This is a genomic window from Streptomyces sp. NPDC058619 (assembly GCF_042717785.1).
In the GTDB taxonomy this organism is placed as follows: domain Bacteria; phylum Actinomycetota; class Actinomycetes; order Streptomycetales; family Streptomycetaceae; genus Streptomyces.
Genome location: NZ_JBHXQN010000001.1, coordinates 110,336 through 166,389, shown reverse-complemented (window position 1 = coordinate 166,389; position 56,054 = coordinate 110,336). Strand labels below are relative to the sequence as shown.

The 56,054-nt window shown below is 73.2% G+C and carries 49 protein-coding genes, 1 pseudogene and 1 riboswitch (2 of these 51 running past the window's edge); of the genes and pseudogenes, 29 read left to right on the top strand and 21 right to left on the bottom strand.

What is annotated here, in order from left to right:
• On the bottom strand, positions 1 to 327 hold the 5' end (the start) of the coding sequence (locus tag ACFWTC_RS00790) for a PspC domain-containing protein (protein WP_384025933.1). It extends 978 nt beyond the left edge of the window; 327 of the gene's 1,305 nt are visible here — the first part of the coding sequence; its start codon is at positions 325 to 327; its stop codon lies off the left edge, out of view.
• A gap of 131 nt (positions 328 to 458) precedes the next feature.
• Between ACFWTC_RS00790 and ACFWTC_RS00785 the strand changes: the two genes are divergently transcribed.
• The 3 genes from ACFWTC_RS00785 to ACFWTC_RS00775 all read left to right on the top strand — a co-directional run bounded on the left by ACFWTC_RS00785 (position 459) and on the right by ACFWTC_RS00775 (position 3,717).
• Positions 459 to 1,760, top strand: a complete 1,302-nt coding sequence (locus tag ACFWTC_RS00785; protein WP_383917567.1) for a PspC domain-containing protein — start codon at positions 459 to 461, stop codon at positions 1,758 to 1,760.
• A gap of 11 nt (positions 1,761 to 1,771) precedes the next feature.
• Positions 1,772 to 2,464, top strand: coding sequence for a LuxR C-terminal-related transcriptional regulator (locus tag ACFWTC_RS00780; protein WP_383917564.1), 693 nt, complete (start codon positions 1,772 to 1,774; stop codon positions 2,462 to 2,464).
• Between the two features lie 149 nt (positions 2,465 to 2,613).
• Positions 2,614 to 3,717, top strand: a complete 1,104-nt coding sequence (locus ACFWTC_RS00775; RefSeq protein WP_383917561.1) for an alpha/beta hydrolase — start codon at positions 2,614 to 2,616, stop codon at positions 3,715 to 3,717.
• Positions 3,718 to 3,783: 66 nt separating this feature from the next.
• On the opposite strand, the gene ACFWTC_RS00770 is transcribed toward ACFWTC_RS00775, so the two are convergent.
• Both ACFWTC_RS00770 and ACFWTC_RS00765 read right to left on the bottom strand, forming a co-directional pair.
• A complete protein-coding gene (locus ACFWTC_RS00770) occupies positions 3,784 to 4,854 on the bottom strand; it encodes an NlpC/P60 family protein (protein ID WP_384025936.1) in 1,071 nt (356 codons plus the stop codon).
• Between the two features lie 187 nt (positions 4,855 to 5,041).
• Positions 5,042 to 5,947: an alpha/beta fold hydrolase gene (locus tag ACFWTC_RS00765; RefSeq protein WP_383917555.1), complete on the bottom strand. Its 906-nt coding sequence runs from the start codon at positions 5,945 to 5,947 to the stop codon at positions 5,042 to 5,044.
• A 130-nt stretch (positions 5,948 to 6,077) separates the two neighbouring features.
• On the opposite strand from ACFWTC_RS00765, the gene ACFWTC_RS00760 reads away from it, so the two are divergent.
• Positions 6,078 to 6,395 carry an ArsR/SmtB family transcription factor gene (locus ACFWTC_RS00760; protein WP_383917553.1) on the top strand — a complete coding sequence of 106 codons (318 nt, stop codon included), beginning with the start codon at positions 6,078 to 6,080 and terminating at the stop codon, positions 6,393 to 6,395.
• 82 nt (positions 6,396 to 6,477) lie between these two features.
• Complete coding sequence (locus ACFWTC_RS00755) at positions 6,478 to 9,117, top strand: ATP-dependent DNA helicase (protein ID WP_383917550.1); 2,640 nt, start codon at positions 6,478 to 6,480, stop codon at positions 9,115 to 9,117.
• A gap of 29 nt (positions 9,118 to 9,146) precedes the next feature.
• Here the strand turns inward: ACFWTC_RS00755 and ACFWTC_RS00750 are convergent, their stop codons facing one another.
• Entirely contained in the window at positions 9,147 to 10,928 is a 1,782-nt protein-coding gene (locus tag ACFWTC_RS00750) for a peptidoglycan DD-metalloendopeptidase family protein (protein ID WP_384025938.1), read from the bottom strand.
• Between the two features lie 78 nt (positions 10,929 to 11,006).
• Entirely contained in the window at positions 11,007 to 11,837 is an 831-nt protein-coding gene (locus tag ACFWTC_RS00745; RefSeq protein WP_383917544.1) for an esterase/lipase family protein, read from the bottom strand.
• 186 nt (positions 11,838 to 12,023) lie between these two features.
• Here ACFWTC_RS00745 and ACFWTC_RS00740 point away from each other — a divergent pair, with 186 nt between their 5' ends.
• Positions 12,024 to 12,425 carry a cobalamin B12-binding domain-containing protein gene (locus ACFWTC_RS00740; RefSeq protein WP_384025941.1) on the top strand — a complete coding sequence of 134 codons (402 nt, stop codon included), beginning with the start codon at positions 12,024 to 12,026 and terminating at the stop codon, positions 12,423 to 12,425.
• A 785-nt stretch (positions 12,426 to 13,210) separates the two neighbouring features.
• Here the strand turns inward: ACFWTC_RS00740 and ACFWTC_RS00735 are convergent.
• Together ACFWTC_RS00735 and ACFWTC_RS00730 are read right to left on the bottom strand one after the other, a co-directional pair.
• On the bottom strand, positions 13,211 to 14,791 hold the full coding sequence (locus ACFWTC_RS00735; RefSeq protein ID WP_384025944.1) for a DUF5691 domain-containing protein: 1,581 nt from the start codon (positions 14,789 to 14,791) through the stop codon (positions 13,211 to 13,213).
• Between the two features lie 282 nt (positions 14,792 to 15,073).
• Entirely contained in the window at positions 15,074 to 16,417 is a 1,344-nt protein-coding gene (locus ACFWTC_RS00730) for an SWIM zinc finger family protein (protein WP_384025947.1), read from the bottom strand.
• A gap of 134 nt (positions 16,418 to 16,551) precedes the next feature.
• On the opposite strand from ACFWTC_RS00730, the gene ACFWTC_RS00725 reads away from it, so the two are divergent.
• The 5 genes from ACFWTC_RS00725 to sucD all read left to right on the top strand — a co-directional run bounded on the left by ACFWTC_RS00725 (position 16,552) and on the right by sucD (position 24,017).
• Complete coding sequence (locus tag ACFWTC_RS00725; protein ID WP_384025950.1) at positions 16,552 to 17,658, top strand: AAA family ATPase; 1,107 nt, start codon at positions 16,552 to 16,554, stop codon at positions 17,656 to 17,658.
• Entirely contained in the window at positions 17,637 to 19,973 is a 2,337-nt protein-coding gene (locus ACFWTC_RS00720) for a DUF5682 family protein (RefSeq protein ID WP_384026065.1), read from the top strand. Before ACFWTC_RS00725 ends, ACFWTC_RS00720 begins: the two co-directional genes overlap by 22 nt.
• 524 nt (positions 19,974 to 20,497) lie before the next feature.
• Positions 20,498 to 21,613 carry a VWA domain-containing protein gene (locus ACFWTC_RS00715; RefSeq protein WP_384026068.1) on the top strand — a complete coding sequence of 372 codons (1,116 nt, stop codon included), beginning with the start codon at positions 20,498 to 20,500 and terminating at the stop codon, positions 21,611 to 21,613.
• A 313-nt stretch (positions 21,614 to 21,926) separates the two neighbouring features.
• Positions 21,927 to 23,105: an ADP-forming succinate--CoA ligase subunit beta gene (gene sucC, locus ACFWTC_RS00710; protein ID WP_383932953.1), complete on the top strand. Its 1,179-nt coding sequence runs from the start codon at positions 21,927 to 21,929 to the stop codon at positions 23,103 to 23,105.
• Between the two features lie 21 nt (positions 23,106 to 23,126).
• Positions 23,127 to 24,017, top strand: coding sequence for a succinate--CoA ligase subunit alpha (gene sucD / locus ACFWTC_RS00705; protein WP_383932951.1), 891 nt, complete (start codon positions 23,127 to 23,129; stop codon positions 24,015 to 24,017).
• 135 nt (positions 24,018 to 24,152) lie between these two features.
• Here sucD and ACFWTC_RS00700 read toward each other — a convergent pair whose 3' ends face one another.
• On the bottom strand, positions 24,153 to 26,129 hold the full coding sequence (locus ACFWTC_RS00700; RefSeq protein WP_384025953.1) for a helix-turn-helix domain-containing protein: 1,977 nt from the start codon (positions 26,127 to 26,129) through the stop codon (positions 24,153 to 24,155).
• 119 nt (positions 26,130 to 26,248) lie between these two features.
• Here ACFWTC_RS00700 and ACFWTC_RS00695 point away from each other — a divergent pair, with 119 nt between their 5' ends.
• Entirely contained in the window at positions 26,249 to 28,144 is a 1,896-nt protein-coding gene (locus ACFWTC_RS00695) for a DUF6350 family protein (RefSeq protein WP_384025956.1), read from the top strand.
• A 77-nt stretch (positions 28,145 to 28,221) separates the two neighbouring features.
• Here the strand turns inward: ACFWTC_RS00695 and ACFWTC_RS00690 are convergent, their stop codons facing one another.
• Positions 28,222 to 28,899 (bottom strand): hypothetical protein, encoded by a 678-nt coding sequence (locus ACFWTC_RS00690; protein ID WP_384025959.1) that lies wholly within the window; start codon positions 28,897 to 28,899, stop codon positions 28,222 to 28,224.
• 245 nt (positions 28,900 to 29,144) lie between these two features.
• On the opposite strand from ACFWTC_RS00690, the gene purN reads away from it, so the two are divergent.
• The gene (gene purN, locus ACFWTC_RS00685; RefSeq protein WP_383933446.1) at positions 29,145 to 29,768 is read left to right on the top strand and encodes a phosphoribosylglycinamide formyltransferase; all 624 of its coding nucleotides are present in this window, start codon (positions 29,145 to 29,147) and stop codon (positions 29,766 to 29,768) included.
• Positions 29,765 to 31,366 carry a bifunctional phosphoribosylaminoimidazolecarboxamide formyltransferase/IMP cyclohydrolase gene (purH, locus tag ACFWTC_RS00680; protein WP_383933444.1) on the top strand — a complete coding sequence of 534 codons (1,602 nt, stop codon included), beginning with the start codon at positions 29,765 to 29,767 and terminating at the stop codon, positions 31,364 to 31,366. Before purN ends, purH begins: the two co-directional genes overlap by 4 nt.
• A gap of 101 nt (positions 31,367 to 31,467) precedes the next feature.
• Here the strand turns inward: purH and ACFWTC_RS00675 are convergent, their stop codons facing one another.
• Positions 31,468 to 32,091 carry a hypothetical protein gene (locus ACFWTC_RS00675; RefSeq protein WP_383929830.1) on the bottom strand — a complete coding sequence of 208 codons (624 nt, stop codon included), beginning with the start codon at positions 32,089 to 32,091 and terminating at the stop codon, positions 31,468 to 31,470.
• A 244-nt stretch (positions 32,092 to 32,335) separates the two neighbouring features.
• Between ACFWTC_RS00675 and ACFWTC_RS00670 the strand changes: the two genes are divergently transcribed.
• The 3 genes from ACFWTC_RS00670 (at position 32,336) to ACFWTC_RS00660 (ending at position 35,028) form a co-directional block, all read left to right on the top strand.
• On the top strand, positions 32,336 to 33,196 hold the full coding sequence (locus ACFWTC_RS00670) for a bifunctional methylenetetrahydrofolate dehydrogenase/methenyltetrahydrofolate cyclohydrolase (RefSeq protein WP_384025962.1): 861 nt from the start codon (positions 32,336 to 32,338) through the stop codon (positions 33,194 to 33,196).
• Positions 33,186 to 33,791 (top strand): DUF3017 domain-containing protein, encoded by a 606-nt coding sequence (locus ACFWTC_RS00665; protein ID WP_383929825.1) that lies wholly within the window; start codon positions 33,186 to 33,188, stop codon positions 33,789 to 33,791. The genes ACFWTC_RS00670 and ACFWTC_RS00665 overlap by 11 nt, the downstream gene beginning before the upstream one ends.
• Positions 33,792 to 34,038: 247 nt before the next feature.
• Positions 34,039 to 35,028: a malate dehydrogenase gene (locus ACFWTC_RS00660; RefSeq protein ID WP_267723196.1), complete on the top strand. Its 990-nt coding sequence runs from the start codon at positions 34,039 to 34,041 to the stop codon at positions 35,026 to 35,028.
• Between the two features lie 315 nt (positions 35,029 to 35,343).
• Here ACFWTC_RS00660 and ACFWTC_RS00655 read toward each other — a convergent pair whose 3' ends face one another.
• A complete protein-coding gene (locus tag ACFWTC_RS00655) occupies positions 35,344 to 35,793 on the bottom strand; it encodes an ATP-binding protein (protein WP_384025965.1) in 450 nt (149 codons plus the stop codon).
• Between the two features lie 108 nt (positions 35,794 to 35,901).
• Between ACFWTC_RS00655 and ACFWTC_RS00650 the strand changes: the two genes are divergently transcribed.
• From ACFWTC_RS00650 to ACFWTC_RS00640, 3 genes are read left to right on the top strand one after another with little or no spacing between them, the layout of a single operon-like run.
• The gene (locus ACFWTC_RS00650) at positions 35,902 to 36,729 is read left to right on the top strand and encodes a helix-turn-helix domain-containing protein (protein WP_383929818.1); all 828 of its coding nucleotides are present in this window, start codon (positions 35,902 to 35,904) and stop codon (positions 36,727 to 36,729) included.
• On the top strand, positions 36,726 to 36,932 hold the full coding sequence (locus tag ACFWTC_RS00645) for a DUF397 domain-containing protein (protein WP_383929815.1): 207 nt from the start codon (positions 36,726 to 36,728) through the stop codon (positions 36,930 to 36,932). Before ACFWTC_RS00650 ends, ACFWTC_RS00645 begins: the two co-directional genes overlap by 4 nt.
• Entirely contained in the window at positions 36,929 to 37,123 is a 195-nt protein-coding gene (locus ACFWTC_RS00640) for a DUF397 domain-containing protein (protein WP_383929813.1), read from the top strand. Before ACFWTC_RS00645 ends, ACFWTC_RS00640 begins: the two co-directional genes overlap by 4 nt.
• Here ACFWTC_RS00640 and ACFWTC_RS00635 read toward each other — a convergent pair.
• On the bottom strand, positions 37,110 to 37,952 hold the full coding sequence (locus tag ACFWTC_RS00635) for a hypothetical protein (RefSeq protein ID WP_383929810.1): 843 nt from the start codon (positions 37,950 to 37,952) through the stop codon (positions 37,110 to 37,112). The two genes, ACFWTC_RS00640 and ACFWTC_RS00635, sit on opposite strands and share 14 nt — an antisense overlap.
• 112 nt (positions 37,953 to 38,064) lie before the next feature.
• Here ACFWTC_RS00635 and ACFWTC_RS00630 point away from each other — a divergent pair, with 112 nt between their 5' ends.
• Both ACFWTC_RS00630 and ACFWTC_RS00625 read left to right on the top strand, forming a co-directional pair.
• On the top strand, positions 38,065 to 38,364 hold the full coding sequence (locus tag ACFWTC_RS00630) for a hypothetical protein (RefSeq protein WP_383929807.1): 300 nt from the start codon (positions 38,065 to 38,067) through the stop codon (positions 38,362 to 38,364).
• A gap of 13 nt (positions 38,365 to 38,377) precedes the next feature.
• Positions 38,378 to 39,580, top strand: a complete 1,203-nt coding sequence (locus ACFWTC_RS00625) for a glutathionylspermidine synthase family protein (protein ID WP_383929805.1) — start codon at positions 38,378 to 38,380, stop codon at positions 39,578 to 39,580.
• Positions 39,581 to 39,662: 82 nt separating this feature from the next.
• Here ACFWTC_RS00625 and rocD read toward each other — a convergent pair whose 3' ends face one another.
• The gene (gene rocD, locus ACFWTC_RS00620) at positions 39,663 to 40,868 is read right to left on the bottom strand and encodes an ornithine--oxo-acid transaminase (RefSeq protein ID WP_383929803.1); all 1,206 of its coding nucleotides are present in this window, start codon (positions 40,866 to 40,868) and stop codon (positions 39,663 to 39,665) included.
• A gap of 119 nt (positions 40,869 to 40,987) precedes the next feature.
• Positions 40,988 to 41,078, top strand: a riboswitch (ZMP/ZTP riboswitch).
• A gap of 34 nt (positions 41,079 to 41,112) precedes the next feature.
• Between rocD and glyA the strand changes: the two genes are divergently transcribed.
• The 4 genes from glyA (at position 41,113) to ACFWTC_RS00600 (ending at position 45,393) form a co-directional block, all read left to right on the top strand.
• Positions 41,113 to 42,381: a serine hydroxymethyltransferase gene (gene glyA / locus ACFWTC_RS00615; RefSeq protein WP_384025968.1), complete on the top strand. Its 1,269-nt coding sequence runs from the start codon at positions 41,113 to 41,115 to the stop codon at positions 42,379 to 42,381.
• Positions 42,382 to 42,610: 229 nt separating this feature from the next.
• A complete protein-coding gene (trpS, locus tag ACFWTC_RS00610; protein WP_383929799.1) occupies positions 42,611 to 43,624 on the top strand; it encodes a tryptophan--tRNA ligase in 1,014 nt (337 codons plus the stop codon).
• An 85-nt stretch (positions 43,625 to 43,709) separates the two neighbouring features.
• Positions 43,710 to 44,306: a 2'-5' RNA ligase family protein gene (locus ACFWTC_RS00605; protein ID WP_383929796.1), complete on the top strand. Its 597-nt coding sequence runs from the start codon at positions 43,710 to 43,712 to the stop codon at positions 44,304 to 44,306.
• 157 nt (positions 44,307 to 44,463) lie between these two features.
• Positions 44,464 to 45,393: a YihY/virulence factor BrkB family protein gene (locus ACFWTC_RS00600; protein WP_384025971.1), complete on the top strand. Its 930-nt coding sequence runs from the start codon at positions 44,464 to 44,466 to the stop codon at positions 45,391 to 45,393.
• Positions 45,394 to 45,434: 41 nt separating this feature from the next.
• Here ACFWTC_RS00600 and ACFWTC_RS00595 read toward each other — a convergent pair whose 3' ends face one another.
• Positions 45,435 to 46,676, bottom strand: coding sequence for a D-alanyl-D-alanine carboxypeptidase family protein (locus tag ACFWTC_RS00595; RefSeq protein WP_383929790.1), 1,242 nt, complete (start codon positions 46,674 to 46,676; stop codon positions 45,435 to 45,437).
• A 118-nt stretch (positions 46,677 to 46,794) separates the two neighbouring features.
• On the opposite strand from ACFWTC_RS00595, the pseudogene ACFWTC_RS00590 reads away from it, so the two are divergent.
• The 3 genes and pseudogenes from ACFWTC_RS00590 to ACFWTC_RS00580 form a co-directional block, all read left to right on the top strand.
• Positions 46,795 to 47,028 (top strand): annotated as a pseudogene (locus ACFWTC_RS00590) (SCO4848 family membrane protein); the annotation flags it as partial.
• A gap of 107 nt (positions 47,029 to 47,135) precedes the next feature.
• Positions 47,136 to 48,467, top strand: coding sequence for a metallophosphoesterase (locus tag ACFWTC_RS00585; protein ID WP_383929787.1), 1,332 nt, complete (start codon positions 47,136 to 47,138; stop codon positions 48,465 to 48,467).
• Between the two features lie 135 nt (positions 48,468 to 48,602).
• Entirely contained in the window at positions 48,603 to 50,513 is a 1,911-nt protein-coding gene (locus tag ACFWTC_RS00580) for a DUF4157 domain-containing protein (RefSeq protein ID WP_383929785.1), read from the top strand.
• On the opposite strand, the gene ACFWTC_RS00575 is transcribed toward ACFWTC_RS00580, so the two are convergent.
• From ACFWTC_RS00575 to ACFWTC_RS00545, 7 genes are all read right to left on the bottom strand, one after another.
• The gene (locus tag ACFWTC_RS00575; protein ID WP_383929783.1) at positions 50,510 to 51,250 is read right to left on the bottom strand and encodes a TetR family transcriptional regulator; all 741 of its coding nucleotides are present in this window, start codon (positions 51,248 to 51,250) and stop codon (positions 50,510 to 50,512) included. The genes ACFWTC_RS00580 and ACFWTC_RS00575 overlap by 4 nt on opposite strands.
• A gap of 11 nt (positions 51,251 to 51,261) precedes the next feature.
• Complete coding sequence (locus ACFWTC_RS00570; RefSeq protein ID WP_383929781.1) at positions 51,262 to 51,690, bottom strand: thiol-disulfide oxidoreductase DCC family protein; 429 nt, start codon at positions 51,688 to 51,690, stop codon at positions 51,262 to 51,264.
• 22 nt (positions 51,691 to 51,712) lie between these two features.
• Positions 51,713 to 52,117: a hypothetical protein gene (locus tag ACFWTC_RS00565; protein WP_383929778.1), complete on the bottom strand. Its 405-nt coding sequence runs from the start codon at positions 52,115 to 52,117 to the stop codon at positions 51,713 to 51,715.
• A 299-nt stretch (positions 52,118 to 52,416) separates the two neighbouring features.
• A complete protein-coding gene (locus ACFWTC_RS00560) occupies positions 52,417 to 52,968 on the bottom strand; it encodes a hypothetical protein (RefSeq protein WP_383929775.1) in 552 nt (183 codons plus the stop codon).
• 151 nt (positions 52,969 to 53,119) lie between these two features.
• On the bottom strand, positions 53,120 to 53,887 hold the full coding sequence (locus tag ACFWTC_RS00555; RefSeq protein ID WP_267723222.1) for a succinate dehydrogenase iron-sulfur subunit: 768 nt from the start codon (positions 53,885 to 53,887) through the stop codon (positions 53,120 to 53,122).
• Entirely contained in the window at positions 53,887 to 55,641 is a 1,755-nt protein-coding gene (gene sdhA, locus ACFWTC_RS00550; protein WP_383929772.1) for a succinate dehydrogenase flavoprotein subunit, read from the bottom strand. Before sdhA ends, ACFWTC_RS00555 begins: the two co-directional genes overlap by 1 nt.
• A 23-nt stretch (positions 55,642 to 55,664) precedes the next feature.
• Positions 55,665 to 56,054, bottom strand: the 3' portion of a protein-coding gene (locus ACFWTC_RS00545) for a succinate dehydrogenase hydrophobic membrane anchor subunit (protein ID WP_267723224.1). Its footprint extends 93 nt past the window's final position; only the last 390 of its 483 coding nucleotides appear in the window; its start codon lies beyond the right edge, outside the window; its stop codon occupies positions 55,665 to 55,667.

Here is a 56,054-nt window from a genome sequence, read left to right as displayed (position 1 = left end):
GCAGCCCACCAGGGCGGCGAACACCGCCGCGAGGGTGGCGCCCTCGACCCGGCCGGTCAGCAGCTTCTTCGCCTCGCTCTCCTCCTCGCCCTCCGGCGGGAGCAGCAGCCACGCGAAGCCGTAGAAGATCAGGCCGACGCCGCCGGTGACCGCGAGGACGCCGAGGAAGATCCGGAAGACCACCGGGTCCAGGTCGAAGTGCCGGCCCAGCCCCCCGCACACGCCCGCGAGGACCTTGTCGCGCCTGGCGCGGCGCAGGGGCGGCCGGGCCGCCGGGGGCGGTGCGGCCGCGGGGTCCGCCGGCGGGGCGTCGTGTACTTCGGTCATGCGTCCATGGTGACGGGCCGCGGCGCCCCGCGGCACCCGGCCCGACCCTGGCGCAACCCTGATATCCCCCCGACGGAACTGGGGGGATGCCCTGATGCCGGGCCCCCTCCGCGCGTGTGACCATCAGTGACATGCCCGCAGCCGCCGCACCCCGCACCCCGCACGCATCGGAACCCCTGCCCGAGCCCGCACCGCAGCGCAGGCTCTACCGCAGCGCCGACGGCCGGATGCTCGGCGGGGTCGCGCGCGGGCTCGCCGGCCACCTCGGACTGCCCGTGATCTGGGTCCGGCTGGCGTTCCTCGGCCTCTTCATGTTCGGGGACGGCCTCGGCGTCCTGCTGTACGCCGCGTTCTGGGTGTTCGTACCGCTCGGCGTCGGCGGCCGGACCGCGAACGGCTCCCTCTGGGAGACCTGCGCCGACGGCACCCGCCGGCTGCGCAAACCCGACCGCGGGCAGATCACCGCGTTGATCGCCCTGTTCATCGGCGCCGGCATCTTCATCTCCAAGGTCCAGCTCGGCGGCGAGTCCGGCCGGTACGTGTGGCCGACACTGCTCGTCGGCGCCGGCGTGGTCCTCGTGTGGCGCCAGGCCGACAACGCCCGCCGCGCCCACTGGAACGCCGCCGCCGGACGGCACGCCCGCCTGCTCCAGACCGCCCGGGCGCTCGCCGGCGTCGTCCTCGTCGGCGTGGGCCTGACCGTCTTCATCGTCGTACGGGGATCGGCCGCCCAGCTGGGCAACGTCCTCACCGCCACCCTCGCCGTCCTCGTCGGCGTCGCCCTGCTCGCCGGACCCTGGCTGATCCGGATGACGCAGGACCTCTCCGAGGAACGCCTGATGCGCATCCGCGCCCAGGAGCGCGCCGAGGTCGCCGCCCACGTCCACGACTCGGTGCTGCACACCCTCACCCTGATCCAGCGGGGCGCGGAGGACGCCGGCGAGGTGCGCCGCCTGGCCCGGGCCCAGGAGCGCGAGCTGCGGAACTGGCTGTACAAGCCCGAGGGCACCGGCAAGGACGAGGCCGAGGAGCCCACGACGCTGGCGGAGGCCGTGAAGAAGACCGCCGCCGAGGTGGAGGACCACCACGGGGTGCCCATCGAGGTCGTCGTCGTCGGCGACTGCCCGCTGGACGAGAGGCTGGCGGCGCAGGTCCAGGCCGCGCGCGAGGCGATGGTCAACGCCGCCAAGTACGGTGGCGAGGGCGGGCCGGTGCAGGTCTACGCCGAGGTGGAGGGGCAGACGGTGTTCGTGTCCGTACGGGACCGCGGGCCCGGCTTCGACATCGACGCGGTACCGGACGACCGCATGGGCGTACGAGAATCGATCATCGGCCGGATGCAGCGCAACGGCGGGACCGCTCGGCTGCGGTCCGCTCCCGACGGCGGCACCGAAGTCGAACTGGAGATGGAGAGGGCGGCGAAAGCAGCATGACCGGAGGCAGCATGTCCGACGAGAACACAGGCGCGGCACCGACCAGGCGGGTCCGGGTGGTCCTCGTCGACGACCACCGCATGTTCCGCACCGGAGTGCAGGCCGAGATCGGCGAGACCGACCGCACCGGCGTCGAGGTCGTCGGCGAGGCGGCCGACGTCGACCAGGCCGTCACCGTCATCACCGCCACCCGGCCCGAGGTGGTCCTGCTCGACGTGCACCTGCCCGGCGGCGGGGGCGTCGAGGTGCTGCGCCGCTGCGCCCCGCTGATGGGGGCCGCCGAGAACCCGGTGCGCTTCCTCGCGCTGTCGGTGTCGGACGCCGCCGAGGACGTCATCGGGGTCATCCGGGGCGGCGCGCGCGGCTACGTCACCAAGACCATCACCGGCACCGACCTGGTGGACTCGGTCTTCCGGGTGCAGGAGGGCGACGCGGTGTTCTCGCCGCGGCTGGCGGGCTTCGTGCTCGACGCGTTCGCCTCGACGGACGCCCCGCCGGTGGACGAGGACCTGGACCGGCTCACGCAGCGGGAGCGCGAGGTGCTGCGGCTGATCGCGCGCGGGTACGCGTACAAGGAGATCGCCAAGCAGCTCTTCATCTCGGTGAAGACGGTCGAGTCGCACGTCTCGGCGGTGCTCAGGAAGCTCCAGCTGTCCAACCGGCACGAGCTGACCCGCTGGGCCACGGCCCGCCGGCTGGTCTGATCCGCGGGGCGGTCTGACCCGCGGGGCGGTCCGAGCTGCCGGGACGGTCCGAGCTGCCCGGTCCGGGCCGGTCCGGTCCGGGCGTGTGATCCACGCCGCAGGGGGAGAGGGCAACCGGAAGGCGCGGCGCCGCCCTCTTCAATGGCGTGATGAGCCTGACGGGGACCCCCCTCTTCGCGGCGGCGGTCGCCCTGACCGTGATCGCCGTCGTCCTGCCGCTGACCGTGTGGAGCAGGGTGCGCGGCCCCGCCGCCGTGCGCGTCGCCACCCGCGGCACGATGCTCGTCTTCGCGCAGGCCACCGCCGTCGCGCTGGTGTTCATAGGCATCAACCGGGACATGAACTTCTACACCTCCTGGGGCGACCTGCTCGGCACCGGGAAGTACGTCACCGCCGCCCCCGACCTCGGCCCGGACGGGCTCGGCGGGAAGAAGACGCAGGAGGCGCCGAAGGTCCGCCAGCAGTTCCAGCCGGTGGACGGCCTCGGCGGCCGGGTCCAGAAGACCGAGCTCGACGGAAAGGTCTCCGGGGTCAAGGGCGACGTCCTGGTGTGGCTGCCGCCGCAGTACGACGACCCGGCCTACAAGGACAAGAAGTTCCCGGTGGTCGAGCTGATCCCCGGCATCCCGGGGACGGGCAAGTCCTGGTTCCAGGGACTCAAGGCGCACGAGGTGCTGGAGCCGCTGATGAAGAGCGGCACGGTGCAGCCGTTCATCCTCGTCTCGCCGCGCGCCATGCTGCTCGGCAACGGCGACACCGGCTGCGCCAACCTGCCCGGCAAGGTCAACGCGGACAGCTGGTTCAGCGTCGATGTCCGCAAGATGGTCGTCGACAACTTCCGGGCGTCGGACGAGGCGCGCACCTGGGGTGTGGCCGGGTACTCGGCCGGCGCGTACTGCGCCGCCAAGCTGGCCATCGCCCACCCCGACCGCTACGCCGCGGCCGTCTCGCTGTCCGGGTACAACGACCCGGGCCAGGAGCCGTCCTCGCTGGTCGCCCAGGACCCGGAGCTGCGCCGCACCCACAACCTGCTGAACCTGCTCAAGGCGGCGCCGGCGCCGCCCGCCGTCTCCCTGTGGATGTCCGGGGCCCAGAACGACGGCTACCTGTCGGGCATGGACCTCAAGGGCGCGGCGAAGAGCCCGACCGTGGTGCACGCGGAGAAGGTGACCGGCGGCCACAACCTCGAATCGTGGTCCAAGCAGCTGCCGCAGACCTTCGGCTGGCTGACCACGCAGGTCAAGGCGCCGTAACCAGGACGGGCAGAGCCGGGCACAGCTCGGCGCCGCCGGGCAGGTCAGGGACGGGCTAGGCGTGGGCTAGGCGGGGCGCGAGGCGCCGGCCCAGGGCATCGAGTCGAGCGGGGCGACCCGGACCGTCGAGCCCGGACGCGGCGCGTGGATCATCTGACCGTTGCCGATGTACAGGCCCACGTGCGTGATGCCGGAGTAGAAGAACACCAGGTCGCCGGGGGCCAGCTGGTCGCGGGAGACGCGGCGGCCGGCGTTGATCTGGGTGTACGTGGTGCGGGGGAGCGCGACCCCGGCCGACCGCCAGGCCGCCTGGGTCAGCCCCGAGCAGTCGAAGGACCCGGGGCCCGTCGCGCCCCAGACGTACGGCTTGCCGACCGCCCCGTACGCGAAGGCCACGGCGCGGGCGGCGCGCGAACCGTCGGACGGCGCCGGGGCCGCGCGCCGCGCGGGTACGGCTCCCGCGGCCGCGGGAGGGGCGGCAGCGGGAGCGGAGGCGGCGGCGGTGCGCGCCTCGTAGGCCGCCCGCTCCTCGGCGGTGAGCTTGGCCAGCTGCTGCCGGGCGGCGGCGAGCTTGGCCTCGACCTCGGCCTTGTGCCCGGCGAGTTCGTCCCGCCTGGCCCGCAGGTCGGAGGCCCGCCCGGCGGCCTGGGTCCGCAGTTTCCCGACCTCGTCCAGCCCGCGGCGCACGGCGGTGATCCCGGCGGCGTTGCGGTCGCCGGCGCGGGCGATGAAGGCGGCCTGGGCCAGGTACTCCTGCGGGTCGGCGGACAGCGCCAGCCGTACGGCGCTGCCCAGGGAGCCGCCGCGGTACTGGGTGGCGGCCAGGGTGCCGAGCGCGCCGCGGGCGGTGTTGAGCCGGTCGGTCCTGCGGGCGGTCTCGTCGCGCAGACCGGTCAGCGCCCGCTCGGCCTCGTCCGCCTGTTCCTTCGCCCCGTTGTACCGCTCGGTCGCGGCCTCGGCCTCCTCGTAGAGCCGGTTCACCTCCGCCTCGACCTGGGCGGGGGTGGGCCGGGGGTCGGCCTGGGAGGTGCCTTCGAACGCGGTGGCGGTGGCAGCGCCCGCGAGGGCGAGGGTGGCGGCGGTCCGTACGGTGCCGCCGGAGAACGGGCGCTGCCTGGGCTTTCGGTGACTGGCCACGCGGGCCTCACGTCCTTCCTCTGTCGGTGCTTGCTGGAGGAGGACGCTAGACCCGGAGGTAACGGGCAGATGACGGGTGATCACAAGTGGCCCGATACGGCCGGATGCGGCCGCTCCGGACCGGAGCGGATCGGCGCCGGAGGGCGGCGGTGAGGATATTGACCACCGCCGGTCCGACGCGGTGTGATCAGCCGAAGAATCGCGTGAGCTCGGCGACGACGGCCTCCGGCTGCTCCTCCGGGAGGTAGTGGCCGCTGCCGTCGACGCGGACGACGCGGGTGTCGGTGCCCAGCGCCGGGACGGCGCGGGCGAGCAATTCGTAGTTGCTGTGCTCGCCGCCGAGGGCGAGCAGCGGGCTGGTCACCGGGGCGTACGTGGCGAGGTCGGCGATGTCCCGGCCGAAGGTCCGGTACCAGTCGTTGCCGGCCCGGATCGCGTCCGGGGAGTCGTACGCGAGGGCGTACACCGCGCGGGAATGCGCGTCGACGGCGGCCGGATCGGCGGCGCCGTGGGTGAACAGCCAGTCCAGGAGGTGGTGGTAGCGGCCGGCGAGGAGCTGCTCGGGCAGGCCGTGCACCTGGTTGAGGGCGAACCACCACAGGTGGATGACCCCGGGCTGCGGGAGCAGGGTCATCCGGGCCCAGTCCTCGTCCGGGTGGGCCACGTCGAGGAGGGCGACGCGGCGGGTCGCCGCGGGGTGGTTGGCGGCGTGGGCGTAGGCGACCATCGCACCGATGTCGTGCCCGGCGAGGTGCGCCGATTCGATGGACAGGTGGTCGAGGAGGGCGTGGACGTCCGAGGCCATCGTCTTCTTGTCGTACCCGCCGACGGGCTTGTCGGAGCCGCCCATGCCGCGCAGGTCCACCGCGATCACCCGGTGGCGGCGGGCCAGGGCCGGCATCACCTTGTGCCACTGCCACCAGGTCTGGGGCCAGCCGCCGAGGAGCACGAGGGGTTCTCCGGCGCTCCCGGGGCCGCTGTCCACGAAGTGCAGGCGGGTGCCGTTGACCTCGGCGCGGCGGCTGGTGAACCCGCCGTCGAGGGAGGCGGCGAGGGAGGCGTCGTCGAGCGGGAGGGGGGAGTGCGCGGGCATGGGGGTGTCCTGGTGTCCTGGAGGGAATGACCGTACGAAGTTTTCGAACGATGTGGCGACTGTATGAGATTTTCGAATGGTCCGACAGGGGTGGTGGCCGGTCCGTACGAAATTTCCGTACAGTGGGTCCATGGCTGTCACTGCCGCCGAACCGGCCCACCCCGCCGCCGACCGCATCGCCCTGGTCGACGTGCTCGCGGCGCTCGGCCACCCCGTCCGGCTGGAGATCGTCCGCAGGCTGGCCTCCGGCGAGGAGGCCTTCTGCGGCGAGGTCGTGCCGGACCTGCCCAGGTCGAGCGTCACCCACCACCTCAAGGCCCTGCGCGAGAGCGGGGTGATCTGCCAGCGGCCCCGAGGCCGCAAGCTCTTCCTCGTGCTGCGCCGCGACGACCTGGAGTCCCGGTTCCCCGGGTTGCTGGAGCTCGTCCTCAACGACGCGGGGGCGTAGCGGGCAGGGTTCCCGGGCCGGATTCCGCGATTTTCCGGGCCCGGGACCGGCTGTCGGTCCCGCCCCCTAGACTCGGATGGCGATGAGCAGCCTCTTTGACGACAGTTTCCTGGCGGACTTCACCCCCTCCGACGAGGTCCCCCCGCCGCCCGAGGATCACGCCGCCCCGGAATCGGGCGCGCACGATCTCTTCGGTGGCCGGTTCGACATGCCCATGTCCGGGGACGCGTACTACCGGGACGGTGCCCCCAGGCCCGTCATCGACCCGGCGACGCTCCTCGAAGGCCTCAACACCGAGCAGAAGGCCGCCGTGGTGCACGCGGGCTCCCCGCTGCTCATCGTGGCCGGCGCGGGCTCCGGCAAGACCCGGGTGCTGACCCACCGCATCGGGCACCTGCTGTCGGCGCGGCAGGTCCACCCCGGCCAGATCCTGGCGATCACCTTCACCAACAAGGCCGCCGGCGAGATGAAGGAGCGCGTCGAGAGCCTGGTCGGCCCGCGCGCCAACGCCATGTGGGTGTCCACCTTCCACAGCGCGTGCGTGCGCATCCTGCGCCGCGAGTCCAAGCGCCTCGGCTTCACCTCCTCGTTCTCGATCTACGACGCGGCCGACTCCAAGCGGCTGATGGCGCTCGTCTGCCGGGACCTGGACCTGGACCCGAAGAAGTTCCCGCCGAAGGCCTTCAACGCCAAGGTCTCCAACCTGAAGAACGAGCTGATCGACGAGGAAGCCTTCGCCGACCAGGCCGCCGACGGTTTCGAGAAGACCCTGGCCCAGGCGTACGCGATGTACCAGGGCCGCCTGCGCGAGGCCAACGCGCTGGACTTCGACGACATCATCATGACCACCGTCCACCTGCTCCAGGCCTTCCCGGACGTCGCCGAGCACTACCGGCGCCGCTTCCGGCACGTCCTCGTCGACGAGTACCAGGACACGAACCACGCCCAGTACACGCTGGTGCGCGAGCTGGTCGGCACCGGCTACCCGGACCTGCCGCCCGCCGAGCTGTGCGTGGTGGGTGACGCGGACCAGTCGATCTACGCCTTCCGCGGCGCGACCATCCGCAACATCCTCCAGTTCGAGGAGGACTACCAGGACGCGACGACGATCCTGCTGGAGCAGAACTACCGCTCCACGCAGACGATCCTCTCCGCGGCCAACGCGGTCATCGAGCGCAACGAGAACCGCCGCGCCAAGAACCTGTGGACCGAGGCCGGCACGGGCGCGGTGATCACCGGCTACGTCGCGGACACCGAGCACGACGAAGCGCAGTTCGTCGCGGACGAGATCGACCGGCTGACGGACGCGGGCGACGCCAAGGCCGGCGACGTCGCGATCTTCTACCGGACGAACGCGCAGTCGCGCGTGTTCGAGGAGATCTTCATCCGGGTCGGGCTGCCCTACAAGGTCGTCGGCGGCGTCCGCTTCTACGAGCGCAAGGAGGTGCGCGACGTCCTCGCGTACCTGCGCGTCCTCGCGAACCCCGAGGACAACGTCCCGCTCCGCCGAATCCTGAACGTGCCCAAGCGCGGCATCGGCGACCGCGCCGAGGCGATGATCGACGCGCTCGCCATGCGCGAGAAGATCACCTTCCCGCAGGCGCTGCGGCGCGTGGACGAGGCCTTCGGCATGGCGGCGCGCTCGACGAACGCGGTGAAGCGCTTCAACGTGCTGATGGAGGAACTCCGGACGATCGTCGACTCCGGCGCGGGCCCGGCGGTGGTGCTGGAGGCGGTGCTGGAGCGTACGGGGTACCTCGCCGAGCTCCAGGCGTCGACCGACCCGCAGGACGAGACGCGGATCGAGAACCTGCAGGAGCTGGCGGCGGTGGCGCTGGAGTTCGAGCAGGCGCGCGAGGCCGCGGCGGCGGAGGCCGAGGCCGCCGCAGACGGCGCCGCCGCTCAGGATGCCGCCCCCGGCGGTGCGGGAGCGAGCGGCGCGGACGGTGTCGACGCGGGCGGTGTCGACGCGGGCGACGCGGCGGCCGCGGCCGCCGGGCCCGGGACGCTCGCCCAGTTCCTGGAGCAGGTCGCGCTCGTCGCCGACTCCGACCAGATCCCGGACGAGGAGACGGACGGCTCGGGCGTCATCACGCTGATGACCCTGCACACCGCCAAGGGCCTCGAATTCCCGGTGGTCTTCCTGACCGGCATGGAGGACGGGGTCTTCCCGCACATGCGCGCGCTCGGCCAGACCAAGGAGCTGGAGGAGGAGCGCCGCCTCGCGTACGTCGGGATCACGCGCGCCCGGGAGCGGCTGTACCTGACCCGCTCCTCGATGCGCAGCGCGTGGGGGACGCCCTCGTACAACCCGCCGTCGCGGTTCCTGGAGGAGATCCCCGCCGAGTACCTGACGTGGAAGCGCACCGGCGCCTCGCAGAAGCCGGCCGGTCCGATGCGCAGTTCCGGCTCGGGCTACGGGTCGGGATCGGGCTACGGGTCGGGCTCCGGCAGCGGCAAGGCGACCTTCGGGACCTCGCCCGAGTCGTTCCTGTCCTCGTCGCGCACGAAGTCGGGCCCCTCCGGCTTCGCCACGCGCCGGGCGACGGACAAGCCGGTCGTCGCGCTGGTGGTCGGGGACCGGGTCACGCACGACCAGTTCGGGCTCGGCACCGTCATGGAGGTCAAGGGAGCGGGCGCGGACGCGCAGGCCACCATCGACTTCGGGGACGACAAGCCGAAGCGGCTGCTGCTGCGTTACGCGCCGGTGCAGAAGCTGTAGGGCGGGGGCCCCGCCGCCTGGCGGTGGGGCTACGTGGGGTCCAGGCCGTGGTTGCGGAACCACGGCAGGGGGTCGATCGAGGCCCCGCCGCCGGGCCGTACCTCGAAGTGGAGGTGCGGGCCGGTGGAGTTGCCGGAGTTGCCGGAGTAGGCGATGACCTCGCCGGCCTTGACCTTGCCGCCCCGGATCTTGGTGCTGCTGAGGTGGCAGTACCAGGTCTCGGTTCCGTCGGCCGAGGTCACTATGGCCATGTTCCCGTAGGCGCTGTTGTACTGGGTGCGCACGGTGCCGTCGGTGGCGGCCATGACGGGGGTTCCGTAGGAGACCGGGAAGTCGATGCCGGTGTGCACGGACATCCACATGCCGCCGGACTGCCCGTAGCTGGCGCTGAGGCCCTGCTGGGCGACGGGGAGCGAGAACTTGGGGCGGGCCGCTTCCTTGGCCGCGGCCTCCTCCGCCTTCTTCTTCTTCTCCTCGTCCTGGCGCTGGCGCAGGTCGATGCGCTCCTGCGTGCGGCTCGCGCGGTCCGCGAAGTCGCCCGCGTCGGCGCTGAGCGCCGCCAGTTGGGTGTCGAGCTTGGTGTTCGCCGCGACCGGCTTCACCGAGGCCGGGTCGGGCGCGGCCATCGTGGTGGTCTCCTCGGCGGGCTTCTCCGTCCCGGTGAGACCGCCGACGGAGGCGGCGGCGACGCCCGCGACACCCATCACGCAGGCGGAGGGCACGGCCACGGTCAGCAGGGCGGAACGCTTCGCCGGAGTGCGGCGACGGCTTGAACCGCCGGCCGGCCGGGGGGCGGCCTTGGCCGCGGCGGCGCCCTTGGTGGCGGACCGGCGGGCGGAACGCGGGGGCGCCGGCGTCACCGGCATGGCCTGGGTGGGGAGGTCGTGGACCGCGGGGGGTCCGTCGGCGGCCGCGTGCGCCGCGTCGGTCTCGTCGGTCGCGTCGGGCCCGTCCGTCGCGTCGGAGATCACCTCGAAGACGGAGGTCTCGCTGTACTGCGCGAAGTCCGTCTCGGCGAAGTCCGCTTCGGTGACGGCGCCGGTGGCGGGCGCCGGGGTCTCGTAGGCGTACGGGGCGGGGGCCTCGTACGTCTCGTACGCGTAGTCCTGCGCGTATCCCGGCTGCGCGTACTCCTGCTGCGCCTGCGCCTGCTCCTGCTGCTCCGGGTGCTGTGCGTACTCGTACCCGTAGGCCGGCTCGGGCTGGGACGGTGCCGGGGCCTGGGGCTCCGCGACGGCGTTCCAGGTGGTGGCGTCGTAGGCGCCGGTCTCGGTGCCGATGCTGGTCCCGTAGTCCGGGACCGCCCAGTGGCCGGTCTGCTCGGCCGAGGTGTCGTAGCCGGACGCGGCGGGCTGCTGGTACTGCGTCTGGTACTCCGTCGCGTAGCCGGAGTGCTCCGCGCCCTGCGTGCTCCAGGCTTTCGCGTCCCACTGGCCCGCCGTGTCCTCCGGGATGCCCTGGCTCGGGATCGTGGAGAGGTACGGGTCCTGGGACGTCCAGGCAGTGGTGTCGTACGTGCCCGTCTCGTAGGCGCCGTACGTTGCGTAGTTGACCCCTTGACCCTGCGATTCATAGGAAACGTAGGACGAGTCACCAGCGAAAGTGGTGGTGGTCAGGCCGTCGTACCCGGTATCTGGGTACTGGCCCGACGGGGGGTGGTCGTTCACCAACTTCTCTTTCGCCTCGGCAGTGGGGGCCTGGGTGGCCGGGGAATGGGAGATTCCCCGGAGGAGAGCAGTGGCGCGACTGTACCCGCCGGTTACTGGCAACGACAATCTTCGACGGACTCCGGTATTCCCGGAACCGGGCATTCGGCCGTCTTTCGGTCGCCGAAAGACGCGGCCTTGGCCTTGAGTTCGAAATGCGTTCGACTGGTGGACGCCGAGCGGCTACGCGACGGAAGCCGCCTCCGGGAGCGCCGCGACGGCCGGCGCGGCTCCGTCGAGGGCGCGCCGGACCGCCGCGATGACCGTCGGGTGGGCCGGGAGCGCGAGGTGTCCGATCCCGGTGACGTGGACGTTCTCCACGCGCAGGTCCGGATGCTCGATCCGGGCCGTCCCGACGGGGGACATCACCGCGTCGAACTCGCTCCAGAACGCGACGCACCTGGTCGCGCAGCCGGGCGCGGGCGCGGCCAGCTCCGCCAGCACCTCGGAGTCGGGGCGCATCTGCCGCACCAGCGGGTGCGCGTTCATGAAGGGCGCGACGCGCGTGCCGGAGTGCGGGGTGCCGAGCGTGACGAGCGTCCGGACCCGGGCGTCACCGCCGAGGCGCTGCACGTAGTAGCGCCCGACCAGCCCGCCCAGGCTGTGGCCGACCAGGTCCACCCGCTCCTGACCGGTGCGTTCGCACAGTTCCTCGACGCGCCGGGCGAGGTGGCGGGCGGTGACGCGCAGGTCGCGGGTGAACGGCGAGTAGTTGTACGCCTCCACGTGCCGCAGGCCGTCCGCCCCGAGGGCGCGGCGCAGCAGGACGAAGACGGAGCGGTTGTCGTTGAACCCGTGCAGCAGGAGCACGGGCGGGCGGGTCGCGGCCGGGCGTGTCGCGTGCGGATGTGTTGCGTGCGGCTGTGTTGCGTGGAGGTGGGTCGCGTGCGGCGCGGCGGCGACCTTCTCCTGGAACACGCCGGTGGGGTAGAGCAGCAGGTGCCCGCCCAGCACGACCACCTCGAGCGCGCCCGCCCGCAGCGCGGCGCCGGACACGGGTATGAACAGCGCCATCGCAGGCCTCCCCTGAGCCTCTTGGGACGGACGCCGGCCGCGCCCCCGTGCCGTGCGGCTGTCGGCGCGGGGGCGCGGCCGGTGAATCAACGCCGTCCCACGTGTGATTTCCCCCTCCTGGTTGACCGCGAAACGGTGGTGTGCGCGATGCTGTACTTAACGTTCGTTCACTCGGGAGGCAGTGCGATGGGTGTGACCGGTCCGATCCGTGTGGTGGTGGCCAAGCCGGGTCTCGACGGCCACGACCGCGGTGCCAAGGTGATCGCGAGGGCGCTGCGGGACGCGGGCATGGAGGTCATCTACACCGGCCTCCACCAGACCCCCGAGCAGATCGTGGACACCGCCATCCAGGAGGACGCCGACGCGATCGGCCTCTCGATCCTCTCCGGCGCGCACAACACGCTGTTCGCGCGCGTCCTGGAACTCCTCAAGGAGCGTGACGCGGAGGACATCAAGGTGTTCGGCGGCGGGATCATCCCGGAGGACGACATCGCCCCGCTGAAGGCGAAGGGCGTGTCCGAGATCTTCACCCCGGGTGCGACGACGACGGCGATCGTGGACTGGGTCCGCGGGAACGTCCGCCAGTAGCCTTCCGGCCGGGTGCGCCACCCCCGGCCGCCCCCGACGCGTCCCGCCCGGCTGGGCAGGCCTGCGGGCTCGCGCCCGTTCGGGCTTGCCCGCCGGGGGTCGCGCCGGTTGGGCTCGCACCTGCTCGGGTCCTGCGTTGCGTCGGTTGGGCTCACACCTGCTCGGGTCCTGCGCCGCGTCGGACCGGGGCGCGTAGTCCTGCGTGCGCCGCGTCGGACCGGGGCGCGCTGCGCCGGTGCGCCTGCATGCGCTTGCGCTGCTCGGGCTCGTGTCCGTTCCGGCCTCCGCTGAGCTGCGCGCGCTTACGCCGGTTGGGCTCGGGCCTGCTCCGGCCGGCCCGTTCGGGTTTGCCCCAGCTCCGGATCCGGCTCCTGCGCCCGTCCCGGTCTGTCCGGCCGGCCTCCTGCGCCCGTTCTTGGTCCTGCGCTCGCGTCGGCCCGCGCTGCATCGGGCCGCGCCGATGCGGCCGATTGCGGTCGCGCCGGTCGGGCTCGGGACCCTTCCCGTCCTGCGCTCGCGGCGGGCCGGGTTTGTGCGTGGCCGATCCGGCCCGCGTGGGGCGGGTGCCCGCGCCGGGGACGGCCTGCCTGCGCCGGCTCGTTCCGCCCCGAGCCCGCGTCCGCCCGCGTCCGCCCGCGTCCGCCCGCGTCCGCCCGCGTCCGCCCGCGCCGGGCTGCGTCTCTTGCGCCCTTCCGTCCCACCGTCGCGCCCGGCCTGGTGCGGGTTCGTGTCTGCTCCCGGCCGGGGGCCGGGGGCCGGGAGGGGGCCGGTTCGAGGTGGTGGGGTCAGGCCGGGGTGAGTTCTGCGAGCATCGTGGCGCGCAACCGCATCGTGGCCGTGAGCCGTTGGAAGGCCTCCGCCCAGTACGCGGCGGCCCCCGGCGACGCGTCCGGCGGATCCTGCCCTGCCGCGGTCAGGGTCTCCAGGGGCCCGGCCTCCGCGGGGTCGAGGCAGCGTTCCGCCAGGCCCATCACGCCGCTGAAGCTCCACGGGTAGCTGCCCGCCTCCCGTGCCGAGTCCAGTGCCTCCACCACCGCCCGGCCCAGCGTCCCGGTCCACGGGACCACGCAGACGCCGAGCAGCTGGAACGCCTCCGAGAGGCCGTGGGCCCGTATGAACTCCGCCACCCACGCCGCCCGTTCCCTCTCCGGCAGGGTCTCCAGCAGCTTCGCCCGCTCCGCCAGGGACGGCGTGCCCGGCCCCGCCGCGGGCGGCGCGGACGGCGCGCCGAGCAGGGCCCGCGACCACGGCGCGTCGCGCTGGCGCACCGCCGCCCGGCACCATGCCGCGTGCAGCTCCTCCGCCCAGCCCTCGCCGGAGGCCACCGGCAGCGCCACGATCTCCTCCGGTCCGCGTCCCCCGAACCGCCCGCCCCAGCAGGACAGCGGCGCCGCCTCCACCAACTGGCCAAGCCACCAGGCCCGTTCGCCGCGACCGGCGGGCGGCCGGCTGACCACGCCGTCCCGCAGCATTCCCGCGTCGCACTCGGCCGGCGGGACCACCCCGTCGGGTCCCACGCAGGCCAGCGCCCGCTTCGCCATCCGCGCCGCCAGCGCCGAACGCGGCAGCGCCGACAGCAGCTCGGCGGCCGTCGCCCGGACGTTGCGGCTGCGGTCCCCGAGGGCCGCCTCCAGGAACGGCTCGTCCGCCCCGGACAGTCCCGTCCGCAGCGAGTCCAGGAACATCAGCCGGTCCTCCGCGCGTTCCGTGGTCCAGGTCGTCTCCAGCAGCCGCAGCGCCGCCGCCGGCTCGTGTGCCCGTACGCGCCCCAGCAGGGCCACCCGCTCGGCGAAGAGGCCCTCCTGCCACAGCCGTTCCACCCCGGCGGGGTCGGTCGCCGCCGGCAGTTCCCCCGCGCCCCCCGCTCCGCCGCGCAGCGCGAACCGCCAGTCGGGGTTGAGCCGCGCCAGCCACAGCCCCCGCGAGCCGGCCAGGGCCAGCGCCTGGGGCCGCAGGTCCGTACGGGCCCGGGCGGCGTCGAGCAGCGCCGGTACGAGCGCGGCCGGTGCGCGGTACCCGTGCCGCCCGGCGGCGGCCAGCCACTGCGGCAGCAGCTCCGTCAGGTCGGGGGCGGCCCCCCGGCGGCCCGACCCGCTCCCGGCGGTCCGGCCGGCCAGCAGCTGCGCGAGGCGCCGCCGCGCCGCGTCCGGCGGGGCCGGACGCGGATCGCGGGGCGCGGGGTCGGGCCGGGCGGCCGCCTCGGCGGGCCGGAGCCCGGCCCGCCGCCGTACGGCGTGCACGGCGGCCGCGTCCAGCAGTGCCTCAGGCGAGCCGGCGGGGCCCCCGCCCCGCCGCCGGTCGGTGCCCAGCAGCGCGGCGGCGACCAGCGCCTCCCAGTCCCCGTACTCCTCGTCGGGCTTCTCCATCGGACCCCTCCCTCTCCTGTGCCGGTGCTCCGGTCCCGCCCCCTCCGCGGGACCGGAGCAGTCTGTGTACCGTCGTCCGTCGGTCCGTTCGCCTGCTAGCTGGCGTGGTTGTCGTTCACAAGAGCCCCCCGGCTGTCTCGTTGTCGCACGTCGGCGCCCCCGCGCCGCCGCTCCCTCCCCGTACGGCGCCCCCGCGCCGCGTACCGATCCCCTCCCCGCCGCCTCCGGCGACGGCATACGGGCCCCCAGGCCCCCTGCGATTTCCCCTTGTTCCCCGTCCCGTCAGACCAGCGGGACGGGCTCGGCCGAGCCCGGCTGCCAGGCCGTCAGCGGGGTGAAGCCCCGATGACCGCACTCGCCGAACACGGTCAGCGGGCCTCCGCCGGACAGTGCCGCCAGTTGCCACAGGCCCCCGCGGGACCGGCTGCCCGGCCCGGTGAGGGGCACCGGCAGGGCGCAGGTTCCCTGCGCGTCCGCCAGCTGCCAGCCGAGTTCGCCCGGCACCGGCACCACCGGCCCCAGCACCACCGGCCAGGACTCCAGCCAAGGGTCCTGGCGCAGCGCCGCCCCGTACGCCTCCAGCGCCGCCCCCGTGGTCACCCCGGCCGGAACCTCCGCGTACGGCGCCGCCGCCGCGGAACGCTCACCGAGGTCCGCCCGCAACCCCGCCGAACCCGGCCGGAAGCGGAGTTCCGCCTCCAGCACCAGCCCGACCGGCAGCGCCATCCCGGGCGGCCGCCCCGGCGGACCGAAGTCCAACACCATGGCGGGCCGCCCGCCCCCCAGCCCGTGCAGCCAGATCCGCCGGGTGGTGAGCCAGCCGTCCGGCGACACCGAGTCGTACTGGGCCAGCACCAGCCAGCGGTCCCGTACGGCCTCCCCCTCCCCGGAGGCCGGCAGTCCCACTCGGCTGCGCACGGTCGCAGCGAGCTGTTCCGGCAGCCCTTCCACCCCCAACCAGGCCCGGTCCAGCAGGTGCAGCAGCGCCGCCTCCTCCAGCATCCGTGCGGGCCAGCCGGGGCCGCAACTGGGTATCGTCCCCAACTCCCGCACCCGCCCCGCCAGTCCGGGTGCCTGGGCGTCGACCATGCGGGCGGCGGTCTCCTCCCACGCCGCGTACCCCGCCTGCTCCTGGCCCGCGAGGCCTCCGCGGAGCAGGTCGGTCAGCCGCTGCTCCAGCTCCGCGACCCCGGCGCCGACGCGCGCCGCCCGCCGCTCGGCCCGGCGCCGGGCCGCTTCCCCGTCCACCGGACGGGCCGGTCCCGCGGCCGCCCGCGCGGCCCTCTCCCCCCGCCCGGCGAGCCACGACGAAGCCCAGTCCGGCGCCTCGCCGGGCTCGCCCGCCCCCTCGGCCGACCAGAGCAGCAGCAGTCCCAGCGCGTGCTTGCACGGGAACTTCCGGCTCGGGCACGAGCACGTGTACGCCGGGCCCGTCAGGTCCACGACCGTCCGGTACGGCGTACTGCCGCTGCCCTTGCACAACCCCCATACAGAACCGGAAGCGGAACCTCCGATCTGTGACCACGACCCCGCCCCGCCGAGTCTGCCCCCCGCCTTGCGCGAGGCATCGTCAGGAGCCAGAGCCAGTACCTGTTCCGCTGTCCAGCGGACCCCCTGCTCAGTCATGTGAACCACCGTACGGAGCCCCACTGACAATCGCTCTGACCGGCAACAACGCTTCGAACAGGGCCCGTTGTCAGTGCCGTGGTGCACCGTGGACACAGCAGTCGGGAACGGCTGTCGAGCATTGGAGGGGGAGCATGACCATGCCCGAGACGAACACGACCGCCGAGGCGCTTCGACCGCACGCAGAAGACGCCTTCGCGCACGAACTGAAAGCCCTGGAAGCGGCCGACGACCGGCCCCGCCCGGCCCGCTGGAAACTCTCTCCGTGGGCCGTGGCCACCTACCTGCTCGGCGGCGAACTTCCCGACGGCACGGTCATCACGCCGAAGTACGTCGGACCGCGCCGCATCGTCGAAGTGGCCGTCACGACCCTGGCGACCGACCGCGCCCTGCTCCTCCTCGGGGTCCCCGGCACCGCCAAGACCTGGGTGTCGGAACACCTGGCGGCCGCCGTCAGCGGAGACTCCACCCTCCTCGTCCAGGGCACCGCAGGCACCCCCGAGGAAGCCATCCGCTACGGCTGGAACTACGCCCGCCTCCTCGCCCACGGTCCCAGCCGCGAGGCCCTCGTCCCCAGCCCCGTCATGCGGGCCATGGCCGAGGGCATGACCGCCCGCGTCGAGGAGCTCACCCGCATCCCCGCCGACGTCCAGGACTCCCTCATCACCGTCCTGTCCGAGAAGACCCTGCCGATACCCGAGCTGGGCGACGAGGTGCAGGCCGTCCGCGGCTTCAACCTCATCGCCACCGCCAACGACCGCGACCGCGGGGTCAACGAGCTCTCCAGCGCCCTGCGCCGCCGGTTCAACACCGTCGTCCTGCCCCTGCCGGCCACCGCCGACGCCGAGGTCGACATCGTCGCCCGCCGCGTCGGCCAGATGGGCCGCGCCCTCGACCTGCCCGCCGCGCCCGAGGGCCTGGAGGAGATCCGCCGCGTCGTCACCGTCTTCCGGGAGCTGCGCGACGGCGTCACCGAGGACGGCCGGACGAAGGTCAAGTCGCCCAGCGGCACCCTGTCCACCGCCGAGGCCATCTCCGTCGTCACGGGCGGGCTCGCCCTCGCCGCCCACTTCGGCGACGGCGTCCTGCGCCCCTCCGACGTGGCCGCCGGAATCCTGGGCGCCGTCGTCCGCGACCCGGCCGCAGACAAGGTCGTCTGGCAGGAGTACCTGGAGGCCGTGGTGCGCGAGCGCGACGGCTGGAAGGACTTCTACCGCGCCTGCCGGGAGGTGACCGCGTGACGCCGGCCGCCCCGGGGCCGCTGCTGCTCGGCGTACGGCACCACGGGCCCGGATCGGCCCGCGCCGTACGGGCCGCCCTCGACGCCGCCGGGCCGCGGGCGGTTCTGGTCGAGGGACCGCCCGAGGGGGACGCCCTGCTGGCGCTCGCCGCCGACCCCGGGATGCGGCCGCCCGTCGCCCTGCTCGCCCACGCCGCCGACGACCCGGGACGGGCCGCGTTCTGGCCGCTGGCCGACTTCTCCCCGGAGTGGGTCGCCGTCCGCTGGGCCCAGGAGGCGGGCGTACCGGTGCGGTTCATCGACCTCCCGGCCGCGCACTCGCTGGCCGCCGGGGCGCCGGCCGCGGGGGAACAGGCCGCGGGGGAACAGGAGCCCGGCGCGCGGGACTCCGTACGGCTGGACCCCCTCGCGGTCCTGGCCGAGACCGCCGGGTACGACGATCCCGAGCGCTGGTGGGAGGACGTCGTCGAACACCGCGGGACCCCGGCGGAGCGGTACGACCCGCTCGGCGCCTTCGAGGCCCTCGGCGAGGCCATGGGAGCCCTGCGCGAGGCCTACGGCGACGGCGGCCACCCCCGGGACCTGATCCGCGAGGCGCACATGCGGCAGCGGATGCGGGCCGCCCGCCGGGAGTTCGGCGACGCCTACGCCGTGGTCTGCGGGGCCTGGCACGTCCCGGCCCTGCGGGCGAGGACCACGGTCGCCGCGGACAGGGCGCTGCTCACCGGCCTGCCCAAGGTCAAGGTGGAGACCACCTGGGTGCCCTGGACCCACCGCCGGCTCGCCCGGGCCGGCGGGTACGGCGCCGGGATCGCCTCGCCCGGCTGGTACGCCCACCTCTTCGCGGCCCGCGACCGGCCCGTGGAGCGCTGGCTGACCAAGGTCGCCGGACTGTTGCGGGAGGAGGACCGGCAGGTCTCCCCGGCGCACGTCATCGAGGCCGTCCGGCTGGCCGACACCCTGGCCGCGATGCGGGGGCGGCCGCTGGCCGGGCTGACCGAGACCCTGGAAGCGGTCCGGGCGGTGATGTGCGACGGCTCCGACATACCGCTCGCGCTGATCGAGGACCGACTCGTCGTCGGCGACGTGCTCGGTGAGGTCCCGGACGCGGCGCCCGCCGTCCCGCTGATGCGGGACCTGACCCGGCAGCAGCGCTCGCTGCGCCTCAAGGCCGAGGCCCAGGACCGGGAGCTGGAGCTCGACCTGCGCAAGGACACCGACGCGGCCAAGTCCGTGCTGCTGCACCGGCTGAGGCTGCTCGGCGTCGACTGGGGCACGCCCGCGGCGTCGCGGGGCAGCACCGGGACGTTCCGGGAGACCTGGCGGCTGCGCTGGGAACCGGAGCTGTCGGTACGGGTCGCGGAGGCCGGGATCTGGGGCACCACCGTCCTCGCGGCCGCCACCGCCCGGGCCGAGGCGGACGCGGCGGGCGCGCGGGAGTTGGGCGAGGTGACGGCCCTGGCCGAGCGGTGCCTGCTGGCGGGCCTCTCCGACGCGCTGCCCGCAGTGCTGCGGGCCCTCGCGGACCGGGCCGCGCTGGACACCGACGTGGCACGGCTCGCCGAAGCCCTGCCGGCCCTGGCCCGTTCCCTGCGGTACGGCGACGTCCGCGGTACCGACGCGGCGGCGCTCGGCACGGTCGCGGCCGGGATCGCCGAGCGGATCTGCGTCGCGCTGCCGCCCGCCTGCGCGGCCGGGCTGGACGCCGACGCGGCGGCGGAACTGCGGGGGCACGTGGACGGGGTGCACGGGGCGGTCGGCCTGCTGGCCGACGCGGACGAGGGCCTGCGGGACCGCTGGTCCGCGGTGCTGCGGACGCTGGCCGCCCGGGACACCGTCCCGGGCCTCATACGGGGCCGGGCGGCCCGGCTGCTCCTCGACGACGGCCGGCTGCCGGGCGACGAGACCGCCCGGCTGATGGGCCTGGCGCTGTCCCCGGCGGCCTCCCCGGCGGACGCGGCCGGATGGATCGAGGGCTTCGCGGGCGGCGGCAGCGGCGGCGGCACGCTGCTGGTCCACGACGACCGGCTGCTCGGGCTGATCGACGCGTGGCTGACGGGGGTGCCGGAGCGGGCCTTCACGGACGTACTGCCGCTGCTGCGGCGCACGTTCGGGGCGTACGAGCCGGGGGTGAAGCGCATCCTCGGCGAACTGGTCCGCCGCGGCCCGGGCGCCCCGCCCGCGGCGACCGGCGCAGGCGCCGCCCCCGAGGGCTTCGCCCCGGAACTGGACCGGGCCCGCGCCGACGCGGTGATGGACCTGGTCCGGCTGCTGCTGGGCGCCGCGACCGGAACGGAGCCCGCCGCGCCGGGATGACGGCCCCCTCCGGGGCGGGGCGGGAGCGTGACGACGCCGGGGCGGGGGCCGGGACGCCCGCTCGGACGGGACCGGGGCAGGGCGTGCGGGTGGGCCGCGCACGGGGACCGGGCCGGCGCCGCCACGGGGCTGGATCGGCCGGGCCCGGGCCGGGGACGGCCGCTACGGGTGCGGCAAGGGACCGCCGGACGGTCCGGCGGACAGGACGAGCGGCGAGCGGCGAGCGACGAGTGCAAGGGGACGGGCGGATGAGCGGTACGGACGGACGCACGGTGGCGCGGGACACGGCGGCGGAGCCCGTGCAGGGCGCGGCGGCAGGCAGGCCGGCCGCCACGGCCGGACCCGGCGGCGGACCTTCGGCAGGGCCTTCGGCCGGACCCGCGGCAGGGCCTTCGGCCGGACCCGCGGCCGGGCTGGCCGGGTCGGGCGGTGGATCTGGCGCCGCACCCGGTGGCGAGGACGGGGCGTACGGGGCCGGGGGACCGGGGGAACGGAGCGCGGCCGAGCGGCTGCGGCGGTGGCGGATGGTGCTCGGCGGGGGTGAGGCGGACGGCACCGGGTGCGCACTCACCGGGCGGGACGCGGCGATGGACGCCGCACTCGGCGCCCTGTACGACGGGGGCGGCAGCGGCTCCCGCAAGGCCCCGGGGGAGCGGTCGGCCGGGCTCGGCGGGTCCGCCCCGCAGGTGGCCCGCTGGCTCGGGGACATCCGGACGTACTTCCCGACCTCGGTGGTCCAGGTCATGCAGCGCGACGCGATCGAGCGGCTCGGCCTGTCCGCCCTGCTCCTGGAACCGGAGATGCTGGAGGCGGTCGAGCCGGACGTCCACCTGGTCGGCACCCTCCTCTCCCTGAACAAGGCGATGCCCGAGACGACGCGGGAGACGGCCAGGGCCGTGGTCCGCAAGGTCGTCGAACAGCTGGAGAAGCGGCTCGCGACCCGCACCCGGGCCACGCTCACCGGGGCCCTGGACCGGTCCGCCCGGATCAGCCGGCCGCGCCACCACGACATCGACTGGAACCGCACGATCCGCGCCAACCTCAAGGACTACCTGCCCGAACACCGCACCGTCGTGCCCGAGCGGCTGATCGGCTACGGCCGGGCGGCGCGGTCGGTGAAGAAGGAGGTGATCCTCTGCATCGACCAGTCGGGTTCGATGGCGGCCTCCGTCGTCTACGCCTCCGTCTTCGGCGCGGTCCTCGCCTCCATGCGCTCCCTCGCCACGCGCCTCGTCGTCTTCGACACCGCCGTCGTCGACCTGACGGACCTGCTCGACGACCCGGTGGACGTCCTCTTCGGCACCCAGCTCGGCGGCGGCACCGACATCAACCGCGCCCTCGCCCACTGCCAGTCGAAGATCACCCGTCCGGCGGACACGGTGGTGGTCCTGATCAGCGACCTCTACGAGGGCGGCATACGCGACGAGATGCTGAAGCGGGTCGCCGCGATGAAGGGGGCGGGAGTCGAGTTCGTGACCCTGCTCGCGCTGTCGGACGAGGGCGCCCCCGCGTACGACCGCGAGCACGCGGCCGCCCTCGCCGCGCTGGGCGCACCGGCCTTCGCCTGCACTCCCGACCTGTTCCCGGAGGTGATGGCGGCGGCGCTGGAGAAGCGGCCCCTGCCCGTACCGGCGTCCTGACCGGCCGCCCGTCTCCGGCCTTCCGCGCCTCCCGGCCGCCCACCTTCCCGGGCGGCCGGGAACCGGCAGATCGCACGAAGTTCCAGCTCAACCGTGAGGCGATCTGTGACAGGTATCACCGCTCAGGTGTGATCTGCGATTTAGGGACCCAGGTCCCACGGGGATAACCTGCGGGACGGACATGCCGCGTCCACGGTCACCGTGTGCGCCTTCCTTGTGACAGCGCCGTCACGTTGCCCTCCGCGGCACGCCCACGCAGATAGCAGAAAACCGCGAATCACTGCGAATCTTTGAAGACAAGGGACGGACGCGCGTGGACCTGTTCGAGTACCAGGCGAGGGACCTCTTCGCCAAGCACGGTGTACCGGTGCTGGCCGGTGAAGTCATCGACACGCCTGAGGCGGCTCGCGAGGCCACCGAGCGGCTGGGCGGCAAGTCGGTCGTCAAGGCGCAGGTGAAGGTCGGCGGCCGCGGCAAGGCCGGCGGCGTGAAGCTGGCCGCCACCCCGGACGAGGCCGTCGCCCGGGCGACGGACATCCTCGGCATGGACATCAAGGGCCACACGGTCCACAAGGTGATGATCGCCGAGACCGCTCCCGAGATCCTCGAGGAGTACTACGTCTCGTACCTCCTCGACCGCACCAACCGCACCTTCCTGGCCATGGCCTCGGTGCAGGGTGGCATGGACATCGAGGAGGTCGCGGAGAAGACCCCCGAGGCCCTCGCGAAGGTCCCGGTCAACGCCAACGAGGGCGTGACCATCGAGAAGGCCCGCGAGATCGTCGCCCAGGCGAAGTTCCCGGCCGAGGTCGCGGAGAAGGTCGCCGAGGTCCTGGTGACCCTGTGGGACACCTTCATCGCCGAGGACGCGCTGCTCGTCGAGGTCAACCCGCTCGCGAAGGTCGCCAACGGCGACGTCATCGCGCTCGACGGCAAGGTCTCGCTCGACGAGAACGCCGAGTTCCGCCAGCCGGGCCACGAGGAGTTCGTGGACCACGCGGCCGCGAACCCGCTCGAGGCCGCCGCCAAGGCGAAGAACCTCAACTACGTGAAGCTCGACGGCGAGGTCGGCATCATCGGCAACGGCGCGGGTCTCGTCATGAGCACCCTCGACGTGGTCGCGTACGCCGGTGAGAACCATGGTGGCGTCAAGCCCGCCAACTTCCTGGACATCGGCGGTGGCGCCTCCGCCGCCGTCATGGCCAACGGTCTCGAGATCATCCTCGGCGACCCGGACGTCAAGTCCGTCTTCGTCAACGTCTTCGGTGGCATCACCGCGTGTGACGAGGTCGCCAACGGCATCGTCCAGGCGCTGGCCCTGCTGGAGCAGAAGGGCGAGGCGGTCACCAAGCCGCTCGTCGTCCGTCTGGACGGCAACAACGCCGAGCTGGGTCGCAAGATCCTGTCGGACGCCAACCACCCGCTGGTGCAGCGCGTGGACACCATGGACGGCGCGGCCGACAAGGCCGCCGAGCTCGCGGCTGCGAAGTAAGGGCAGAGGTCACAGACTCACATGGCTATCTTCCTCAACAAGGACAGCAAGGTCATCGTCCAGGGCATGACCGGTGCCACGGGCATGAAGCACACCAAGCTGATGCTGGCTGACGGCACGAACATCGTCGGTGGCGTCAACCCGCGCAAGGCCGGCACGACCGTCGACTTCGACGGCACCGAGGTCCCGGTCTTCGGCTCGGTCAAGGAGGCGATCGAGGCCACCGGCGCGAACGTGTCCGTCCTCTTCGTCCCGCCGGCCTTCGCCAAGGCCGCCGTCGTCGAGGCGATCGACGCCGAGATCCCGCTGGCCGTCGTCATCACCGAGGGCATCGCGGTGCACGACTCCGCCGCCTTCTGGTCGTACGCGACCGCCAAGGGCAACAAGACGCGGATCATCGGCCCGAACTGCCCGGGTCTGATCACCCCCGGCCAGTCCAACGCCGGCATCATCCCGGGTGACATCACCAAGCCCGGCCGCATCGGTCTCGTGTCCAAGTCCGGCACGCTGACCTACCAGATGATGTACGAGCTCCGTGACATCGGCTTCTCCTCGGCCGTCGGCATCGGTGGCGACCCGGTCATCGGCACGACGCACATCGACGCCCTGGAGGCGTTCGAGGCGGACCCCGACACCGACCTGATCGTCATGATCGGCGAGATCGGCGGCGACGCCGAGGAGCGTGCGGCGGACTACATCGCCAAGCACGTCACCAAGCCGGTCGTCGGCTACGTCGCGGGCTTCACCGCCCCCGAGGGCAAGACCATGGGCCACGCGGGCGCCATCGTCTCCGGTTCCTCCGGTACCGCGCAGGCGAAGAAGGAGGCCCTCGAGGCCGCCGGCGTCAAGGTCGGCAAGACGCCGACCGAGACGGCCGAGCTGGCGCGCGCGATCCTGAGCGCCGCGCAGTAGTCCGCGCCTTCCAGGCACGTGTGTACGGGCGTGGCCCGCACCCTCCGGGGTGCGGGCCACGCCCGTTTCGGTGTCGCGGTGCCGCCGTGTCGCGTCACCGCGGTGGTGCCGTCTCGCCGTGTCGTTTCCGGTCCGCTACTCGATCCGCGGGGTGACGCGGCCGGGCCCGGCCAGCGGGTTGTCGCGCAGCTTGTCCTGGAGCGCCCTGCTCTCGTCGGTCAGCCGCTGGGGGCCGCTGTGCGGGGGTACGCCGGAGACGTTCGCACCGGGTGATCGCGGGGGCTCGTACCGGGTGGGGGCGGTCGAGGCGGTGTAGGCCGTCGCGACGGCGATCACCGCGGTCAGGGCGAGGGCGGCCCGGGTCCACAGCCGGGCGCGGTGCTCCGCCGCGGCCCGTACGACGGAGGCGGAGCGCGCTTCGAGGTGTACGGCCGGTCTCAGCGCGGTGAGCCGCTCGCGCAGCAGCGCGGACTGCTTCTCGGGCGGTACGCCCGCCAGCTCGGGGATGCGGCCCGCGAGCGCGGCGTGCGCGTGGACGAGCCGGCTGCCCGCGATGGGGGTGCTGGCCTCCGTCTCGGCGGCGGTGTCCGGCAGGTCGAGGCCGACGCCGTCGTAGAGCACGACGGTGCGGCGGTGGGTGGGCGACAGCGTGAGGACCGCGTCCAGGAGGATCCGGTCGGCGGGCTCGACGGGGGGCTTGTCGGGCTCCCGGTGGGCCCGGCGGAGCCGGTGCCAAGGGGAGAGGGCGTGCTCGTACGCGGCCGCGCGCACCCAGCCCACCGGGTCCGGGTCGACGGCCACCTCGGGCCACCGGGCCCAGGCCTGCTGGAAGGCCCGGTCCACCGCCTCCTGGGCGAGGCCGCGGCGGCCGGTGAGCAGGTACGTCTGCCGGGCGAGGGCCTGGACGGCGTGGGCGTAGAGGGCGTCGAAGGCCTGCGCCGGCGTGGGCCGGGCCGCGGCCTCGGCGTCGGCCGGGGCGTCGGTTTCGGTCCCGGCGGCGGTTTCCGCGGCGGAGAGGCCGGGGGGCGCCGCCTCCGCCGCCTCAGCCGCCGCCTCGGCCGCGGGTACGGCCCCGGCGGCCCCGGGGGAGTCGGTGACCCCGGCGGCCCCCGCCGCTCCGGGGCTTTTGGCGGTTCCGAGGGCGACGGGGGTTCCGGGGGCGACGGTGGCGCCGCTGGTCAGGGCCCTGGCGTAGGCGGACCTGGGCTCGTGGCGCGGCTGCCCGGCCGGCGGTTTCGAGGCGCGCTTGACCGCGGGCTTCGGGCGGGTCCCGGCGCCATAGGCCTGTCTCTGGTTCGGGTTCGGATTGTGGTTCGGGCCGCCGCCCGCGAAGGCCCGTGGGCCGCCGGCCGCCCGCAGGCCGGAGCCGCCGGGCGGCGCGGGAGTCGGGTCGGTCGGCGTCGGGGAGGGGAGTTCCCCGGGTTCCGGGCGGGTCTCCGGGGCGGGCCCGGCCTCGGCGGCCGTGCCTGCGGCGGGCTCGGCGGAGGGGTGTGCCGGGGGCGCGCCGGAGACCGCGGCGGCCCACGGCCCGGACGGGTGGGTCCCCCCGGGGGCGGCGCCCCCGGGAGCCGCCCCGGGTTCGGTGTCCGCGTGGTTCGGGGCCGGGTTTCGGCCGGCGGCCGGGTCGTCGCCGGAGGTCCCGGTCGGGGGCGCGCTCCGGCGCCCTTCCCCCGGAGCCGCGCCGGGAGACGCCCCGTCCGCAGCCCGCTCCCCAGCTCCGGCCCCGGTCCCGGCTTCCGCCCCGGCCCCGGTCCCGGACCCCGCTTCCGCCACGGTCCCGGCTTCCGCTCCGGTCCCGGCCCCGGCCCCCGCTTCCGCCCCGGATCCCGGTTCCGCGCCGGACCCGGACCCGGACTCCGCTTCCGCCCCGGACCCGGGCTCCGGTTCCGCCTCCGGGGGGTTCGAGAGGGAGTCCAGGAGTTTCGCGTACGCCTCGCGCTTGCGGCCCCTGGGCTCCGTGCGGCCCGTCTCCCAGGAGCGCACCGTGGTCGTGGTGACGCCCATCGCCGCCCCGACCTCCTCGTGCGTCAGGGCGGCCGATTCGCGCAGTCTGCGGCGTTCCTTGGGGGACGGGAGGCTCAGTTCCGAGCTCGTCTCGACGCTTTGTGTCATGCCACACTCCCCGTGACCCGACAGACCTGGGCGATAAAGTACATAAACGTATATTGAGCGACACCACGGGCATTCGCCTGTTACCCGCCCATAGCGCGTGTCGTTGGCACCATGGCGGGGTGACCCAAGTGACCGAACGCGGGACCCCGTTGTCCGCGGCCCCCCGGAGCGCCGGGAGGCGCCGTTCTCCGGCGGCCGCAGCGTGCGTGGTGGGCGGCGCCGTGGCGGCCGGCCTCGGGCTCGGCTTCCTCGCCGTGCTCGTCATCGTGCTGTGGATCAGCTCCCCCTACCCCGACAGCGGCCCCGGCGGGGCCCTGCACCTCGCCGCCGGGCTGTGGCTCCTCGCCCACGGGACGGAGCTGGTGCGCTACGAGACCCTGTCCGAGGTGCCCGCGCCCGTCGGGGTGACGCCCCTGCTGCTCGTCGCCCTGCCCGTGCTGCTCATGCGGCGCGCCGCCCGGCTGGGGCACGCGGCCGAGGAGGAGGACGGCGAGGAGGTGCTGCCCGCCGGCGCCGTCTTCTCCGCCGTGCTCTGCGGATACCTGACCGTCGGGGCCCTCGCCACCGTGTACGCCGCCGGGGGGCCGATGCCCGCCGACCCGCTCAGTGCCGCCTGGCACGTCCCGCTCGTCGCGGTGCTCGCCGCGGGCGGCGGGGTGTGGGCGGCCCGGGGGCGTCCCCTCGGTCCGCTGCCGTCCTGGTGGCCCGGGGGCGTACGGAGGGCATTCGTACGCCCCCGTTACACGCTGGCGCTCCGGGCCGGAGCGGGCGGGGCCCTGGTCCTGCTGGGCGGCGGCGCGCTGCTCGTCGGCGCCTCGCTCGCATGGCACGGTGCGGAGGTCCAGGGGTCCTTCCTGGCCCTGACCGGCGTGTGGTCGGGCCGCTTCGCGGTGCTGCTCCTCGCGCTCGCCCTGATCCCGAACGCCATGGTGTGGGGCGCGGCCTACGGCCTCGGCCCCGGCTTCGCCCTGGGGACCGGCGCGGCCGCGACCCCGCTCGGCTTCACCGGCTCACCCGAGCTGCCCCGCTTCCCGCTGCTGGCGGCGCTGCCGCCCGAGGGGTCGGGGACCCCGCTGACCTGGGCGGCGGCCGGGGTGCCGGTGGTGGCCGGGCTGGCGGTGGGCTGGTTCGCGGTGCGCCGGGCGCGCGAGGTCTCGTACGGGGAGACCGCCCTCACGGCGGCCCTGGGCGCGCTCGTGTGCGGGCTGGCCATGACAGGGCTCGCGGCGGCTTCTTCGGGGCCGCTGGGATCCCGGGACCTGGCCGACTTCGGGCCGGTGTGGTGGGCGACGGGCGGGGCGGCCTTCGCCTGGACGCTGCTGCTCGCGGTGCCGGTGGCGGTGTCGGTGCACGCCTGGCGGACCCGCCCCGCGAAGGGCGCGGGGGCCGCGGACCCGGCGGAGGACGACCGCTGGCACGACAGCGGCGTACGGGAGGTGCGCTGGGCGGCGCTGCGCCGCGCGGCGGGCACCCTGATCCCGGACTTCTCGTCCGCCCAGCCCCAGCCCCAGCCCCCGCCCCAGCCCCAGCCCCAGCCCCCGCCCCAGCCCCAGCCCCAGCCCCAGCCCCAGCCCCAGCCCCAGGCTCAGCCCGAGGCCCAGCCCCGGCCCGGAGCCCCCGCCCGGGCGTCGGCCCCCGTGACGACCGCCGTGGCGGCCCCGGCTCCGGGACGGCCGGAGGCCCCGCCGCGGCCCGAGGAGTTCCAGGTGCACCCGGTCCCGGCGGCCCCCGCGGCCCCGCCCGCGGCGCCGGTCGAGGCCCCGCCCGCGGCGCCGGTCGAGGCCCCAGCCGCGCCGAGGCGGCCGCGCCCGGTGACGGTCGCGCAGGGGTTCAGCCTGGACCTGACGCCGATCCCGATCCCGGCGCCAGCTCCGCCAGCTCCGCCAGCTCCGGCAGCTCCGCCGCCCGTGGCGGCGCCCACCGCCCCGCCCGCGGTACCACCCGGCCCGCCGCTGGTGCCGCCCGCGTCCGGCGTCCGGGTCATGACCCGGCGGAAGCCCGACGCCGACGCCTGACGCCGACGCCCGACGCCCGACACACGAAGGCGGGGGCCGGCTCCAGAGCCGGCCCCCGCCTTCGTGTGTCGGGCGTCCTACTGGCGGACCTTGAGCACGTCGCCCACGTAGTTGTCCGGCAGCAGGTCGTTGCACTCCAGCTCGCCCGCCGCCGTCAGGGCGTCGTCCCGGCATACGTAGAAGTCCTTGTACGCCAGCTGCAGCCCGTACGAGCTCAGCGCCAGCAGGATCGCCAGCGAGGCCGCGACCAGGCCGCTCACCGCCGCCGTCCGCTGCGGCCGGGCCGCGGCGCCCAGCGCCGCCAGGCCGCCCCGCGCGGCGCCGGGCTCCACTGCGGCCGACCCCCCGGCCACGGTGCCGGGTCCGGTACCGGACACGTCCGCCACCGACGCCCTCGCCGAAGCGGGCGCCGCCGGTTTGCCCCGCAGCGCGCTGATTCCCCAGTAGAGGGCGAGCGCGCCCAGCAGGAGGCCCATCGACGGAATCCCGAAGATCCCGAAGAAGAAGCCCCACATGCCCGCCAGCAGGGCGTACCGGGCGTGGCGCTGGATCGGGTCCGTCGGGTCCCAGCGGGCCGGGCCGCGCTTGCCGGAGCCGTCCTTCGGGCTGTTGCCCGGGCCGTTCCCGTCGTCGCCGCCGTCGCCGTTGCCGTCGCCGCCGCTGCGCGGCTGCCACGGCTGGTCGGGCCGGCCTTCCGGGGGAGCCGCGAAGGGGTTGTCGTCGGTGGGGGAGTCGGGCTGGCGGCGGTCCGGCATCGGGTGTGTTTCTTCCCCTGTGTCATGGACGTCGAGGGAGACGTCGTGGCGAGGTGAGGCCTGATTGCGGCGTGTACGCCTGACGCTACCTCTCGGCCGTGCCCCCGTCCCTCGGGGGCTGCCCGGTGTGCCGGTATCGTTGCAGGCGGTCGGAGGCTTCGTAGGGTCCCCCGTATATCGGTACCCCGAAGTTTCGTATGACCACACAAAGACGAACACCGCGTTCCCCCGAGAAAGGGCCTCCCATGGCCGCCTCCCGCCTGGTCGTGCTGGTATCCGGTTCCGGCACCAACCTCCAGGCCCTGCTCGACGCCATCGACGCCCACCCCGGCGGGCCCGGGGGCTTCGGCGCCGAAGTCGTCGCCGTGGGTGCCGACCGCGCGAACATCGCCGGTCTGGAGCGGGCGGAGAAGGCCGGGATCCCCACGTTCGTGTGCCCGGTCAAGGAGTACGGGAGCCGCGAGGAGTGGGACGCCGCCCTGACCGCGGCCACCGACGCCCACGCGCCGGACCTGGTGGTTTCCGCGGGGTTCATGAAGATCGTGGGCAAGGCGTTCATCGACCGCTTCGGCGGCCGGTTCGTCAACACCCACCCCGCCCTCCTCCCCTCCTTCCCCGGCGCGCACGGCGTACGGGACGCGCTCGCCTACGGCGCGAAGGTCACCGGATGCACCGTCCACTTCGTGGACTCCGGCGTGGACACCGGTCCGGTCATCGCCCAGGGTGTCGTGGAGATCCGGGACGAGGACGACGAAGCCGCTCTCCATGAGCGCATCAAGGAAGTCGAACGGGCACTGCTCGTCGATGTCGTGGGGCGCCTGGCCCGGCACGGCTACCGCATTGAGGGACGAAAGGTAACAATCCAGTGACCGCCGTAGAGAGCAACGACCCGACCACGACCCAGCGGCCGATCCGGCGTGCGCTCATCAGCGTCTACGACAAGACGGGACTGGAAGACCTGGCCCGCGGCCTGCACGAGGCGGGCGTCGCGCTCGTCTCCACCGGCTCCACCGCCTCGAAGATCGCCGCCGCCGGGGTGCCCGTCACCAAGGTCGAGGAGCTCACCGGCTTCCCCGAGTGCCTGGACGGGCGGGTCAAGACCCTGCACCCGCGCGTGCACGCCGGGATCCTCGCCGACCTGCGCCTGGAGGACCACCGCAACCAGCTCGCCGAGCTGGGCGTCGAGCCCTTCGACCTGGTCGTCGTCAACCTCTACCCCTTCCTCGCGACCGTCCAGTCGGGTGCCACCCCGGACGAGTGCGTGGAGCAGATCGACATCGGCGGCCCGTCGATGGTCCGCGCCGCCGCCAAGAACCACCCGTCCGTAGCGGTCGTCACCAGCCCCGCGCGCTACGCCGACGTCCTCGACGCGGTGAAGAACGGCGGCTTCGACCTGACCGCCCGCAAGCGGCTCGCGGCCGAGGCCTTCCAGCACACCGCCGCGTACGACGTAGCCGTCGCCTCGTGGTTCACGAACGCGTACGCCCCGGAGGCCGGGGACGCGGCGCTGCCCGAGTTCCTGGCCGGCGCCTGGGACCGCAAGTCGACCCTGCGCTACGGCGAGAACCCGCACCAGGCCGCCGCGCTCTACACGGACGGTCAGCCGGGTGGTCTCGCCAATGCCGAGCAGCTGCACGGCAAGGAGATGTCCTTCAACAACTACGTGGACACCGAGGCCGCGCGCCGCGCCGCCTACGACCACGACGAGCCCTGCGTCGCGATCATCAAGCACGCCAACCCGTGCGGCATCGCCGTGGACGCGGACGTGGCCGCGGCCCACCGCAAGGCGCACGCCTGCGACCCGCTGTCGGCCTTCGGCGGCGTCATCGCCGTCAACCGCCCGGTGACCGTCGAGCTCGCCGAGCAGGTCGCCGAGATCTTCACCGAGGTCATCGCCGCCCCGTCCTACGAGGACGGCGCGGTCGAGGTCCTGGCCAAGAAGAAGAACATCCGCGTCCTCAAGGTGGACGGCACCCCGCACCAGCCGGGCGACCTCAAGCCCATCTCCGGCGGTGTGCTGCTCCAGCAGAGCGACACGTTCGAAAAGGGCAGGGGCCGGGCGGAGGGCGACGACCCGGCGAACTGGACCCTCGCCACCGGCGACGCCCTGTCCGCCGCGGAACTCGCCGAGCTCGCCTTCGCGTGGAAGGCCTGCCGGGCCGTCAAGTCCAACGCCATCCTGCTCGCCAAGGACGGTGCCTCGGTCGGCGTCGGCATGGGCCAGGTCAACCGCGTCGACTCGGCGAAGCTCGCCGTCGAGCGGGCGGGCGCCGAGCGCGCACAGGGCTCGTACGCCGCGTCCGACGCGTTCTTCCCGTTCCCGGACGGCCTGGAGATCCTGACGGCCGCCGGCATCAAGGCCGTCGTCCAGCCGGGCGGTTCGGTCCGTGACGAGCAGGTCGTCGAGGCGGCGAAGAAGGCCGGCGTGACCATGTACTTCACCGGGACCCGGCACTTCTTCCACTGACCGGTCGAGGTCCCCGCGCCAACGGCGAAGGCCGCGTCCCGCACTGCGGGACGCGGCCTTCGCCGTTCATTCACCGGCCCGAGGGGCCGGGGCCGGGGCGCCTAGTACTGCGGGCGGCTGAAGTACTGGCTGGCGTCGCTCTTCGCGAGGAAGACGATGATGAGGATGCCGAGCACCAGGCTGATGAGCGCGAAGAAGTTCCCGCCCAGCAGGTTGACCAGGCTGAAGAGGACCGTGACCGAGCCGTAGATGATGCCCGAGATGCGGACACCGCTGCGGCCCTTGCCCAGCTTGACGGCGGTGAGGATGGCCCACACCGCGAAGAGCAGGGTGATCACACCGATGCCGATCGCGATACCGGCGCCGACGGCGGCGGCATTGTCGGTGTCGGTGCTGCTGAGGCCGGAGCCGGAGGTGTCGGCGCCCGAGATCATGTCGGCGATCCACGCGGAGGCGATCATGGCGATCAGCGCGAAGACGACCTGCAGTCCACCGAGGACGTAGAGCATGATCCGCGCGCCCTTGACACCGCCCGGCATCTCGACGGGACCGCCCGGGAAGCCGCCGGGGCCGGCCGGGTAGCCGGCGGGGGCGCCCTGCGGGTAGCCGTAGCCGCCCTGCGGCGGGACGCCCTGGGGGGCCTGCTGCGGGTAGCCGTAGCCGGGCTGACCCTGGGGGGCCTGAGGCTGCTGTCCGTACGGGTTGTTCGGGTCGCCGAAGCTCATCTTGGGGTGTTCCTCCGTGGAAGTGCGGGGACGCACGGCATACGCACGGAGGAATACGGGATGTTGCGGTCCGCCCCCCGGCACTGCCCGCGGCACTCTTTCACTGCATCGTCGTCGGCCGGGCGATGACTTGTCCAGTTGGTTCCCGTGCGCCCCGTGACTTGTTGTGCAAGTGCAATGAACCGCGTGCTCCGGTGAACGCCTTGAGTGGAACCGGGGCCACTCCATCCGGGAGTATGGGTCCATGACTGCCCAGATTCTCGATGGCAAGGCCACCGCCGCCGCGATCAAGTCCGAACTGACCGTCCGCGTGGCGGCCCTGAAGGCCCGGGGCATCACGCCCGGCCTCGGCACCCTGCTGGTCGGCGACGACCCGGGCAGCCGCTGGTACGTGAAGGGCAAGCACAAGGACTGCGCCGAGGTCGGCATCGCCTCCCTCCAGCGCGAACTGCCCGCGACGGCCTCCCAGGAGGACATCGAGGAGGTCGTGCGCGAACTCAACGCGAACCCGGAGTGCACGGGCTACATCGTCCAACTCCCCCTCCCCAAGGGCATCGACACCAACCGGGTGCTGGAGCTGATGGATCCGGCCAAGGACGCCGACGGCCTGCACCCCATGTCGCTCGGCAGGCTGGTCCTGAACGAGCCGGGCCCGCTGCCCTGCACCCCGTACGGGATCGTCGAACTGCTGCGCCACCACGGAGTCGCCGTCAACGGCGCGCACGTCGTCGTCCTCGGCCGCGGCATCACCGTGGGCCGTTCCATCGGCCTCCTGCTCACCCGCAAGTCGGAGAACGCCACCGTGACGCTCTGCCACACCGGTACGCGCGACCTCTCGGGGCTGCTGCGCCAGGCGGACATCGTCGTCGCGGCGGCCGGGGTGCCGCACCTGGTCAAGCCGGAGGACGTGAAGCCGGGCGCGGCCGTGCTCGACGTCGGCGTCAGCCGAGACGAGGCCGGGAAGATCGTCGGCGACGTCCACCCGGGCGTGGCGGAGGTGGCCGGCTGGATCTCCCCGAACCCGGGCGGCGTCGGCCCGATGACCCGCGCCCAGCTGCTGGTCAACGTGGTCGAGGCGGCGGAACGGACCACCGGTGAAGGCTGACCCGGGCGCGGAGGCCGCGGCCGCCCGGGAGCCGGGGCGGCCGCCGGAGCCCGTGCCGACACCGGAGCCCGTGCCGGAGCCGCAGCCCGCGTCCGCCGCGGCCCCGAAGGGGACCGTCACCGCCCCGGAACCGGCCTCCGCCGAGTCCGGTCCGCAGTCCGGTCCGCAGTCCGGTACGGAGTCCGGTCCGGGGCCCGAGCGGGCCCAGGCCAGGTCCCGCCGCTTCCCGTCCGTCACCCGCGACACCGCGCGTCCCGAGGGCGGCGGCCGCGCCGTCCCCGGGGCGGTGTCCGCGCCGGCCCGGCAGTGGCCGATGCTCAGCGTGCTCGCCGCGACCGCGGCCGGCCTGCTGGCCACGGCGATCGGGCACCCGCGGATCGGCTGCCTGGTGATCGGCGTCGCGCTGATCGCCGCCTCTGCGATGCGTCAGCTGCTGCCGTCGGTGGGCATGCTCGCGGTGCGCTCCCGGTTCACGGACGTGGCCACGTACGGGCTGCTGGGCGTGGCGATCACCCTGCTGGCGCTGGTCATCGAGCCCAAGCCGTGGCTGGAGATCCCCTTCCTGGAGACGGCGGTCCGCTTCACGGTCCGCTGACGGCTCCCCGGAGCCGCGCAACGGGGTGCGGGCGACCCCGCCGGGCCTTCGAATCCAGGGCGCCGACGCTGCGAATCGCCCGTACGTGTGCCACGGACCACAGGGACCGGGGGATTGGGCCCCTCCCGGGTCGGATAGCCTGACGGCGGATGTCTCTTCACGTCAAGATTCACAGGGCCGGGGAGCGGCGTCCTCCCAGCACATGGGGCAGGGACGCCCCACCGCCAGCTGTCTAACGGAGAAGGCCATGACCCGCACTCCCGTGAATGTCACCGTCACCGGCGCCGCAGGCCAGATCGGCTACGCGCTGCTCTTCCGCATCGCGTCCGGTCACCTGCTCGGCGCGGACGTGCCGGTCAAGCTCCGTCTTCTGGAGATCCCCCAGGGCATGAAGGCCGCTGAGGGCACCGCCATGGAACTCGACGACTGCGCCTTCCCGCTGCTCAAGGGCATCGACATCTTCGACGACCCGAACCAGGGCTTCGAAGGTGCGAACGTCGCGCTGCTCGTGGGCGCCCGCCCGCGCACCAAGGGCATGGAGCGCGGCGACCTGCTCTCCGCCAACGGCGGCATCTTCAAGCCGCAGGGCAAGGCCATCAACGACCACGCCGCGGACGACATCAAGGTCCTCGTCGTCGGCAACCCGGCCAACACCAACGCGCTCATCGCGCAGGCCGCGGCCCCGGACGTACCGGCCGAGCGCTTCACCGCGATGACCCGGCTGGACCACAACCGGGCGATCTCGCAGCTCGCCAAGAAGACCGGCGCCGACGTCACCGACATCAAGCGCCTGACCATCTGGGGCAACCACTCGGCCACCCAGTACCCGGACATCTTCCACGCGGAGATCGCCGGCAAGAACGCCGCCGAGGTCGTCAGCGACGAGCTGTGGCTCGCCGAGACCTTCATCCCGACCGTCGCCAAGCGCGGCGCCGCGATCATCGAGGCCCGTGGCGCGTCCTCCGCCGCCTCCGCCGCGAACGCCGCCATCGACCACGTGCACACGTGGGTCAACGGCACCGCCGCGGGCGACTGGACCTCGATGGGCATCCCGTCGGACGGCTCCTACGGCGTCCCGGAGGGCATCATCTCGTCCTTCCCCGTCACCACCAAGGACGGCAAGTACGAGATCGTCCAGGGCCTGGACATCAACGAGTTCTCCCGTGCGCGCATCGACGCGTCCGTGGCGGAGCTGGTCGAGGAGCGCGACGCGGTCCGCGAGCTCGGTCTGATCTGACCGCCCGCACCACCCGTAGCACCTGTCTGATCCGAAAGGTCCCGGCGCCCCGTGCGCCGGGACCTTTCGGCTCGTTCCCTCCTGTCGGGCGGCGGCCGCGACGACAGGTCGCCCGTGCCCCGTCGCTCAGCGAGGCGGGCCGCCTGCCGTGCGCCGTCGCGCCCTCCTACGGGTTCGACGCCGCCCGAGTCCTCGCCCACGCCCTCTGCGCCCGCAGAGCGGAGCCGGGCCGGGCCGCCGGGGTCGTCTTCGCCTGGTTCGCCGGGGCCCTGCTCACCGGCGGCGCGCTCCTGGCCGCGCTGGTGCTGCCGGCGCTCACGGCCGCGCTGCCGTAGCGGCGGCCGTCCGCGTGACCGCCGCCCGTGTGGCCACCTCGGCCCAGACGGTCTTGCCGACCAGCCGCCCGGATACGCCCCACGCGACGCAGAGCGCCTCGACGATCCGCAGGCCGTGGCCGTGCTCGGCGGCCCCGACCGGCCCCGGCCGGACCCGGGGCTGCTGTCCGGCCCGTGCGTCGGAGACCTCCACCCGCAGCACGCCGTCCAGTTCCCGCAGCCCGAGCTCGAAGTCCCGCCCCGGTACGCCGCCGTGCGCCACGGCGTTGGCCGCCAGCTCGGCGACGACCTGCGCGACCCGCTCGTTGTCGACGCCGCCCAACGGGTAGCCCCACCGGGCCAGTTCCAGCAACGCCAGCTCCCGTGCCAGCCGCGCGCCCCGACGCGTACTGCTGAACCGCTGCCGCCATTCGTTGCCTGCGTTGGGCATGGCGCCGCTCCTCTGTGTAGTCGTTCCGCTACCGGCGAGGTTCAGCGTGACCACACGCAGGGAAGCATTCAACGTGTCAGGGGAGAACGAAAGGTTGGTGCGTACCGCTTGAACGTCAAGGAGTTGAACCCGGAGAGCTCTCCGCAGGCCGCGTTCGGGGCCCGCTTGCGCAGCTCGCGGAAGGCACAGGGGTGGACGCAGGACGAACTGGGCGAGCGGATGGGGTATTCGAGTACGCACATCTCATCCGTGGAAACTGGTCGCAAAGTGCCGACCTTGCGGTTTTCGCGGAGTGCGGATGTCGCATTCGGGACCGGCGATGCGTTCGAGCGCCAGTCCCTGGAGATTCGGCACGGTGCGCTGCTGGAAGGCTTCCCGGAGTACGTGGGATACGAAGGCCGGGCGGTGGAGCTCCGCCTGTTCGAGATCGGCATCGTTCCCGGCTTGTTGCAGACGCCCGAGTACGCGAAGGCGTTGGCGAACAGCGCCGTGCGGCGCGGCGCCATCACTCCCGCGTACGCGGCGGAGCGCGTGGCGTTCCTTGCCGAGCGCCAAGAGGCGTTGGAGCGGGATCGACCACCCATGGTGTTCGTGGTGATGGACGAAAGCTGCATTCGTCGGCCCGTCGGCGGCCCTGAGGTCATGGGAGCCCAGCTGGAGCGGCTGGTCGAGTTCGCAGCGCGGGCCCACACGGTTCTTCAGGTGGCACCCTTTGACATCGGGGAGCGCCGGCCGTTCGACCTGCCGGTCAACTTGCTGACCCTTGCCGATCGATCCGTCGTCGCGTACGCCGAGTCACAGGCGCAGGGGCACCTGGACCGAGAAACCGTCTCGGTCCTGCCCATGCTTACGGCCTACCATCAGCTACAGGCCGAAGCGCTCTCCCAGACGGCATCAGTCGCCATGATCAATGCGGTACGAAAGGGCTCCCCGTGACGACCCGCACCGATTCCCCCCGCTGGTTCAAGTCTTCTTACAGCAACAACGGCGGCAACTGCATCGAGGTCGCCACGAACTTGATCGCTTCGCGCGGGGTGGTTCCGGTTCGTGATTCCAAGAACCCCGGCGGGCCCGTGCTGGACTTCGCACCCAGTGTGTTCGCCGCGTTCGTGGCGGGAGTCAAGGGCGGTCTCCGGTGATCCGCGCAGAGCCCCGCTGGTTCACGTCCTCCTACAGCAGCAACGGCGGCGACTGCGTCGAGGTAGCCACCAACCTCGTCGCCTCGCGCGGGGTCGTGCCCGTCCGGGACTCCAAGGACCCCGGCGGGCCCGTGCTGGAGGTCGGGGCCGGGGCGTTCGCCGTGTTCGTGGGCGGGGTCAGGGCCCCGTAGGGGCCGGGCCCGGTTCCGGGCCCGGCTCGCCGAAGCGGGCCAGTGCGAGGGCGCCCGCCACCGCCACCGTGAAGCCCAGGACGGCGAGCCAGGCCAGGCCGTCGCGGGTGCGGTCGCCCAGCCACACCACCCCCACCAGCGCGGGACCGATCGTCTCGCCGAGCACCAGGCCGGCCGTCGCCGCCGTGACCGAGCCGCGCTGGAGCGCCGAGGTCAGCAGCAGGAAGCCCGCGGCGCCGCCCAGGAGCAGCGCGTACAGCGCCGGGTTGGCGAGCTCGCTCCACGAGAAGCCGTCGATCAGGCGGACGGCCACCTCCACCACCCCGAAGCCGGTTCCCGCGGCCAGGCCGAGGGTCAGCGCCCGGGGCCCGTCCGGGAGCCGTCCGGCGGCCGCGCCGACGAGCAGCACCAGTACCGCCACGCCGAGCAGCCCGTACCTCAGCGCGTCGGAGCCGGTCCCCGAGCCCTCCTCTCCGGAGGCCAGCCCGAGCATCAGAAGCCCCGCGCACACCACCCCCACCGCGACCCACTCGGTCCGGGACAGCCGGACCCCCATCAGCCGCGCCGCGACCACCGCCGTCACGGCGAGGCTGGCGGCCAGCGCGGCCCCCACCGCGTAGATCGGGACGTGGCGCAGGGCGATGATCTGGAGGACGAAGCCGACTCCGTCCAGTCCCAGACCGGCCACGTACCGCCACTGCCGTACGGCCCGCAGGAACAGTGCCGGGTCGACGCCGGACCCGGTCCCCGGCTCCGCCGCCCGCGCCGCGACCGCCTGGAGGACCGAGGCCGTACCGAAACACAGCGCGGCCCCGAGCGCACAAATCATCCCAATCAGCACGAATTGACTGTAGGTCACAGATCGCACGGCGGCCGGATTCCATCCCCCGGGGGGCCCGCTCTACTCTGTCGGCAGTACGCCACCCAGGGGGAGCAGCCACATGGACAGCAGCAGCACCAACCAGCGCCGCATGCGCTCCGGCGTCGTCGCCCTCGGCGGCATGGGCCTCCTCGCGGCCACGCTCGTGGCCTGCGGGAGCAGCGACGAGCCCGACAAGCGGTGCGCGTCCCGCTCCACGCTGGAGAAGCTGAACAACAAGGAGTGCAAGAGCGGCGGCCGCGGCGCGTACTACTACGGCGGCTCCGTCGTCGCCGGCAAGGTCTCCGGCGGCAGCTTCGACAAGTCGGCCGTCACCCGCGGCGGCATCGGCGGCAGCAAGTCCGGAACCAGCGGCGGCTGAGGAACCCAGAACCATGAAGCGGCACACCATCGAACCCCGCCCCGACTGGCAGAAGACCGTCGAGGAGCAGGGGCTGATCTACCCCCTCACGCGCTACCCCGACGACTCGCTGCGCCCCTACTGGGACGAGAGCGCGTACTACTCCTTCACGCTCCCCGAGGTGGAGGCGCTGGAGAACGTCGTCGAGGAACTGCACGCCATGTGCCTGGCGGCGGCCGCGCACATCGTCGAGAACGACCGCTTCGCCGACCTCGGCATCACGGACCCGAAGGTGGCCGCGCTGGTCGCCGAGTCCTGGCGCCGCCGCGCCGACCAGCCGTCCCTCTACGGACGCTTCGACCTGCGCTACGACGGCGCCGGCGGCCCGGCCAAGATGCTGGAGTACAACGCCGACACCCCCACCTCCCTGGTGGAGGCGGCCAGCCCGCAGTGGTTCTGGATGGAGGAGCGGTTCCCCGGCGCCGACCAGTGGAACTCCCTCCACGAGCGGCTCGTCGAGGCCTGGCGCCGGCAGGCGGAGCTGCTGCCGCCCGGCCCGCTGCACTTCGCGCACTCCGAGACCGACGAGCTCGGCGAGGACCTGATGACGGTCGCCTACCTCCAGGAGACCGCCGAACAGGCCGGCATCGACACCCAGGCGCTGTCCGTCGAGCAGATCGGCTGGGACAGCCTGTCCGGCCGGTTCGTGGACGAGAAGCTCCGCTTCATCCGCAGCTGCTTCAAGCTGTACCCGTGGGAGTGGCTGGCCGCCGACGAGTTCGGCCCGCAGGTCCTCGGCACCTACGACCACGGCGGCGGCACCGGCAGCACCTGCTGGATCGAGCCGGCGTGGAAGATGCTGCTCTCCAACAAGGCGCTGCTCGCGGTCCTGTGGGAGCTGTTCCCGGAGCACCCGAACCTGCTGCCCGCCTACCTCGACGGCCCCCGCGAGCTGGCCGGACCCGGATCGGGCGGGTACGTGGCCAAGCCGCTGCTCGGCCGCGAGGGCGCCGGGGTCACCCTCCACGTGCCGGGCGGGGGCGGGGAGCCCTTCGTACCGGAGGAGGGGGAGCGGTACTGCTTCCAGGGCCTGGCCCCGCTGCCCGACTTCGACGGCAACCGGGTGGTGCTCGGCGCGTGGGTCGTCGAGGACGAGGCGGCGGGACTCGGCATCCGCGAATCCGCGGGGCCGGTCACGGACGAGTACGCCCGCTTCCTGCCCCACGTGATCCTCTGAGCGGCCGCGGCCGCGGCCGCGGCGGCCCGGCCGGTCCGGTCCGGGCCCGCCGGGCCGTCCTGGCCGGCCCGGCCGGGTCCGGCTAGGAGGAGAGGACCGACCGGAGCTGCTCCAGCCCCCAGTCCAGGTCCTCCTTGGAGATCACCAGCGGCGGGGCGATCCGGATCGTCGACCCGTGGGTGTCCTTCACCAGCACCCCCCGCTCCATCATCTTCTCGGAGATCTCCCGGCCGGTCCCGCGCGCCGGGTCGATGTCCACGCCCGCCCACAGCCCGCGCCCCCGCACGGCGGTCACCGCGCCGCCGCCGACCAGCACGTTCAGCTCCCGGTGCAGGTGGTCGCCCAGCTCGGTGGCCCGCTGCTGGTACTCGCCGGTCCGCAGCATCGCGACGACCTCCAGCGCCACTGCGCAGGCCAGCGGGTTGCCGCCGAACGTCGAGCCGTGCTCCCCGGGCCGGAACACCCCGAGCACGTCCCGGTCGGCGACGACGGCCGAGACCGGGACCACGCCGCCGCCCAGCGCCTTGCCCAGGAGGTACACGTCCGGGACGACGCCCTCGTGCTCGCACGCGAAGGTTCTGCCGGTCCGGCCGAGGCCCGACTGGATCTCGTCCGCGATGAACAGCACGTTCCGCTCGCGCGTCAGCTCCCGTACGCCCTGGAGGTAGCCCGGCGGCGGCACCAGCACCCCCGCCTCGCCCTGGATCGGCTCCAGCAGCACGGCGACGGTGTTCTCGGTGACGGCCGCGGCGAGCGCGGTGAGGTCGCCGTACGGGACGATCTCGAAGCCCGGCGTGTACGGCCCGAAGTGGTCGCGGGCGTCGTGGTCGGTGGAGAACGAGACGATCGTCGTGGTCCGCCCGTGGAAGTTGTCGGCGCAGACCACGATCTTGGCGTGCCCGTCCGGCACGCCCTTGACCTCGTACCCCCACTTGCGGGCGGTCTTCACCGCCGTCTCGACCGCCTCCGCGCCCGTGTTCATGGGCAGCACCATGTCCTTGCCGCACAGCGCGGCCAGTTCGGTACAGAAGTCGGCGAAGCGGTCGTGGTGGAAGGCGCGGGAGGTCAGCGTGACCCGCTCCAGCTGCGCGCGGGCCGCGTCGAGCAGACGGCGGTTGCCGTGGCCGAAGTTGAGCGCCGAATAGCCGGCGAGCATGTCGAGGTAGCGGCGCCCCTCCACGTCGGTCATCCACGCGCCTTCCGCGGAGGCGACGACGAGGGGCAGCGGGTGGTAGTTGTGCGCGCTGTGCGCCTCGGCGGAGCGGATGGCATCAGCAGTTGTCGACACGGGGTCTCCGATCGTCCGTCTTGCCGGGTGAGCAGGTGACGAGGGTGGCGTCACAGTCTTATCGTCGCTCGTATTGCGGACGCGGAAACCTCCCGTGCGGCGCGCCCGCTAGGGTGAGCGGCACGCACGGCGACTGGCGCACGGAGAAACGACTCCGGGGGAGTCGTGCGCGCAGATCCGCACACAGGGCCGCTCGCCTGGGCCTCGCGGGGTACCGATCCCCATCGACCCCGGAGGAGCCCGCATGTCCGCGAGCCGCCATCCCGCCCTGTCCGCGACCGACCCCGAACTGGCGTCCTTCGTCGCGGCGGAGGAAGTCCTCCAGGCGCAGACCCTGCGCCTGATCCCCAGCGAGAACTACGTGTCCGCGGCCGTCCTGGAAGCCTCCGGGACGGTGCTGCAGAACAAGTACAGCGAGGGCTACCCCGGCCGCCGCTACTACGAGGGCCAGCAGAACATCGACCGCGTCGAGGCCCTCGCCGTCGAGCGGGCCAAGGGCCTGTTCGGGGTGGACCACGCGAACGTCCAGCCGTACTCCGGCTCCCCGGCCAACCTGGCCGTCTACCTCGCCTTCGCGAAGCCCGGCGACACCGTCATGGGCATGGCCCTGCCGATGGGCGGCCACCTCACGCACGGCTGGGGCGTCTCGGCGACCGGCTCGTGGTTCCGCGGCGTCCAGTACGGCGTGCGCCCCGACACCGGGCTGATCGACTACGACGCCGTACGGGAGCTGGCGCTCGCCGAGCGGCCGAAGCTGATCTTCTGCGGCGGCACCGCGCTGCCCCGCACGATCGACTTCGCCGCCTTCGCCTCGATCGCCGAGGAGGCGGGCTCGGTCCTGGTCGCGGACGTCGCCCACATCGCGGGCCTGATCGCGGGCGGCGCGCACCCGTCCCCGGCGGACCACGCCGACGTCATCTCCACGACCACGCACAAGACCCTGCGGGGCCCGCGCGGCGCGATGCTGATGTGCCGGGAGGAGCACGCCAAGGCCATCGACAAGGCCGTCTTCCCGGGCCTCCAGGGCGGCCCGCACAACCAGACGACGGCCGGTATCGCCGTCGCCCTCCACGAGGCGGCGCAGCCCTCCTTCACGGCGTACGCGCACGCGGTCGTCGCCAACGCCAAGGTGCTGGCCGCGGCCCTGCTGGAGCGCGGCTTCGACCTGGTCTCGGGCGGCACGGACAACCACCTGATCCTGATGGACCTCACCTCGCGGGGCGTTGCGGGCAAGGTCGCCGCCAAGGCCCTCGACCGGGCGGGCATCGTCGCCAACTACAACACCGTCCCCTTCGACCCGCGCAAGCCGTTCGACCCCTCGGGGGTGCGGATCGGCACGCCGTCGCTGACCTCCCGCGGCCTGACCGCCGCGCACATGCCGGCGGTGGCGGACTGGATCTCCCGCGCGGTGGACGCCGCCGCCAAGGGCGACGAGCCTGCGCTCGGCGCGATCCGCGCGGAGGTCGCGGACCTGATGGCCGCCTTCCCGGCCCCGGGCCTGCCGTTGTCCTGACCCGCGGAGCCGTTGCCGGGGCACTGCCCCGGACCCCGCGCGGGCACGTCTCGCCGGCGTCGGCACTGCGCGGTGGCGCAACGCAAAGCGGTCGCTCGGCCGGGGCGGGATCCGGCCGCCGCGCTACCGCCCGGTACCCGTGCGGGGCCGGGCGGGGCAGCGGCGCGACCCGGGAGGTTCCGGCCAGCGGCGGACCGGAGCCCGCCCCCGCACCTGAGAGAATGGGGCCATGGCTTCTGATCGTCCTCGCGCGCTCTCCGGCATCCAGCCCACCTCCGGTTCGTTCCACCTCGGGAACTACCTCGGAGCCATCCGCCAGTACGTCGCCCTCCAGGAGACGCACGACGCCTTCTACATGGTCGTCGACCTGCACGCGATCACGATGCCGCAGGATCCCAACGACCTCCGCGCGAACACCCGGCTCTCCGCCGCGCAGCTGCTCGCCGCCGGCCTGGACCCCGAGCGCTGCACGCTCTTCATCCAGAGCCACGTGCCGGAGCACGCGCAGCTGGGCTGGGTCATGAACTGCATCACCGGCTTCGGCGAGGCCGGCCGGATGACCCAGTTCAAGGACAAGTCCGCGAAGCAGGGCGCGAACAACGCCACCGTCGGCCTGTTCACGTACCCGATCCTCCAGGTCGCCGACATCCTGCTGTACCAGGCGAACGCCGTCCCGGTCGGCGAGGACCAGCGCCAGCACATCGAGCTGACCCGCGACCTGGCCGAGCGCTTCAACCAGCGCTTCGGCCAGACCTTCACCCTCCCCGCCGCGCACATCGTCAAGGAGGTCGCGAAGATCTACGACCTCCAGGACCCGTCGATCAAGATGTCGAAGTCGGCCTCCTCGCCCAAGGGCCTCATCAACCTCCTCGACGAGCCCAAGGCCACCGCGAAGAAGATCAAGAGCGCGGTGACGGACACCGGGGCCGAGGTCCGCTTCGACGCCCAGGACAAGCCCGGCGTCAGCAACCTGCTCACCATCTACTCCACCCTCACCGGCGAGACGATCCCGTCCCTCGAAGAGAAGTACGAGGGCAAGGGCTACGGCGCGCTGAAGACCGACCTGGCCGACGTCATGGTCGATTTCGTCACACCGTTCAGGCAGCGCACCCAGGAGTACCTGGACGACCCGGAAACCCTGGACTCCCTCCTGGCCAAGGGCGCGGAGAAGGCCCGCGCGGTCGCCGCCGAGACCCTCGCCCAGACGTACGACCGCCTCGGTTTCCTGCCCGCCAAGCACTGACCGGACAGAGGGCCCTGGCGAGATCGGGGGTGCTGCCGCCACACTGGGCGGCAGCAGTCCAACCAGACAGACGGAGGAGAGACACGTGGGGACCGTAACGCTCGGCGTTTCGATCGCGGTCCCGGAGCCGTACGGCAGCCAGCTCCAGCAGCTGCGCGCAGGCTTCGGGGACGCTGCCGCGCACGGCATCCCCACGCACGTCACCCTCGTGCCGCCGACCGGGGTCGAGGCGGACCGGCTGCCGCAGATCCGGGCCCACCTGGCCCAGGTCGCGGCCGCGTTCCGCGCCTTCCCGATGCGGCTGTCCGGGACGGGGACCTTCCGCCCCCTCTCGCCGGTGGTCTTCGTCCGGATCGCCGAGGGCGCCCCGGGCTGCACCCGCCTCCAGGGCGAGGTCCGCGACCCGTCGGGGCCGCTCAGCCGCGAGCTGGCGTTCCCGTACCACCCCCACGTGACGGTCGCCCACGGGATCTCCGAGGAGGCGATGGACGTGGCGTTCGAGGCGCTCGCCGACTACGCGGCCGAGTGGCTCTGCGAAGGCTTCGCCCTCTACGAGCAGGGCTCGGACGGGGTCTGGCGCAAGCTGCGCGAGTACCCGTTCGGGACCGGTCCGACCGGCGTCCCGGCGCAGTGCGGCTCGCCGGCAGGCGCGGCCGCCGAGCCGACCGTACGGCCCTCCTGACGGAGCGGCCGCAGGACCCGGTGCGTGCGGAACCTGAGCCCGCGCAGGACGAGGGAGTGGAACGGGCGGGCCTTCGGGCGAAAAGTCACAATCGACGACCGTAGTCCCCGAAAGCGGCAATCCCGGCTATTTCCTGCGGCTCAATTACGGTGACTCCATGGACTGGCTGACGAAACTCCCGGTGATCGGGCCGCTGGCGGCCCGTCTGATGCGCACCCACGCGTGGCGTTCGTACGAGCGCCTCGACCGCGTGCACTGGACCCGGCTCGCCGCCGCGATCACCTTCATCAGCTTCCTCGCGCTCTTCCCGCTGATCACGGTGGCCGCCGCCGTGGGCGCGGCGCTGCTCAGCAAGGAGCAGCTGGCCACGCTCCAGAAGAACCTCGCCGAGCAGGTCCCCGGCATCTCCGACCAGCTCGACCTCGACGCGCTCGTCGCCAACGCGGGCACGATCGGGCTCGTCGCCGGCGCCATCCTGCTGTTCACCGGCATCGGGTGGGTCGGCGCCATGCGGGACTGCCTGCGCGCGGTGTGGGACAAGGACGACGAGGACGAGGGCAACCCCTTCTCCCGCAAGGGCAAGGACGCCCTGGTGCTCCTCGGCCTCGGCGGGGTGGGCCTGGCCTCGGCCGCGGCCTCGACCTTCGGGTCCAGCGCGGTCGGGAAGTCCGCCGAGTGGCTGGGCATCCCGCGCGACGGCGCGGGCGGCGCGCTCCTGCGGTCCGGCGCGTTCCTCGTGGGCGTCCTGGCGGCGTTCCTGCTGCTGCTCTACGTCCTGACCCTGCTGCCCGGGGTCGAACCGCCGCGCGGCCGCCTGATCCAGGCGGCGCTCATCGGCGCGGTGGGCTTCGAACTGCTGAAGCTGCTGCTCAGCGGCTACATGCGGGAGGTGGCGGCCAAGAGCATGTACGGGGCCTTCGGCGTGCCGATCGCCCTGCTGCTGTGGATCAACTTCACGGCGAAGCTGCTGCTCTTCGTGTCGTCCTGGACCGCCACGCGCGCCGACGCGGACGGCGACGGCGCGCAGGACCCGGACCCGGACCCGGACCGCAAGCCGGACGCCGGCCCGGAGCCAGCCCGGTCTTAGCGGGGACTGCGGATCGGCCGTTCCGGGCCGGCCGTTCCGGGTCAGCCGCGGCCCGTGCCGCGGCGGCCGCGCGGCCAGCGCCGGTTCACCACGAACGCGCCGCCCGCGAGCGCGGCCAGCGCGCCGCCCGCGACACCGAGCGCGGTGCCCACACCGCCGCCGGCCCCGCCGGCGCCGGCCGCCCCGGGGCCGCCCTCGTGGGACTGGGCGGGGGAGCCGTACGAGGAGGTGTCCTCGCTCTTCGGCGGCACCAGCTCACCCACCGGCTTGACCTTCCCGGCCGCCGCGAAACCCCAGTCGAAGAGCGCGGAGGTCTCCTCGTAGACGGCGTTGCCGCCGCCCGCGCTCGGGTTCATCACCGTGACCAGCAGCTTCCTGGACCCCTGCTGTGCCACGCCGGTGAACGTGGACCCGGCCATCGTGGTGGTGCCGTTCTTGACGCCCGCGATGCCCTTGTACGGGGCCACGCCGTGCGCGCCCGTCATCAGCCGGTTGGTGTTCTGGATGCCGAAGGACTCGCGGGCCTTCCCGGTGTCCTGCTTGCCGGGGAACTGGGCGTTCGCCGTGCCGCAGTACTCCCGGAAGTCCTGCTTCTGCAGTCCGGAGCGGGCGATGAGTGTGAGGTCGTACGCGCTCGACACCTGCTCCGGGGAGTCGTAGCCGTCGGGGGACACCACGTGGGTGTCCAGCGCCTGGAGCTCCTCGGCGTGGGCCTGCATGTCCCTGACGGTCTTCTCGAAGCCGCCGTTCATGGCCGACAGCACGTGCACGGCGTCGTTGCCGGACATCAGGAACACGCCCAGCCACAGGTCGTGGACCGAGTACTCGTGGTCCTCCTTGACGCCCACCAGGCTGCTGCCCGAACCGACGCCGGAGAGCTCGTCCTCGCTGACCTTGTGGACCCGGTCCTTGGGGAGGCTCGGCAGCACGGTGTCCGCGAAGAGCATCTTCATGGTGGAGGCCGGAGGGAGGCGCCAGTGCGCGTTGTGTGCGGCCAGGATCTCGCCCGACTCGGCGTCGGCCACGACCCAGGACCGCCCCGACAGGTTCGCGGGGAGGGAGGGGGCGCCGGGCAGCAGGTTCACCTGGGTTCCCGGCTGGCCCAGCGCCGCTCCACCGACCGTGGACATGGACGCGGGCGGCGCGGCCGCCGACGGGGCCTTGGCGGGCCCGCCCTTCCCGTCGGCCGGCGGGGAGGGCGCGGCGTGCGCGGGGACCCCGAGGACCGAGGGGATCAGCAGCGCGGCGGAAAGGACCGTCAGCGCGGTCTTCTTTGCAGACACGCAGGTGAAAGTACATCCCGATGTACTGCATGCCGTCGCTGACCGGTAATTTCGAAGAAACCGCCGGGACAGCCCACCCCGGCGCGTCCGTCCTGAGGACGAATCCGATACTGAGGTCATGAAACTCAGCCGTTCCTCCGCCTGGTTCCTACTCGTCTTCGGAGTGTGGAGCTGGTTCATCTGGGTGTCTTTCGTCCGGAACCTGTGGAAGAACGGCAGTGGCCTGGCGTTTGACGCGGCGGGCGATCCCACTTCCTACTTCTGGGTCCACCTGACCCTCGCGGTGTCGTCCCTTCTCCTGGGGACGGCCGTCGGAGTGATCGGGTTGCGAGGGGTCCGGGCGCTGCGGCGCGGATCACGTCCGGGGACGGACACGGACGCGGGCACGCGCGCGGACACGGGTGCGGGCCCGGCCGCGGGCCCGCGCACCGGGCCGGACGCCGGATCGGGACCAGCCGCATGATGATCGTGGTCTTCGTTCTCGTCGCGCTGGCGGTCCTCGCCCTGCTGGCCCTGGTGCACCGCTGGCTGTGGATCCGTCTGGTCCGGGACACCACGGCCCCCGGCGGCCTGCCCCGCCGCATCGGCACGTCCTTGGCCATCGCCCTGCCCCTCCTCTCTGTGGCCGCCCTGACCGCCGGCCGCGCCGGGGCCCCGTTCTGGCTCCAGCAGGCGGTCGCCTGGCCCGGGTTCCTCTGGCTCGCGGTGCTCCTGTACCTGACCCTGACGATGCTGGTCGCGGAGCCGATCCGCGCGCTGTTGCTCCGCCGTCTGGCCCACCGGGCGCCCTCCGAGGCGGTACCCGCCGCTTCGGGCGCCCCCGCGAACGCCCCTGCGAGCACCCCCGCCAGCGCTCCGGCGGCCGCCGCCGGGAACGCCTCCGTCGCCGCCCCGGCCTCCGTCTCCGCCCCGGCGCCCGCTCCCGCCCCGGCGCCCGCCGAGGTGCCGGCCGGGCCCGCCGTCCACGGGCCGAGCCGCCGTACGCTCGCGCGCGCCGTCGGCGGCGCGGCCGCCGCCGTGGCCGTGGGGACCGTCGCGAACGGCGCCCGCGGGGTGCTGCGGGGCCCGACGGTCAAGCGGGTCAAGGTGCCGCTGGCCAAGCTGCCGCGCGGGGCCCACGGGTTCCGGATCGCCGTCGTCAGCGACGTCCACCTCGGCCCGGTCCTCGGCCGCGCCCACACCCGGCGCATCGTCGACGCCGTCAACCGCACCCAGCCCGACGTCATCGCCATCGTCGGCGACCTGGTCGACGGGAACGTGCACGACCTCGGGCCGGCCGCCGAGCCGCTGCGCGAGCTGCGGGCACGCCACGGTTCGTACTTCGTCACCGGCAACCACGAGTACTTCTCCGGCGCCGCGCAGTGGGTCGACCACGTCCGGGAGCTCGGCCTGACCCCGCTGGAGAACGCCCGCCGCTCGCTGCCGTACTTCGACCTCGCCGGGGTGAACGACATCGCGGGCGAGAGCGAGGGCCAGGGGCCCGACTTCCAGGCCGCCCTCGGCGACCGCGACCGGGCCCGCGCCGCGGTACTCCTCGCCCACCAGCCCGTCGTCATCCACGACGCGGTACGGCACGGCGTGGACCTCCAGCTGTCCGGGCACACCCACGGCGGCCAGCTCTGGCCGGGCAACTACCTCGCCGAGCTCGCCAACCCCACCGTCGCCGGCCTGGAGCGCTACGGGGACACCCAGCTCTACGTCTCCCGCGGAGCCGGCGCCTGGGGGCCCCCGGTCCGCGTGGGCGCACCGTCCGACATCACCGTCGTGGAACTCGCCTCACACCAGGCCTGATCCCCCGGCCGGACGCGTCCCCTGTCCTTCCGGGCAGCGCGGTGTGCCCCGGGGCCGGCGCGTTCCGCCCTTCCGGGCCGCCGGGGCTCCTGTTGTCGTGGTCGGGACCGCACCCGGCGATGGGGGAGACCACCAGTGGTTCACGAGCACGTGTCGGAGCAGGGCCCCGACAGGAAGACCGCGGCACCCAGGGTCTCCGCCCCCGCGGGGGCGGCCGGCCTGGCGGCCCTGCAGCGCACCGCCGGCAACGCCGCCGTCGTGACGATGCTCCAGCGGGCCGGTCAGGCCCAGGACCGGCACCGGCACGGTGCGGGCTGCGGGCACGGCGTACGGGGGCAGGCCGGGGCCGACGAGGCGCAGGTGCAGCGCTCGGCGGTCCACGACGTCCTGGCCGCCCCCGGACGGCCGCTCGACGACGCGCGGCGGGCCGAGATGGAGGCCCGGCTCGGCGCGGACTTCTCCGACGTCCGCATCCACGACGACGGCGCCGCCCGCGCCTCGGCCGCCGAGGTCGGAGCCCGGGCGTACACCTCCGGCAGCCACATCGTCATCGGTGACGGCGGGGGCGACGAGCACACCCTCGCGCACGAGCTGACGCACGTGATCCAGCAGCGGCAGGGGCCGGTCGCGGGCACCGACAACGGCGCGGGGCTCAAGGTCTCCGACCCATCCGACCGGTTCGAACGCGAAGCGGAGGCCAACGCGACGCGGGTCATGGCCGGGCCCGCCCCGGACGCCGACCGGCACGCCCCCGCGGGGCACCGCCCCGAAGGGCCGGTGCGGCCGGCCCCCACGGCGGCGTCGGAACCGGTGACCGTGGCACGCCTGGTCACGGCGGAGGACTTCAAGGAGCAGAGCAAGGTCCCCCTCGCCCCGCGCGGTGAGCTCAGGGCACTGGACCGGCTGCTGGAGGAGTACCAGGCGCTGGGCCGGCGCGACTACCAGGGCCGGGCCGACGTGCTGGTACGCATCGCGGCTGCCGCCGCCACGGCTCTGCAGGGACGTCCGAAGGAGAAGCGGCGCGCAGCGGTCGAGGCGGTCCGCGTCGAAGCGGGCGCGGAGGGTGCGATCTACGGCCGGCTCGCCGCCGCGCTGACACTGCCGCCGGAGCTGGCCTCCCCGGAGCTGATCGACGTGTACGAGGAGATCCTGCCGCGCATCCAGGGCGCAGCGGGGAACTCCGAGCTGACCCTCCTCTCCACCATGGTGTCCGAGGAGCTCCAGCGGCGGGTGGGCGGCTTGCTGACCGCGTCGAAGGACGGCAGGGCCCAGGGCGCCGCCGCGGACAAGGCCGCCGCCGGCGCCGCGGCCGACGCGGCCCTGGCCGGCCTGCTCGCCAGGGACATGGACGCGCTGCTCGCGATGGCCGTGGACCCCGGAGTGCCGGGGGAGACCCGGGCGGTCCTCACCGAGGTGACGGACCTGCGCGGCCACGTGGACCTGGGCGTCGGCATGCCGGGGACCGTGAGGGACGAGGCCACCGGCCGGTACACGATGAACCACGCGGTGAACCAGACGGAGGGGCGGACCGAGCGCCTGGGCTCCCTCGCACACGAACTGACCCACGTGGCGGCCGGTGAGAGCTACCACAACACGGCCATCCTGCTGCTGTGCGACAGCGGCCTCGACAAGGAGCAGATGCGGGCGATCGCGCTGGAGCGCGCCGGGCACGCCCGCGCCCTGAAGGGCTTGCTCACCGACGACATGGTCACCGGCCGGCAGCGGAGCCTGATCGAGAACAAGCTCGAATACATGACCAAGAACGGTCAGATGGGCAAGTACGTCGCGGGCTTCAAGGCGAAGCTGAACGCGGAGGACGAGACGAGGACGCAGATGCTCGAAGCCCTCGCCCGGGAGGAGTCCGAGGCCAGCGCGTCCCTCGTGGAGTACGACACCGTCCTGACCCAGCTCCTGGTCTACCTGCACTCCTGGCGGGTGCCGGTGGACCACCCCTTCTACCGGGAAGTGCGACGACTCGCCCAGGCCCAGCGCGAGGGCCGCCTGGCGGCGCCGGCGCCCGCCGCGGCCCCGGCGCCGAACGGCTAGGACCCGTCCCGGGCGGGGTCGGGGTCCGGGTCCGAGGCCCGCTTCTTCGACACCACCGTCTGCGCCATGCCCGGCAGGAAGTCCGCGAACAGCTCGTGGACTTCCCGCACCAGCGGCCGCAGCACCCGGAACCGGGCCAGGACGATGCCCCGCGTCGTCAGCTGCGCGCCGCGCTCGGCGAGACCGCGGGTCTTCTGACTGTCCGGAGAGCGGTCGAAGACCCAGTACAGGACCAGGCCCATCTGCGAGAGCCACATCAACTCCGGCAGCACGTCCGCAAGTTCGGCCGGAACCTTGGTCTTCGCGCCCGCCAGCACCTCGCGGTGGATGTCGATCGCCGCCTTGCGGGCGGGCTCCGACTCCGGGGAGAAGGGGCTGAGCGGACTCTCGGGATCCGCCGCGTTCTTGAAGAACTGGGAAGCGAACTCGTGGTACGGGGCCGCGATGTCCATCCAGCTGGTCAGTACGCCCGCGAGGCGCTTCTGCAGATCGGTCTCGTTGTCCAGGATGGGCCGGACCGCCGCCTGATGGGCGGCGCCGATCCGGTCGTAGAAGCCCTGGACCAGGTGTTCCTTCGATTCGAAGTAGTAGTAGGCGTTGCCGACCGAGACACCGGCCTCCTTGGCGATGCCCCGCATGGTCGTCTTGTCGAAGCCGCGCTCCTGGAAGAGCCGGAGCGCGGTTTCGAGGATGAGCGTGCGGGTCTGCTCGCTCTTGGGAGCCTTCTGATCAGTCACGGTGTACGAGCCTATCCGGGGACGGAGCACCGGTCGTCACAGACCGGTGCCTCCGCCCGCGCGGGGTCGTTCCCCGCCACCGGCGGGCCGTCTTGCGTCCGTACGGCCTGCCGCCAGGCGGACGCGGTGTACAGGGCGGCGCGGGCGAAGGGGCGGCCCGCCGGGGTGGCGAGCCAGTTGGCCTTCGGCCGGTGCTCGGCCAGCGCCCACAGGCACACGATGAAGGCGTCGGTCCCCCTCCACACCTGACCCGAGTCCCCGACGACGGTGATCTCCTTGAGCGTGGAGGCGTGGTCGAGCCGCGGGAACCGCCGCTGCGCCTCGTAGGACGCCGCGGGCACCAGGTCCAGGGGGACCAGGTGGCGCTGCCCGATCAGCCAGTGCCTGATGTGGACGCAGACCGGGCAGCCGGCGTCGTACAGGACGGTCAGTCTGCGCACCGCTCCCGGGGCCGTCACCGGCTCAGGCCCCGGCCGGCGCGGTCCACCCCTGGGGGGCGACCGGCGGGATGTGCCGGCGCTCCATGACGCCCCGGCGGCGCATCCTGGTCAGCACCCACACGTTCCCGAGGTGCATGACACCGAGGACGAGCAGGACGACGCCGAGCTTGAGCGACAGCGCCTCGAAGAGGCCGCGGGCGTCGAGGATCGTCTCGCCCGAGCGCAGGTAGAGGGTCACGAAGCCGATGTTCACGAGGTAGAAGCCGACCACCAGGAGGTGGTTCACGGCGTCGGCGAGCTTCTCGTTCCCCTGGAGGACGTCGCCGATGAAGACGCGGCCGTTGCGGCTGAGCGTGCGGGCCACCCAGACGGTGAGGCCGATGCTGACGAGCAGGTAGATGACGTACGCGACCACGGTGAGGTCCATAGCCCTCAGCCCCCTTGAACGTGTTCAAATGCTTGGCAGGGCTGACTCTAGGGCGTTTTTTGAACAAGTTCAAGCGAACGTCCGCCCGGAGTCGGGCGCGTGCGTCAGCGGCCCGACGGGAGCCGACCCGGTCCCCGGCCGCCGGGCGGGCGCCGGATCCCGCGGTGGTGGGGGCGTTCCGGCGCACGGTGCTCGCGGCCGTCGGCGGAAGCGGCGATGAGGGCCCGGCCCGCGCAGCCTGGGATGGCCCGCGCGGCGGGGGTGGGGGTCCGGGCGGGGCAGCCGCTCCGGACCGCCCCTCAGAAGCTCAGTGAGCGGGCGTAGTTGACCTGGTTCATGACCCACGCGTACGCGTGGGCGTCCGCCGCCGGGATCATCGTGGAGTGGTGGCGGCCGCCGCTGGTGACCGTGACCTGGATGTAGCCCGTCGTGACCTTCTCCTTCATCAGGAGGAAGAGCAGGCCCAGCAGGCAGAACACCGCGAAGACGACCGCCAGCACGATGGCGTGGGTCGGGATCTTCTCCTCGGTGCGCGAGAAGTCCGTCGCGTTCCACATCGCGCCCTGCAGCGGCATCGGTCCCGACGGGGTGATGATCTGGTCGCCCACGACGCTGATGTCGCCGAGGGACAGCACCGCGCCCCCGCCGCCGCCCGTGCCCGGGCCGTACGCCGGTACGGGGAAGCCCGCGCCGCCGAGGGTCGGCTGGTAGGCGGAGGCTGCCGGATAGGGCTGCGGGTAGCCGTAACTGGCCTCGCCCGGACCCCATCTGTAGTCGCCCTGGCCGGACGGGCCGGGCTGGCCGCCCTGACTCGGGTCGCTCGCGTAGGGGTTGGGCTGCTGCTCGCTCATACGGCCGATCCTTCCACAGGCACGCCCGCCCCCGTACCCCACGTGCCCGGATCGGACCGTTCCCGCACGCCGGAGCCCCGTGTCCCGGACGGTGGTCCGGGGCACGGGGCTCCGTACGGCTACTGCCGCGGGGTACTGCCGAGGGGGCGGATCAGAAGCGGCGCGTGATCAGGGCGCGCTTGACTTCCTGGATCGCCTTCGTGACCTCGATGCCGCGCGGGCACGCGTCGGTGCAGTTGAAGGTCGTGCGGCAACGCCACACGCCGTCCTTGTCGTTCAGGATCTCCAGCCGCTGCTCGCCGGCCTCGTCGCGCGAGTCGAAGATGAAGCGGTGCGCGTTGACGATCGCCGCCGGGCCGAAGTACTGGCCGTCGTTCCAGAACACCGGGCACGAGGAGGTGCACGCGGCGCACAGGATGCACTTGGTGGTGTCGTCGAAGCGCTCGCGGTCCTCGGCGGACTGCAGGCGCTCGCGCGTCGGCTCGTTGCCCTTGGTGACGAGGAAGGGCATCACGTCGCGGTAGGCCTGGAAGAACGGCTCCATGTCGACGATGAGGTCCTTCATCACCGTGAGGCCCTTGATGGCCTCGACGGTGATGGGCTTCTCCGGGTTGATGTCCTTGATCAGCGTCTTGCAGGCGAGCCTGTTCTTGCCGTTGATCCGCATCGCGTCGGAGCCGCAGATGCCGTGCGCGCACGAGCGGCGGAAGGTCAGCGTGCCGTCGAGGTCCCACTTGATCTTGTGGAGACCGTCGAGCACGCGCTCCTTCGGGTCGATCTCGACCTGGAAGTCCTGCCAGGTCGACTCTTCCGAGATCTCCGGGTTGAAGCGGCGGATCCGGAAGGTGACCGTGATGAAGGGCGAGGCGGCTGCCGCGGCCTCCATCTGGTCCGTCTTGGACAGGGTCGGGGTGGCCATCAGTACTTACGCTCCATCGGCTGGTAGCGGGTGACGACGACGGGCTTGTAGTCCAGCCGGACGGAGTCCTTGCCGTCGGCGTCCACCTCGCGGTACGCCATGGTGTGGCGCATGAAGTTGACGTCGTCGCGGTTCGGGTAGTCCTCGCGGTAGTGACCGCCGCGGGACTCCTTGCGCGCCAGCGCGGACACGGCCATCACCTCGGCCAGGTCGAGCAGGTTGCCCAGCTCGATGGCCTCCAGCAGGTCCGTGTTGAAGCGCTTGCCCTTGTCCTGGACGGACACGTTGCGGTAGCGCTCGCGCAGCTCCGCGATCTTGTCGACCGCGGTCTTGATGGTCTGCTCCGTGCGGAACACCATCACGCACGCGTCCATCGTCTCCTGGAGCTCCAGACGCAGGTCGGCGACCCGCTCGCGGCCCGTGGAGTTGCGCAGCTGCTCGACGAGGTCGACGACCTGCTGCGCCGGGTTCTCCGGCAGCTCGACGAAGTCGTGCGCGTGGGCGTACGCCGCCGCGGCGATGCCCGAGCGCTTGCCGAAGACGTTGATGTCCAGCAGCGAGTTGGTGCCCAGGCGGTTCGCGCCGTGCACCGACACGCACGCGACCTCGCCGGCCGCGTACAGGCCCGGGACGACGGTGGTGTTGTCGCGCAGGACCTCACCCTCGACGTTGGTCGGGATGCCGCCCATGGCGTAGTGCGCGGTGGGCTGGATCGGGATCGGGTCCGTGTACGGCTCGATGCCGAGGTACGTACGGGCGAACTCGGTGATGTCCGGGAGCTTGGCGTCGAGCTGCTCCGGCGGCAGGTGCGTCAGGTCCAGGTACACGTGGTCCCCGGCCGGACCGCAGCCGCGGCCCTCGCGGATCTCGGTGTAGATGGAGCGCGAGACGACGTCACGGGACGCGAGGTCCTTCATGACCGGCGCGTACTTCTCCATGAAGCGCTCGCCGTCCTTGTTGCGGAGGATGCCGCCCTCACCGCGGGCACCCTCCGTCAGCAGGATGCCCATGCGCCAGATGCCCGTCGGGTGGAACTGGAAGAACTCCATGTCCTCCAGCGGCAGGCCGCGCCGGTAGCAGGCCGCCTGGCCGTCGCCGGTGAGGGTGTGCGCGTTGGAGGTCACCTTGAAGAACTTGCCGGTGCCGCCGGAGGCGTAGATGACGGACTTCGCCTGGAACACGTGGATCTCGCCGGTGGCGAGCTCGTACGCGACCACGCCGGCCGACTTCGTGACGCCGTCCTCCTCGACCAGGAGCTGGTCCAGGACGTAGAACTCGTTGAAGAACTCCACGCCCTCCTTGACGCAGTTCTGGTAGAGCGTCTGGAGGATCATGTGGCCCGTGCGGTCCGCGGCGTAGCAGGACCGGCGGACCGGCGCCTCGCCGTGGTTGCGCGAGTGGCCGCCGAAGCGGCGCTGGTCGATGGTGCCGTCCGGGGTGCGGTTGAACGGCAGGCCCATCTTCTCCAGGTCGAGGACGGCGTCGATGGCCTCCTTCGCCAGGATCTCGGCGGCGTCCTGGTCGACCAGGTAGTCACCGCCCTTGACCGTGTCGAAGGTGTGCCACTCCCAGTTGTCCTCTTCCACGTTGGCCAGCGCGGCGGCCATGCCGCCCTGCGCGGCGCCCGTGTGGGAGCGGGTGGGGTAGAGCTTCGTCAGCACGGCGGTGCGGCTGCGCTTCGTCGCCTCGATGGCGGCGCGCATGCCCGCGCCGCCCGCGCCGACGATGACGGTGTCGTACTTGTGGATCTTCATTGGTTGCGCCTCAGCCCCGTTGCCTAGCGGATGTTCGGGTCGAAGGTGAAGATCACCAGCGTGCCCAGAAGGATGGTGAACACCGTGGCGGTGTAGAGCAGGCCCTTCAGCCACAGCCGCGTGTTGGCGCGCTCCGCGTAGTCGTTGATGACCGTACGCAGACCGTTGCCGCCGTGCAGCATGGCCAGCCACAGCATCAGCAGGTCCCAGACCTGCCAGAACGGGGACGCCCAGCGGCCGGCCACGAAGGCGAAGCCGATCTTGGAGACGCCGCCGTCCAGCACCAGCTGGATCAGGAGGTGGCCGATCACGAGCACGACCAGGACGATGCCCGAGAGGCGCATGAAGAGCCATGCCACCATCTCGAAGTTGCCGCGGGTCGAGCGCGGGGTCTTGCCGGTCCGCTTGCGCGG

Excerpts from the sequence above, each read along its gene's own strand:
- ACFWTC_RS00585 (WP_383929787.1), top strand. The coding sequence starts at position 47,136 with ATGATGATCGTGGTCTTCGTTCTCGTCGCGCTGGCGGTCCTCGCCCTG.
- ACFWTC_RS00735 (WP_384025944.1), bottom strand. The coding sequence starts at position 14,791 with ATGGAGAAGCCCGACGAGGAGTACGGGGACTGGGAGGCGCTGGTCGCC.
- ACFWTC_RS00785 (WP_383917567.1), top strand. The coding sequence starts at position 459 with ATGCCCGCAGCCGCCGCACCCCGCACCCCGCACGCATCGGAACCCCTG.
- ACFWTC_RS00625 (WP_383929805.1), top strand. The coding sequence starts at position 38,378 with ATGAAGCGGCACACCATCGAACCCCGCCCCGACTGGCAGAAGACCGTC.
- ACFWTC_RS00775 (WP_383917561.1), top strand. The coding sequence starts at position 2,614 with ATGAGCCTGACGGGGACCCCCCTCTTCGCGGCGGCGGTCGCCCTGACC.
- ACFWTC_RS00740 (WP_384025941.1), top strand. The coding sequence starts at position 12,024 with ATGGGTGTGACCGGTCCGATCCGTGTGGTGGTGGCCAAGCCGGGTCTC.
- sdhA (WP_383929772.1), bottom strand. The coding sequence starts at position 55,641 with ATGAAGATCCACAAGTACGACACCGTCATCGTCGGCGCGGGCGGCGCG.
- ACFWTC_RS00600 (WP_384025971.1), top strand. The coding sequence starts at position 44,464 with ATGGACTGGCTGACGAAACTCCCGGTGATCGGGCCGCTGGCGGCCCGT.
- ACFWTC_RS00630 (WP_383929807.1), top strand. The coding sequence starts at position 38,065 with ATGGACAGCAGCAGCACCAACCAGCGCCGCATGCGCTCCGGCGTCGTC.
- ACFWTC_RS00675 (WP_383929830.1), bottom strand. The coding sequence starts at position 32,091 with ATGAGCTTCGGCGACCCGAACAACCCGTACGGACAGCAGCCTCAGGCC.
- ACFWTC_RS00765 (WP_383917555.1), bottom strand. The coding sequence starts at position 5,947 with ATGCCCGCGCACTCCCCCCTCCCGCTCGACGACGCCTCCCTCGCCGCC.
- ACFWTC_RS00700 (WP_384025953.1), bottom strand. The coding sequence starts at position 26,129 with ATGACACAAAGCGTCGAGACGAGCTCGGAACTGAGCCTCCCGTCCCCC.
- ACFWTC_RS00760 (WP_383917553.1), top strand. The coding sequence starts at position 6,078 with ATGGCTGTCACTGCCGCCGAACCGGCCCACCCCGCCGCCGACCGCATC.
- ACFWTC_RS00635 (WP_383929810.1), bottom strand. The coding sequence starts at position 37,952 with ATGATTTGTGCGCTCGGGGCCGCGCTGTGTTTCGGTACGGCCTCGGTC.
- ACFWTC_RS00660 (WP_267723196.1), top strand. The coding sequence starts at position 34,039 with ATGACCCGCACTCCCGTGAATGTCACCGTCACCGGCGCCGCAGGCCAG.
- purN (WP_383933446.1), top strand. The coding sequence starts at position 29,145 with ATGGCCGCCTCCCGCCTGGTCGTGCTGGTATCCGGTTCCGGCACCAAC.
- ACFWTC_RS00715 (WP_384026068.1), top strand. The coding sequence starts at position 20,498 with ATGGTGCTCGGCGGGGGTGAGGCGGACGGCACCGGGTGCGCACTCACC.
- trpS (WP_383929799.1), top strand. The coding sequence starts at position 42,611 with ATGGCTTCTGATCGTCCTCGCGCGCTCTCCGGCATCCAGCCCACCTCC.
- ACFWTC_RS00730 (WP_384025947.1), bottom strand. The coding sequence starts at position 16,417 with ATGACTGAGCAGGGGGTCCGCTGGACAGCGGAACAGGTACTGGCTCTG.
- ACFWTC_RS00555 (WP_267723222.1), bottom strand. The coding sequence starts at position 53,887 with ATGGCCACCCCGACCCTGTCCAAGACGGACCAGATGGAGGCCGCGGCA.
- ACFWTC_RS00655 (WP_384025965.1), bottom strand. The coding sequence starts at position 35,793 with ATGCCCAACGCAGGCAACGAATGGCGGCAGCGGTTCAGCAGTACGCGT.
- ACFWTC_RS00560 (WP_383929775.1), bottom strand. The coding sequence starts at position 52,968 with ATGAGCGAGCAGCAGCCCAACCCCTACGCGAGCGACCCGAGTCAGGGC.
- ACFWTC_RS00670 (WP_384025962.1), top strand. The coding sequence starts at position 32,336 with ATGACTGCCCAGATTCTCGATGGCAAGGCCACCGCCGCCGCGATCAAG.
- sucD (WP_383932951.1), top strand. The coding sequence starts at position 23,127 with ATGGCTATCTTCCTCAACAAGGACAGCAAGGTCATCGTCCAGGGCATG.
- ACFWTC_RS00780 (WP_383917564.1), top strand. The coding sequence starts at position 1,772 with ATGTCCGACGAGAACACAGGCGCGGCACCGACCAGGCGGGTCCGGGTG.
- ACFWTC_RS00725 (WP_384025950.1), top strand. The coding sequence starts at position 16,552 with ATGACCATGCCCGAGACGAACACGACCGCCGAGGCGCTTCGACCGCAC.
- glyA (WP_384025968.1), top strand. The coding sequence starts at position 41,113 with ATGTCCGCGAGCCGCCATCCCGCCCTGTCCGCGACCGACCCCGAACTG.
- ACFWTC_RS00690 (WP_384025959.1), bottom strand. The coding sequence starts at position 28,899 with ATGCCGGACCGCCGCCAGCCCGACTCCCCCACCGACGACAACCCCTTC.
- ACFWTC_RS00565 (WP_383929778.1), bottom strand. The coding sequence starts at position 52,117 with ATGGACCTCACCGTGGTCGCGTACGTCATCTACCTGCTCGTCAGCATC.
- ACFWTC_RS00755 (WP_383917550.1), top strand. The coding sequence starts at position 6,478 with ATGAGCAGCCTCTTTGACGACAGTTTCCTGGCGGACTTCACCCCCTCC.
- ACFWTC_RS00745 (WP_383917544.1), bottom strand. The coding sequence starts at position 11,837 with ATGGCGCTGTTCATACCCGTGTCCGGCGCCGCGCTGCGGGCGGGCGCG.
- ACFWTC_RS00750 (WP_384025938.1), bottom strand. The coding sequence starts at position 10,928 with ATGCCCGGTTCCGGGAATACCGGAGTCCGTCGAAGATTGTCGTTGCCA.